This window comes from Vibrio sp. 99-8-1 (genome assembly GCF_013114595.1).
In the GTDB taxonomy this organism is placed as follows: Bacteria; Pseudomonadota; Gammaproteobacteria; order Enterobacterales; family Vibrionaceae; genus Vibrio.
In genome coordinates this window covers 1-57,671 of sequence record NZ_VTXE01000028.1, presented here as the reverse complement: position 1 = coordinate 57,671, position 57,671 = coordinate 1, and the positions used below count along the sequence as shown (strand labels likewise).

At 42.8% G+C, this 57,671-nt stretch carries 52 protein-coding genes (1 of these 52 running past the window's edge); 12 read left to right on the top strand and 40 right to left on the bottom strand.

Translation table 11 applies throughout. The annotated features are described in order from the left end of the window. The 11 genes from F0227_RS15480 to F0227_RS15430 all read right to left on the bottom strand — a co-directional run. On the bottom strand, positions 1 to 652 hold the start of the coding sequence (locus F0227_RS15480) for an aldehyde dehydrogenase family protein (RefSeq protein ID WP_171754152.1). It extends 749 nt beyond the left edge of the window; only the first 652 of its 1,401 coding nucleotides appear in the window; its start codon is at positions 650 to 652; its stop codon lies beyond the left edge, outside the window. A 24-nt stretch (positions 653 to 676) separates the two neighbouring features. Beyond that, positions 677 to 976, bottom strand: a complete 300-nt coding sequence (locus F0227_RS15475; RefSeq protein ID WP_171754151.1) for a EutN/CcmL family microcompartment protein — start codon at positions 974 to 976, stop codon at positions 677 to 679. Between the two features lie 63 nt (positions 977 to 1,039). Continuing rightward, positions 1,040 to 1,324 (bottom strand): ethanolamine utilization microcompartment protein EutM, encoded by a 285-nt coding sequence (gene eutM / locus F0227_RS15470; protein ID WP_171754150.1) that lies wholly within the window; start codon positions 1,322 to 1,324, stop codon positions 1,040 to 1,042. Between the two features lie 30 nt (positions 1,325 to 1,354). Further along, positions 1,355 to 1,657, bottom strand: coding sequence for an ethanolamine utilization microcompartment protein EutM (eutM, locus tag F0227_RS15465; protein ID WP_317918100.1), 303 nt, complete (start codon positions 1,655 to 1,657; stop codon positions 1,355 to 1,357). Positions 1,658 to 1,680: 23 nt separating this feature from the next. Then, positions 1,681 to 2,652: a phosphate acetyltransferase gene (pta, locus tag F0227_RS15460; RefSeq protein ID WP_171754148.1), complete on the bottom strand. Its 972-nt coding sequence runs from the start codon at positions 2,650 to 2,652 to the stop codon at positions 1,681 to 1,683. 1 nt (position 2,653) lies between these two features. Further along, entirely contained in the window at positions 2,654 to 3,460 is an 807-nt protein-coding gene (gene eutT / locus F0227_RS15455) for an ethanolamine utilization cob(I)yrinic acid a,c-diamide adenosyltransferase EutT (protein ID WP_171754147.1), read from the bottom strand. Between the two features lie 8 nt (positions 3,461 to 3,468). Next, positions 3,469 to 4,179: an ethanolamine utilization acetate kinase EutQ gene (eutQ, locus tag F0227_RS15450; RefSeq protein ID WP_171754146.1), complete on the bottom strand. Its 711-nt coding sequence runs from the start codon at positions 4,177 to 4,179 to the stop codon at positions 3,469 to 3,471. Between the two features lie 39 nt (positions 4,180 to 4,218). Then, positions 4,219 to 4,689, bottom strand: a complete 471-nt coding sequence (locus tag F0227_RS15445; RefSeq protein ID WP_171754145.1) for a EutP/PduV family microcompartment system protein — start codon at positions 4,687 to 4,689, stop codon at positions 4,219 to 4,221. Then, on the bottom strand, positions 4,686 to 5,039 hold the full coding sequence (locus F0227_RS15440) for a BMC domain-containing protein (RefSeq protein ID WP_171754144.1): 354 nt from the start codon (positions 5,037 to 5,039) through the stop codon (positions 4,686 to 4,688). The genes F0227_RS15445 and F0227_RS15440 overlap by 4 nt, the downstream gene beginning before the upstream one ends. A 467-nt stretch (positions 5,040 to 5,506) precedes the next feature. After that, positions 5,507 to 6,433 (bottom strand): chemotaxis protein CheV, encoded by a 927-nt coding sequence (locus F0227_RS15435; RefSeq protein ID WP_171754143.1) that lies wholly within the window; start codon positions 6,431 to 6,433, stop codon positions 5,507 to 5,509. Positions 6,434 to 6,835: 402 nt separating this feature from the next. Continuing rightward, a complete protein-coding gene (locus F0227_RS15430; RefSeq protein ID WP_171754142.1) occupies positions 6,836 to 7,588 on the bottom strand; it encodes a MipA/OmpV family protein in 753 nt (250 codons plus the stop codon). A gap of 303 nt (positions 7,589 to 7,891) precedes the next feature. Between F0227_RS15430 and F0227_RS15425 the strand changes: the two genes are divergently transcribed. From F0227_RS15425 to F0227_RS15415, 3 genes are all read left to right on the top strand, one after another. Beyond that, complete coding sequence (locus F0227_RS15425; protein WP_171754141.1) at positions 7,892 to 9,826, top strand: PrkA family serine protein kinase; 1,935 nt, start codon at positions 7,892 to 7,894, stop codon at positions 9,824 to 9,826. 94 nt (positions 9,827 to 9,920) lie between these two features. After that, on the top strand, positions 9,921 to 11,192 hold the full coding sequence (locus tag F0227_RS15420; RefSeq protein ID WP_171754140.1) for a YeaH/YhbH family protein: 1,272 nt from the start codon (positions 9,921 to 9,923) through the stop codon (positions 11,190 to 11,192). Between the two features lie 11 nt (positions 11,193 to 11,203). Continuing rightward, positions 11,204 to 12,721 carry a SpoVR family protein gene (locus tag F0227_RS15415; RefSeq protein ID WP_171754139.1) on the top strand — a complete coding sequence of 506 codons (1,518 nt, stop codon included), beginning with the start codon at positions 11,204 to 11,206 and terminating at the stop codon, positions 12,719 to 12,721. Positions 12,722 to 12,785: 64 nt separating this feature from the next. Here the strand turns inward: F0227_RS15415 and kdsB are convergent, their stop codons facing one another. The 5 genes from kdsB to F0227_RS15390 are packed head-to-tail and all read right to left on the bottom strand — an operon-like array spanning position 12,786 to position 18,763. Beyond that, entirely contained in the window at positions 12,786 to 13,538 is a 753-nt protein-coding gene (gene kdsB, locus F0227_RS15410; RefSeq protein WP_171754138.1) for a 3-deoxy-manno-octulosonate cytidylyltransferase, read from the bottom strand. Next, positions 13,538 to 13,717, bottom strand: a complete 180-nt coding sequence (locus tag F0227_RS15405) for a Trm112 family protein (RefSeq protein WP_171754137.1) — start codon at positions 13,715 to 13,717, stop codon at positions 13,538 to 13,540. Before F0227_RS15405 ends, kdsB begins: the two co-directional genes overlap by 1 nt. Next, positions 13,698 to 14,705 carry a tetraacyldisaccharide 4'-kinase gene (lpxK, locus tag F0227_RS15400; protein WP_171754136.1) on the bottom strand — a complete coding sequence of 336 codons (1,008 nt, stop codon included), beginning with the start codon at positions 14,703 to 14,705 and terminating at the stop codon, positions 13,698 to 13,700. Before lpxK ends, F0227_RS15405 begins: the two co-directional genes overlap by 20 nt. Positions 14,706 to 14,710: 5 nt before the next feature. Then, on the bottom strand, positions 14,711 to 16,459 hold the full coding sequence (msbA, locus tag F0227_RS15395) for a lipid A ABC transporter ATP-binding protein/permease MsbA (protein ID WP_171754135.1): 1,749 nt from the start codon (positions 16,457 to 16,459) through the stop codon (positions 14,711 to 14,713). A gap of 33 nt (positions 16,460 to 16,492) precedes the next feature. Then, positions 16,493 to 18,763: a DNA internalization-related competence protein ComEC/Rec2 gene (locus F0227_RS15390; protein ID WP_171754134.1), complete on the bottom strand. Its 2,271-nt coding sequence runs from the start codon at positions 18,761 to 18,763 to the stop codon at positions 16,493 to 16,495. Between the two features lie 8 nt (positions 18,764 to 18,771). On the opposite strand from F0227_RS15390, the gene F0227_RS15385 reads away from it, so the two are divergent. Further along, the gene (locus tag F0227_RS15385) at positions 18,772 to 19,281 is read left to right on the top strand and encodes a DUF2062 domain-containing protein (protein ID WP_171754133.1); all 510 of its coding nucleotides are present in this window, start codon (positions 18,772 to 18,774) and stop codon (positions 19,279 to 19,281) included. Between the two features lie 144 nt (positions 19,282 to 19,425). On the opposite strand, the gene lolE is transcribed toward F0227_RS15385, so the two are convergent. Genes lolE through lolC form a run of 3 tightly spaced genes read right to left on the bottom strand, consistent with a single transcriptional unit; the run spans position 19,426 to position 22,604 of the window. Beyond that, entirely contained in the window at positions 19,426 to 20,673 is a 1,248-nt protein-coding gene (gene lolE / locus F0227_RS15380; protein WP_171754132.1) for a lipoprotein-releasing ABC transporter permease subunit LolE, read from the bottom strand. Position 20,674: 1 nt separating this feature from the next. Next, a complete protein-coding gene (gene lolD / locus F0227_RS15375; RefSeq protein WP_171754131.1) occupies positions 20,675 to 21,403 on the bottom strand; it encodes a lipoprotein-releasing ABC transporter ATP-binding protein LolD in 729 nt (242 codons plus the stop codon). After that, on the bottom strand, positions 21,396 to 22,604 hold the full coding sequence (gene lolC / locus F0227_RS15370; RefSeq protein WP_171754130.1) for a lipoprotein-releasing ABC transporter permease subunit LolC: 1,209 nt from the start codon (positions 22,602 to 22,604) through the stop codon (positions 21,396 to 21,398). Before lolC ends, lolD begins: the two co-directional genes overlap by 8 nt. A gap of 339 nt (positions 22,605 to 22,943) precedes the next feature. Here lolC and F0227_RS15365 point away from each other — a divergent pair, with 339 nt between their 5' ends. The 4 genes from F0227_RS15365 (at position 22,944) to F0227_RS15350 (ending at position 28,392) form a co-directional block, all read left to right on the top strand. Beyond that, positions 22,944 to 23,513, top strand: a complete 570-nt coding sequence (locus F0227_RS15365) for a PilZ domain-containing protein (protein ID WP_171754129.1) — start codon at positions 22,944 to 22,946, stop codon at positions 23,511 to 23,513. A gap of 5 nt (positions 23,514 to 23,518) precedes the next feature. Continuing rightward, the gene (gene mfd, locus F0227_RS15360) at positions 23,519 to 26,986 is read left to right on the top strand and encodes a transcription-repair coupling factor (RefSeq protein ID WP_171754128.1); all 3,468 of its coding nucleotides are present in this window, start codon (positions 23,519 to 23,521) and stop codon (positions 26,984 to 26,986) included. Positions 26,987 to 27,070: 84 nt separating this feature from the next. Then, positions 27,071 to 27,847, top strand: coding sequence for a peptidoglycan binding protein CsiV (locus F0227_RS15355; RefSeq protein WP_171754127.1), 777 nt, complete (start codon positions 27,071 to 27,073; stop codon positions 27,845 to 27,847). A gap of 5 nt (positions 27,848 to 27,852) precedes the next feature. Further along, the gene (locus F0227_RS15350; protein WP_171754126.1) at positions 27,853 to 28,392 is read left to right on the top strand and encodes a GNAT family protein; all 540 of its coding nucleotides are present in this window, start codon (positions 27,853 to 27,855) and stop codon (positions 28,390 to 28,392) included. A 51-nt stretch (positions 28,393 to 28,443) separates the two neighbouring features. Here the strand turns inward: F0227_RS15350 and F0227_RS15345 are convergent, their stop codons facing one another. From F0227_RS15345 to hinT, 7 genes are all read right to left on the bottom strand, one after another. Continuing rightward, positions 28,444 to 29,733 carry an NAD(P)/FAD-dependent oxidoreductase gene (locus tag F0227_RS15345; RefSeq protein ID WP_171754125.1) on the bottom strand — a complete coding sequence of 430 codons (1,290 nt, stop codon included), beginning with the start codon at positions 29,731 to 29,733 and terminating at the stop codon, positions 28,444 to 28,446. Positions 29,734 to 30,130: 397 nt separating this feature from the next. Further along, positions 30,131 to 30,670 carry an alpha/beta hydrolase YcfP gene (ycfP, locus tag F0227_RS15340; protein ID WP_171754124.1) on the bottom strand — a complete coding sequence of 180 codons (540 nt, stop codon included), beginning with the start codon at positions 30,668 to 30,670 and terminating at the stop codon, positions 30,131 to 30,133. A gap of 196 nt (positions 30,671 to 30,866) precedes the next feature. Beyond that, a complete protein-coding gene (locus F0227_RS15335; protein ID WP_253822118.1) occupies positions 30,867 to 31,727 on the bottom strand; it encodes a phosphotransferase in 861 nt (286 codons plus the stop codon). Positions 31,728 to 31,787: 60 nt separating this feature from the next. After that, positions 31,788 to 32,378 carry a penicillin-binding protein activator LpoB gene (gene lpoB, locus F0227_RS15330; RefSeq protein ID WP_171754122.1) on the bottom strand — a complete coding sequence of 197 codons (591 nt, stop codon included), beginning with the start codon at positions 32,376 to 32,378 and terminating at the stop codon, positions 31,788 to 31,790. A gap of 9 nt (positions 32,379 to 32,387) precedes the next feature. Further along, complete coding sequence (locus F0227_RS15325) at positions 32,388 to 32,777, bottom strand: DUF1425 domain-containing protein (protein WP_171754121.1); 390 nt, start codon at positions 32,775 to 32,777, stop codon at positions 32,388 to 32,390. Beyond that, positions 32,774 to 34,183: a hypothetical protein gene (locus F0227_RS15320; protein WP_171754120.1), complete on the bottom strand. Its 1,410-nt coding sequence runs from the start codon at positions 34,181 to 34,183 to the stop codon at positions 32,774 to 32,776. The genes F0227_RS15325 and F0227_RS15320 overlap by 4 nt, the downstream gene beginning before the upstream one ends. Positions 34,184 to 34,210: 27 nt before the next feature. After that, on the bottom strand, positions 34,211 to 34,561 hold the full coding sequence (gene hinT / locus F0227_RS15315) for a purine nucleoside phosphoramidase (RefSeq protein WP_171754119.1): 351 nt from the start codon (positions 34,559 to 34,561) through the stop codon (positions 34,211 to 34,213). 248 nt (positions 34,562 to 34,809) lie between these two features. On the opposite strand from hinT, the gene F0227_RS15310 reads away from it, so the two are divergent. Both F0227_RS15310 and F0227_RS15305 read left to right on the top strand, forming a co-directional pair. After that, the gene (locus tag F0227_RS15310) at positions 34,810 to 36,801 is read left to right on the top strand and encodes a methyl-accepting chemotaxis protein (RefSeq protein WP_171754118.1); all 1,992 of its coding nucleotides are present in this window, start codon (positions 34,810 to 34,812) and stop codon (positions 36,799 to 36,801) included. Positions 36,802 to 37,008: 207 nt separating this feature from the next. Beyond that, positions 37,009 to 38,169, top strand: a complete 1,161-nt coding sequence (locus tag F0227_RS15305) for a DUF1887 family protein (protein WP_171754117.1) — start codon at positions 37,009 to 37,011, stop codon at positions 38,167 to 38,169. A 123-nt stretch (positions 38,170 to 38,292) separates the two neighbouring features. On the opposite strand, the gene udp is transcribed toward F0227_RS15305, so the two are convergent. The 9 genes from udp to F0227_RS15260 all read right to left on the bottom strand — a co-directional run bounded on the left by udp (position 38,293) and on the right by F0227_RS15260 (position 49,403). Then, the gene (gene udp / locus F0227_RS15300) at positions 38,293 to 39,051 is read right to left on the bottom strand and encodes a uridine phosphorylase (protein ID WP_171754116.1); all 759 of its coding nucleotides are present in this window, start codon (positions 39,049 to 39,051) and stop codon (positions 38,293 to 38,295) included. 256 nt (positions 39,052 to 39,307) lie between these two features. Then, a complete protein-coding gene (locus F0227_RS15295; RefSeq protein WP_171754115.1) occupies positions 39,308 to 41,599 on the bottom strand; it encodes a zinc/cadmium/mercury/lead-transporting ATPase in 2,292 nt (763 codons plus the stop codon). A 71-nt stretch (positions 41,600 to 41,670) separates the two neighbouring features. Next, positions 41,671 to 42,144 (bottom strand): response regulator, encoded by a 474-nt coding sequence (locus F0227_RS15290; RefSeq protein WP_171754114.1) that lies wholly within the window; start codon positions 42,142 to 42,144, stop codon positions 41,671 to 41,673. A gap of 1 nt (position 42,145) precedes the next feature. Then, positions 42,146 to 43,471 (bottom strand): ATP-binding protein, encoded by a 1,326-nt coding sequence (locus F0227_RS15285; RefSeq protein ID WP_171754113.1) that lies wholly within the window; start codon positions 43,469 to 43,471, stop codon positions 42,146 to 42,148. Between the two features lie 3 nt (positions 43,472 to 43,474). Continuing rightward, complete coding sequence (locus F0227_RS15280; protein WP_171754112.1) at positions 43,475 to 44,893, bottom strand: SLC13 family permease; 1,419 nt, start codon at positions 44,891 to 44,893, stop codon at positions 43,475 to 43,477. Between the two features lie 185 nt (positions 44,894 to 45,078). Continuing rightward, positions 45,079 to 46,530, bottom strand: coding sequence for an MATE family efflux transporter (locus tag F0227_RS15275; RefSeq protein ID WP_171754111.1), 1,452 nt, complete (start codon positions 46,528 to 46,530; stop codon positions 45,079 to 45,081). Between the two features lie 162 nt (positions 46,531 to 46,692). Continuing rightward, positions 46,693 to 47,109: a CBS domain-containing protein gene (locus F0227_RS15270; protein ID WP_171754110.1), complete on the bottom strand. Its 417-nt coding sequence runs from the start codon at positions 47,107 to 47,109 to the stop codon at positions 46,693 to 46,695. A 307-nt stretch (positions 47,110 to 47,416) separates the two neighbouring features. Then, on the bottom strand, positions 47,417 to 48,574 hold the full coding sequence (locus F0227_RS15265) for an iron-containing alcohol dehydrogenase (RefSeq protein WP_171754109.1): 1,158 nt from the start codon (positions 48,572 to 48,574) through the stop codon (positions 47,417 to 47,419). Between the two features lie 130 nt (positions 48,575 to 48,704). Then, on the bottom strand, positions 48,705 to 49,403 hold the full coding sequence (locus F0227_RS15260; RefSeq protein ID WP_253822116.1) for a type 1 glutamine amidotransferase domain-containing protein: 699 nt from the start codon (positions 49,401 to 49,403) through the stop codon (positions 48,705 to 48,707). 155 nt (positions 49,404 to 49,558) lie between these two features. On the opposite strand from F0227_RS15260, the gene F0227_RS15255 reads away from it, so the two are divergent. Continuing rightward, entirely contained in the window at positions 49,559 to 50,476 is a 918-nt protein-coding gene (locus tag F0227_RS15255) for a LysR family transcriptional regulator (RefSeq protein WP_171754108.1), read from the top strand. A 51-nt stretch (positions 50,477 to 50,527) separates the two neighbouring features. On the opposite strand, the gene F0227_RS21980 is transcribed toward F0227_RS15255, so the two are convergent. Beyond that, positions 50,528 to 51,847, bottom strand: a complete 1,320-nt coding sequence (locus tag F0227_RS21980) for an SEC-C metal-binding domain-containing protein (protein WP_171754107.1) — start codon at positions 51,845 to 51,847, stop codon at positions 50,528 to 50,530. A 478-nt stretch (positions 51,848 to 52,325) separates the two neighbouring features. Here F0227_RS21980 and F0227_RS15245 point away from each other — a divergent pair, with 478 nt between their 5' ends. Continuing rightward, the gene (locus F0227_RS15245) at positions 52,326 to 53,498 is read left to right on the top strand and encodes a D-alanyl-D-alanine carboxypeptidase family protein (RefSeq protein ID WP_171754106.1); all 1,173 of its coding nucleotides are present in this window, start codon (positions 52,326 to 52,328) and stop codon (positions 53,496 to 53,498) included. A 25-nt stretch (positions 53,499 to 53,523) separates the two neighbouring features. On the opposite strand, the gene F0227_RS15240 is transcribed toward F0227_RS15245, so the two are convergent. The 4 genes from F0227_RS15240 to pcaF form a co-directional block, all read right to left on the bottom strand. Next, on the bottom strand, positions 53,524 to 54,120 hold the full coding sequence (locus F0227_RS15240) for a DapH/DapD/GlmU-related protein (protein WP_171754105.1): 597 nt from the start codon (positions 54,118 to 54,120) through the stop codon (positions 53,524 to 53,526). Positions 54,121 to 54,146: 26 nt separating this feature from the next. Then, positions 54,147 to 55,070 (bottom strand): PaaX family transcriptional regulator C-terminal domain-containing protein, encoded by a 924-nt coding sequence (locus F0227_RS15235; protein WP_171754104.1) that lies wholly within the window; start codon positions 55,068 to 55,070, stop codon positions 54,147 to 54,149. A 124-nt stretch (positions 55,071 to 55,194) separates the two neighbouring features. Beyond that, positions 55,195 to 56,493: a phenylacetate--CoA ligase PaaK gene (gene paaK / locus F0227_RS15230; protein WP_171754103.1), complete on the bottom strand. Its 1,299-nt coding sequence runs from the start codon at positions 56,491 to 56,493 to the stop codon at positions 55,195 to 55,197. A gap of 70 nt (positions 56,494 to 56,563) precedes the next feature. Beyond that, on the bottom strand, positions 56,564 to 57,671 hold a 1,108-nt coding region (pcaF, locus tag F0227_RS15225), incomplete at its 5' end, for a 3-oxoadipyl-CoA thiolase (RefSeq protein WP_171754102.1).

The following is a 57,671-nucleotide window of genomic DNA, read 5'->3' as shown; positions in this document are numbered from 1 at the left end:
CGCCACCCGTCACAACTAACAGCTTAATACCAGGGTAAGTAAATAGGCTTCGTGCATTATCCAGTGACGGCACTTTCACTGTCGTACAGATATTTGATGGTCCACCTACGCTCTCTGAGGCTTTATTGACTAACTGAATAGCGTATTGAGAGACTTTTTTGGCTGCTGGATGAGGTGCAAATACAACCGCATTACCCGCTGCAATCATACTGATGGCATTATTTATTACAGTACAAGAAGGGTTGGTACTTGGCGTTACAGAGGCTATAACCCCCCATGGCGCATTTTCGATAAGACTTAAACCACTATCTCCAGATACTGCTTGAGGTGTTAGTATTTCTGTGCCCGGTGTTCTTGATGCAACCAGCAGATGCTTACGAATTTTATCTTCAACTCGACCAAAACCCGTCTCTTCTACCGCCATTTCAGACAGCTCTTTGGCGTGCTTTTTAGCCATTCGACGAATCTCGGTGACGATCTTGTCTCTAACAGCCAAACTACGAATCTGCTTCTGAGCATGTTTAGCCGCGGAAACGGCGTCATCTAAAGAGTCAAACACACCGTGCTCGCTTGCTGATGCTGACGGTTGCTTATCACTTTTCAGCTGAACAACAACACGGCGAACAATATCCTCTATTTCGCTCTGATCCATTCTTATTACCCCTAATCGTGTTACTTACTGACCTTTGTGATATTGAATGCTTTGGTCGGATGTAATTTCATCAATAATTCCAACCACACAAAGATCAACGGGTGAATGCTCACCACTTGTCCCATAGGCCATTCGAGCCGAACTACCTGCAACTACGAGAACCCACTCACCTTCACCTGCGCCAAGTTGATCCATCGCGACATGCACTTCACTAGTCGACTTACCCTTTTTATCGACAAACTCCACTAAGCAGAGCTTATCCATTCTCATGTCTGGGCTACGTATGGTGGCGACCACCTGCCCAACAACTTTTGCTACACGCATGCCTCCCTCCTATTTTGATACGCCTTCCCAGTTAGGAGGCGACGCGCTGTTTATGGTGATCGCTTATTTCTTAACGGATATTGGGAAGATTTTCTCAAGATCCTGATGAGGTCGAGGGATCACATGGACCGCAATCAACTCACCTAGTTTTTGCGCAACAACCGCACCTGCATCTGTAGCGGCTTTACATGAGGCAACATCACCACGAACTAACGCAGTTACATAGCCAGTACCAATTTGCTCATAGCCAACCAACTCTACCCGAGCGGCCTTAACCATGGCGTCAGATGCTTCAATTAAGGACGTAAGCCCTTTTGTTTCTATAATGCCTAGTGCATCCATTAGCATTTCCTCAGAAATTAAATCGTTATACTGACGTTATTTTTTCGCCGCTGGAGCAGGTGCTTGAGAGATTGGGAAAATCGCTTCAAGATCACCATGTGGACGAGGAATAACATGAACCGCAACCACTTCGCCTAAACGTTGAGCAGCTGCCGCACCCGCATCCGTTGCTGCTTTACAAGCCGCCACATCGCCACGAACCATAGCGGTAACAAGACCAGAACCAATTTGCTTATAGCCAACCAGTTCCACACGAGCTGCTTTAACCATTGCATCAGATGCTTCGATTAATGCAGTAAGACCTTTTGTTTCGATAATGCCTAGAGCTTCCATTTGAATTCTCCTAAGGTTGTTCAAATAAGTTACATACAAGAAGTAAGGACTGAGATATCTACGATATCGTCAGAGCTACAGCCTCGAGACAGATCATGCATAGGTTTAGCTAACCCTTGCAGCATCGGTCCCAAAGCAATATATCCGCCTAAGCGCTGAGCGACTTTATAAGCAATGTTGCCAGCACTTAGAGATGGAAATATAAATACATTTGCCTGACCACCCAGCGGGCTATCGGGCATTTTTTGTGCAGCGACTCGTGGTTCTATCGCTGCATCGAACTGAACTTCGCCGTCGATGATGAGATCTGGACAGCGCTGTCTCACTAATTCTGTTGCATCGGATACTTTACTAACGGCGGGATGAGATGCACTGCCTTTGGTGGAAAACGACAGCATCGCGACCCGAGGTTCAATCCCCGTTAATTTTTCAAAGTTATTTGCCGTATCAATGGCAATATCAGCCAACTGTTCTGTTGTTGGTAGCGGAATCACCCCTGCATCAGCAAACGCGTGTGTACGTGTACCATCAGGAGAGAGCATAAGGAAAAAACTAGACACGGTTTTACTGTTAGGCGCCACACCAATACCTCGAATCGCACTACGAATAACATCGCCAGTGGTCGCGAGGTTTCCCGCAATGCAGAGGTCAGCATATCCTTGATCAACCATCAAGGCAGAAAACTGCAATGGATTAGCAACTTGTTTACGAGCTTCTTCTACCGTTATTGGTTTGCGCTGTTTAGCGACAAAAATGTTGACCATTTCATCAAAACAGCCTGCGGTTTCAGGTGCCAAGGTTGTTAAACACGGCATGGCAATACCAGCTTTATAGGATCTATCCCGCAGCATAAATGGATTGCCTAGAAGAATAGGTTCTGCCAGCCCACTCAGTTTCAGTTCATTAGCCGCATGTAATAGCCTGACATCATCGGTATCAGGAAATACGATTTTCTTGGGTGCTTGACGGCATTTTTCTCGACATTGTTCTAATATTTGCATACTAGTTTACTAACCTCTCAAGCACATTTTGCTGACCATTCTGACACTGCCAAACCAATATCATTACCACATAGATCGCACTTGATAATCGATTTAAGCCAGCAACAATGTCTTCACGTTCCAAACGCATGCTAATGTCAATAAATAGACGACTCGCTTCCAACTCAAGCTCACGGGTTGTCGCTCTTAAGGTATTTAATTTAGCGACTTTTAAACCAAATTTAGCATCCGGCAACATATGGTCATAACCTAAATATTTCAAAGGGTTATGAGACCACTGATGAATAGTTTCAGAATCGATGTCACCAAATGAAGGGAGAGGTAGTGGTTGTTCCATCACTTCCGCTTGTAATATCTGGCCGAAGTAAGAACGAATATCCGACATGGCATGCACAATGAATGGCGGTTGATCTTCAAGTAAGCACTGAACTTCCACACATTGACAGATCACGCTGTCAATTTTGCCTCTTAGAGCAATTCTTGGATGGTTCTTAGGCACTAAGACTTCATCGTTAAGATGAGTCATAAAAGAAGGTTTTTTCTCAACATCACTACCACATGCCCAACAACCATTGCTTGGGCGTTGATTGTTGGTTTTTAACGGATGCACCTTATTGGTCGCACTGCCGTCTTTATCGGCAACAAACACTTCACCCTGCTCATTAATGTATCGAATGGCTATTTTTCTTTCCGACAACAGAGCTTGGGCTGAAGGTGTTAAACGGCAACCTTCTGGAAGCTGAACTTCACTACCGAAAGCCAAACCATATTTATCACGTAAATAGTCTTCAGTGATGAAAGTACTCACTATGGCACCTATTGATCCGACCAATCTGCAGGGTATGCAACATAGACAAAACGAACATGAGTTGGTGTACCAAACTCAATATCGCTACCTTTTGGTATAAAAATAACGTCTCCCGGTTTACCAATAGTGGTACCGGACGCGGTTTTAATATGCAGTTCACCTTCTAAGATAACGTCAACTTCATCGTAATTAAGCGTCCACGGGAAGAAAGCTTTCTCCCAACCCATGTAACCAACACCTAACGTGCTGTTTTGCTCAGGACCGATTACATCGGTTAGGCCGATGTTCTTACCGGGAGCACCATCAAATGTTTCAAGCTCAACGCTATTGCCGCGGACTAACACGATACCATCATCGTTAATCTGTCTTGGACAAGTCGGAGCTTTATGATCGAAATCCGCCAGTGCTTTCTGAATAAGTGAATCAATCAGTGAGCTATCAACACTCTTGCCAATTCGTGAACGGATCTCATCTTTGATTTGATTTAATGCGGGATTATTTACCATCTCACTTGATGAATTTAATTTTTCAACCGTGGTAGAAGGTTCTTTTTTCTCAGCCTTATCGATAACATCATCAACAATAAAAGAAACCCCTAACACCTTTGCAACATCGTAGGCTTCCGGAGTAATAATAGTACCGCATGGTTTGGCCACAATTTGGGTTGTTCCCTGAGCTTTATATTCACGTACATCCGTTGCTGTAATTAACTTTTTCATTAATTTCACCCTACTTTCCTTTGTAACTAAGGTAAGTTGTTATTTATTGAAGCTGCACAAAAATGTTCGCAACTTATTAATAGAATTATCATCGTGTATAGAGGTATAAAAATATGGACCTTGAATACCATTTGTTTCCAACAGTTTTTCTGCGCGTTCAATATTGGCATCATCAATATCAACTTTACTAATAACACCAATTAATTTTTTATTTGGATAAACGCGTAATAAACCTGAAGGGGCAGAAAAATGTTGCGCATTGGCAGGTTGCAAATAAACAATCGTATTAACGGTAGAAATGGTAGAGAGAAGCGGCCCGTTCCAAGCTCGGTTATCAACATATTCACCCGGAGTGTCGATAACACTTCCAGGATAGTATATTGGAGCTTGCGTTTTTCGTTGATTACCTTCGGGATTAACTAAGCGAGTGATTAATGCAGACTTTCCTGCGTCAACTTCTCCTATTACAGCAAAGCTTGCTGGAAGTATTTCTGGTATTTCAGCACTCATGTTCTAGTGGCCTGACATGCTGTATAACCAAGGTCTTTATCTAGTGTTCTCAGTACCTCATCTAGCGCCACACTTACTGAGCCTACAGACCCGGTAATGACTAATGACCCTGAAAACCTATCAAGAAAGCCAATTCCTACGTCAGCAGACTTTGTTGCTACATCACCTGCTATGATAGCGGTTTCACCGGGAGTGAGGGTGAGAATACCAATCGCTTCTTTGTGAGCTACACCAATTCGTTCACACAACTCCTCTGTTGGATTTGCTACCATATGCGCAAGCGTGATCTGCTTACCGGGAACGTATTCCTGTACAACTCTATCAATTGGTTCGCCAAACTCATGGCTCATGCCATTACCCACTATTTATGATTATTTTTTATTACCATAACGCCTAAATTTACATCAAATTGTGATAACAATCGCAAAAGATAATTCACATATTCATCGATAAATCAATATATTGAATCTCATCACAAATAGCTGTTATTAATATTATTACCGATTTTTATTAATTTTCTTTATCAGTGAAGTAGCGCAAGTTTTAATTAATTTTAGATCCAAAATAATTAAAACTTGTCAGGATTCTATTGAGAGGAGTTAATGATAAGAACTTATACGTCGAGGATGTAAATCTATTGTGTTTTGTTTTAACGCAAACTGGAACTTGGCTATATAGAATAACAATAAATAGTCTAGAATAATAAATAGAAAGAATATAGTAATAGCAATAGATGGAAACGATACCACCAATTAATAACTTGTTCTCTATAGCAAGGGAATATCGCAATAAAAAACAAGTTATATTTAGAATAGCATTAATCTATAAGAAGACTATCGAGCAGTGGTATCAGGCGGTGAATTTCAGGCTTGGTTAACGTTTCCGACGCACCAACTTCAAAAGCTTTGGCCCTGTTCTCTTTCGTCATTGTAGAAGAGAATATAATAACAGGGACAGCATTGGGATCAGACGTTACACGTTTACACAGGTGTAAGCCATCCATCTTCGGCATTTCAACATCCGAAACGATAACACTCACTTTTTGCTGACTGGTATTGAACACGTCAAGTGCTTGTTCTCCGTCAGGTACAGCAATAACTTGATAACCTGCCCCAACAATAACAGACTGTAACTGCTCTAAGATAAATCGAGAATCGTCTGCCAGAAGAATCGTATGAGCAGAGCGCAGACGCTTACGGTTATTAGATAAATCAATATTATTGTCTAGAGTAAGGTCATAGCGTCCCATATTGATATCTGAGTTCATATCAGCAATGACTTTCTCAAAATCCAAAATGAACACTAGGTGATCTTCAATATTTACCGAGGCAACAATACAGGTGTCTTCTCCAGCCAGTGAAATATCCGTTGCTGGCTCTAAATCTGACCAAGAGACTCGGTGAATTCGATTTATTGAGTCAATCAAAAACGCGTTTGTCACGCCATTAAAGTCGGTAACAATTGCGAACTGGTCTTTAGATGGCACTATATCTGAGAGCTTAAGCCACTTGGCCAAGTGTATTAGAGGAGTCACTTTCCCTCTAGACTTAAAAACCCCTATAACATGCTCATCACCCTTAGGGTAATCCGTCAGTTCAGGAAAACGAATAACTTCGCGAACTTTCGCAACATTAATGCCGTAGTGGTTTATTTTTTTGCTTCCATCAGGAAGGACTTTCACCAGTTGGAACTCAGCAATCTCCAGCTCATTGGTACCTGACTCAAGTAAAACGTTGCTTGTCATGGCTCTCTTCTCATTTAAATTTACAGTTAAATTAATACAACATTACGCCTACCGTTGAATACCAGACGTAATACTTTATCTGTATAAGAACAGTATAATATACCTAAGTGGCCTTAATAAGCTAGGTTCAACAAGAGCGACTTTGACATCAGGCAGGTAAAAACTCACCCGCCAACACAACAATGAGTTAACCTTAATTGCTTCTTCCGCTGAATATGAATAGACAACGTAAAACAAGCATTTGACTGACACGCTAAGGTATCAGCACTCCGTTTTGCATTGGTATCGAAGATGAGATAGCGACTACGTTGGAGAGTAAAAATAGAGAATATAGCGACAGTTGAATAAGAAAAAGGCGACAATGCCGCCTTTGCAAGGGTCTGTTGACCTTTTAGTCATCCGTTAGAACATATAGACAACGCCAACATTAGCGGTTATCGACACTGTGCCATCAAGGATAGGGCTATCTTCTAAGTCCCCTTCAATATTGGTATAACGCACACCAGCATTAACCATAAAATTGTCCATCAGCATTAAGTAACCACTCAAGCCGGCAAAGTAATGACCATCCCAGCTAGGATCAAACGCGGCAATTTCACCACCTGTTCTCGCTGACTCTTCTTTACTGACCCCGTATAAATGCGCATTTAGCTTTTCATCATTATATGAGTAGCCAATAGATGGTGTGATACCCCAAGTCGGCGTACGGTATGGTAATCGCCAAGCGGCTTCTGCATACAAACCGTTGTGCTTGTTACCAATATCCGTTCCAACACCGGTTTCAAACAGCCCGATTGGTGATAGGTATTGGTAGCTTATTCCCCCCATCACGGTCGATTCACGTTTATCAAGTTTCTTCATTGCTGCAATGCTAGAGTCGCTTGGTTTAAACGAACGCGGGTCATACACTAATCGCATAACCAGATTATGTGTCGAGCCTGCCGGGTTAATTCGATAACCGGCGCTAAACCCTCTCATAAAAAAGTGTTCACCTTCATAACCCACAATTGGAATGACCACTCGGCTTGACGGAGTCCCTTTATAAACCTCTGGTGAGTATGCCGCCCCAACACCTATTGACCAGGGTGAAGGTGCAGAAAGCGCTGACGTAGATAAAATAACAGGCAAGATCGCTAAAATTTTTTTATTCATCATTTACTTGTATTAAGAATTAACATGTTATGTCCGCAATCATATCGAACACTGTTTTATTCAGCAACAAATTATTTCTCTAACTGCCATCTAGATTGTCAATAATTCGATTGCCAATTAATTCAAAAACAAAATATATGCACAAAAATCCATTGAATATGCATATTATTCACCAGTTATTTTGTTAAAAAAGAAGAAATAAATACATAATTGTTAAGCAAAATCTGGAAAACCTGTCTAGTCTTAAAAAGTGAAGGAATAGTAATTTTCTCGGTAGTCAGTTTGACGGTTTAGAGGGGTTTCAACATGAGTATTTTTGACCACTATCAGGCACGCTATGAAGCAGCCAAGGATGAAGAGCTATCATTACAGGATTTTTTGACGCTATGCCAAAAAGATAAAAGTGCATACGCCAATGCAGCAGAACGCTTACTACTCGCCATTGGTGAACCTGAAGTTGTTGATACAGCTCATGATCCTCGACTTAGTCGTATTTTTTCCAACCGCGTAATATCTCGATATAAAACATTTCAAGATTTTTACGGGATGGAAGAAGCTATTGAACAGATAGTATCTTATCTAAAACACGCTGCCCAAGGGCTTGAAGAGCGTAAACAAATTCTCTATTTATTAGGCCCTGTTGGTGGTGGTAAATCATCAATTGCAGAAAAGCTTAAAAGCCTGATGGAAAAAATGCCCATTTACGTTCTGTCAGCTAATGGAGAACGCAGCCCAGTTAACGATCATCCATTCTGTCTGTTTGATGTTGCAGAAGATGCCAACCTATTGAAGAAAGAGTATGGCATTGAAGCTCGTTACCTTCGTTCAATCATGTCTCCATGGGCAGCGAAGCGTCTACACGAATTTGGTGGTGACGTTACCAAATTCAAAGTGGTCAAAGTACGACCATCCATTCTTGACCAACTTGCGGTAGCTAAAACTGAACCGGGAGACGAAAATAACCAAGATATCTCTTCCCTAGTCGGTAAAGTAGATATTCGTCAGCTAGAGCACTTCTCTCAAGATGACCCTGACGCCTACAGCTACTCTGGTGCACTATGTAAAGCAAACCAAGGTTTAATGGAATTTGTGGAGATGTTCAAAGCTCCTATCAAAGTACTTCACCCTCTTTTGACCGCGACTCAAGAAGGGAACTTTAATGGTACTGAAGGGCTATCTGCACTGCCTTTTGATGGCATGATTTTAGCTCACTCCAACGAATCTGAGTGGCAGTCATTCCGCAACAATAAGAACAACGAAGCATTTCTTGACCGGGTATATATTGTGAAAGTACCTTACTGCCTACGCGTTTCTGAAGAAGTGAAGATTTACCAGAAACTGTTGGAGCACAGTGAACTATCCAAAGCACCTTGCTCACCAAGCACATTAGATATGCTTGCTCAGTTTAGTATTTTGTCCCGTATCAAAGACCCTGAAAACTCATCGCTGTTCTCTAAAATGAGAGTGTACGATGGAGAGACCTTGAAAGACACGGATCCTAAAGCGAAAAGCTATCAAGAATACCGCGATTTCGCGGGTGTGGATGAAGGCATGTCAGGTCTATCTACCCGTTTCGCATTTAAGATTCTGTCTCGGGTATTTAATTTTGACCAAACCGAAGTTGCCGCAAACCCTGTTCATCTGTTCTACGTGATTGAACAACAAGTTGAACGTGAACAGTTCCCACAAGATGTTGCAGAAAAATATCTAGAGTTCCTAAAAGGCTATCTTGTTCCTAAATACATCGAATTTATAGGTAAAGAAATTCAAACTGCTTATTTAGAATCCTACTCTGAATATGGTCAAAACATATTTGACCGCTATGTCACATACGCAGATTTCTGGATTCAAGATCAAGAGTATCGAGACCCAGAAACAGGACAACTATTTGATCGTTCTGCACTTAACAGTGAACTCGAGAAAATTGAAAAACCAGCGGGAATCAGTAATCCAAAAGACTTCCGTAATGAAATTGTTAACTTTGTACTGCGTGCTCGCGCAAGCAACAAAGGGCGTAATCCATTATGGACCAGTTATGAGAAACTGCGCACGGTCATTGAGAAGAAAATGTTCTCCAATACCGAGGAGTTACTACCGGTTATTTCATTCAACGCCAAAACGTCAACAGACGACCAGAAAAAACACGATGATTTTGTCGCTCGTATGATGGAAAAAGGCTACACCAAGAAACAAGTTAGATTGCTGTCAGAGTGGTACTTGCGAGTACGCAAGTCCTCTTAATGCTTGACGCTTATTGTGTGAGCAATGTATTCGCTACCGATCAATTTCCCCATGGCAGCGAATACAACTCTGTGGCGTATACAAGGAGTTACTCATGGCGCAATTTATAGACAGAAGATTGAATGGTAAGAACAAAAGCACTGTAAATCGACAGCGCTTTATGCGACGCCATAAAGATCAGATCAAGGAGTCGGTAGCTGATGCGGTAAACCGTCGTTCCATCACCGATACTGAAACAGGCGAAGACATCTCTATTCCGCATAGAGACATAAAAGAGCCCACCTTTCACCAAGGTCAAGGAGGGGTTAGGGAGCGAGTGCATCCAGGAAACGACCAATTTATTAAAGGCGATAAAATGGAGCGCCCTAAAGGAGGCGGTGAAGGGTCAGGTTCTGGTGAAGGTGAAGCGAGCCAAGACGGAGAAGGTGAAGACGAATTCGTTTTTCAAATATCCAAAGATGAGTATTTAGACATCCTGTTTGAAGACTTGGAGCTACCTAATCTTGAGAAGAACCAGATAAACAAAATTACCGAATGGAAAACGACCCGAGCAGGTTACCAAACCGCAGGTAACCCCTCCAATATCGCTATCGTTCGTTCATTGCAGCAGTCATTGGCAAGACGTACCGCAATGACGGCAGGTAAACGAAGACTGCTTCATGAGTTAGAAGAAGAACTCGCCAGCATTGCCCTGCGTGAGCCAGCAGTGCCACTAGAAGAGAAGCGAATTAAAGAGGAGATAGAAGCACTTAAACATAAAATTGCACGCGTTCCGTTTCTGGACAGTTTTGATCTGCGCTTTAAAAACTATGAAAGACGACCTGTTCCTTCTAGCCAAGCGGTCATGTTCTGTTTGATGGATGTATCAGGCTCGATGGATCAGGCCACTAAAGATATCGCCAAACGATTCTATGTACTTTTATATATGTTTCTCACTCGTACCTATGAAAACGTTGAAGTGGTATTTATCCGGCACCATACTCAAGCGAAAGAGGTGGATGAACATGAGTTCTTCTATTCGCAAGAAACCGGCGGCACCATCGTGTCTAGTGCATTGAAATTGATGCATGAGATAGTAGAAGATCGCTATCCCGCAGGTGAGTGGAACATTTACGCAGCCCAAGCGTCTGATGGCGATAACTGGGCAGATGATTCACCTAAATGTCGAACCCTTCTGGCAGACCAGTTGCTACCAACATGCCAGTATTATTCTTATATTGAGATCACTCGGCGATCACATCAATCGCTATGGCACGAGTATGAGAAAATACAGCAGAGTGTCGACAACTTTGCAATGAAGAACATTCGTTCAGTGGATGATATTTTCCCTGTATTCAGGGAGCTGTTCAAAAAAGAGACAGCTTAGGGAGGAGCGACATGGCGAAAAAGAAAAACAACAAAACATTATCTGACGGGCCCGACTGGACATTTAGCCTATTAGAGGATTACCACGTAGAAATAAAACGTGTGGCCAAACATTATAGGCTGGATACCTACCCTAATCAGATAGAGGTGATCACCTCTGAACAGATGATGGATGCGTATTCCAGCGTCGGGATGCCCATTAACTATCACCACTGGTCATTTGGTAAAAAATTCATTCAGACTGAGCAGAATTATAAACATGGGCAGATGGGGCTTGCCTACGAAATCGTCATTAACTCTGATCCCTGTATCGCTTACTTAATGGAAGAGAATAGCGTCACAATGCAAGCGTTAGTCATGGCTCACGCTTGTTATGGGCACAACTCATTCTTTAAAGGTAATTACCTATTCCAAACGTGGACAGATGCCAGTTCCATTATTGATTACTTACTCTTTGCTCGAAACTACATAAGCGATTGCGAAGAAAAGCATGGCATAGAACAGGTAGAAAACATCCTCGATTCTTGTCACGCTCTAATGAACTTTGGTGTCGATCGTTATAAACGCCCAGAAAAAATATCCATCGCAGAGGAGAAAATACGACAGGAAGAGCGTGAGGAGTACTTACAATCTCAAGTCAATGATCTATGGAGAACGGTACCTAAATCTCAGGAGAAATCGGAACAGGAACAGATACGATTTCCCACCGAGCCACAGGAAAACCTGCTCTACTTTATAGAAAAGCACGCACCACTACTGGAACCGTGGCAACGTGAAATTGTTCGTGTAGTACGTAAAGTCAGCCAATATTTTTACCCACAAAAACAGACTCAAGTAATGAACGAGGGCTGGGCTACCTTCTGGCACTACACCATACTCAATCATCTCTATGATGAAGGCGTCGTTAGTGACAAATTTATTTTAGAATTTCTACACAGTCATACCAATGTTGTGGCGCAGCCCGCCTACAACAGCCCTTACTACGGTGGTATCAATCCTTATGCGCTTGGCTTTGCTATGTTTCAAGATATACGTAGGATTTGTGAAGAACCAACAGATGAGGATAAAGAGTGGTTTCCCGACCTTGCAGGAAGCGATTGGCTAGATGCCGTCCATTTCGCTATGCATAATTTTAAAGATGAAAGTTTTATTAGTCAGTATCTATCACCGAAAGTAATACGTGATTTCAAGCTGTTTTCAGTTCTCGATGATGACCGTAAAAACTTTATTGAAGTCAGCCATATTCATGATGATCCCGGCTATCGACTTATCAGAGAAAAACTGGCGGCTCAATACAACCTGAGTAACTTAGAACCTAACATTCAAGTGTGGAATGTTGATGTACGTGGCGACCGTTCATTGATACTTCAATATGTCCCGCATGACAGAATCCCACTCTCCGATGGACACGAAGAGGTCATGAAGCACTTGTACCGTTTATGGGGCTTTGATGTGGTCCTAGAAGAGCTAACAGAGACCGGACGGCGAAATATTTTAAGCGCCTGTCCCGCTAGAGGTGAATCTGCGTAAGATAAAAGTCACCACGTATAGACCGACAAAAAGAAAGGGCTAACATAGGTTAGCCCTTTCTTTTCTATAACTTGGCGACAATCTCTCTTACCGCCTCAAGATCTTCAGGAGTATCGACTCCTGCCGCAGGAGACTCTAGAGCCACATCAACATGGATTTTTTCACCATGCCAAAGCACTCTCAACTGCTCTAAGCATTCGATTTTCTCTAAAGCGGTTGGTTGCCAATTAATGTAGGTATTTATAAAACCAGCGCGATAAGCATAGATTCCGATATGCCTTAATAGTGGTTGCGCGACTTTTTTGTTTTCAGTAGCAAAATTATCTCTGTCCCAAGGGATAGAAGCACGACTGAAGTACAACGCATAGCCCTCTTTGTCTGTCACCACTTTAACGGCATTTGGATTAAACACCTCAGATTGATGTTCAATTTCAACCGCAAGGGTAGACATTGGCGCATCACTACTGGCTAAGTTATCTGCGACTTGCTTAATAATAGCGGGAGGTATAAGCGGCTCGTCACCTTGAACATTAACGATAATGTGCTGACGATCAATCTGCATTTTTTCAATCACTTCTGCCAATCGCTCTGTTCCAGATTCATGAGCAGAAGAGGTCATACAAACCGTCGCACCAAACAACAGGGCGGCCTGCTCTACGCGTTTATCATCAGTGGCAATAATTACCTGTTGAGCTCCCGACTTTACCGACTGTTCATAAACCCATTGGATCATCGGTTTTCCACCAATATCCGCTAACGGTTTACCCGGTAAACGAGACGATTGATATCGTGCAGGAATGACCACTGTAAATGACATTATCGAGCCTCATTCATGTTGATTGAACGCGCTTCAAACTCAAGCAGCACAGGAATCCCCTCTTTAATAGGGTAAGCCAGTCGATCCAATTTACAGATCAGTTCTTGATTCTCAGCATCAAAGGTTAATTTGCCTTTGCAGACAGGACAGGCAACAATCTCAAGTAGACGGTGATCCATACTCTTTCCTAACATCTAATATTTTTTTAATGATTTGCTGTTGGTCTGCGTCAGTAAAACAAGCGGAAACCGGTAGATACCACCAATTTCGCTTTGCAAAACCAACACACTTAACAGCATCTTTTTCTGTCATGATGACATGTTTTCCAATTCTTTCTAAAGCTTCGATTTCAGCAAGCTCAACATCTTTGTGATCAGGAAATCCCTGTGATTTTATCAGCTCGGCGCCCATCGAGTTTAAGGTATTAAAGAAACGAGGAGGATGACCAATTGCTGCAAATGCCACTAACTTCTCTAACTCAGTTACTGAGATCTTTTCTCCTGTCACCAAATTAACCGCTAAACCCGGTTGCAAAGACATTGGCATTTCGCCCGTCTCTGCTGTGCCGCCATTGGTAATAACAAAATCAACGCTGGCTAACCGTTCTGTACCTTCTCGAAGTGGCCCTAAAGGAATGTAAGCTTGATTACCAAACCGTCTTGCACCATCAACCACAATCAACTCTATGTCTCTATCCAGTGCATAATGTTGCAAGCCATCATCAGTAATAATAATGTCAACACCTTGCGCTACTAACGCTTTGACTGCATTCGCTCGCTTTGGGTCAACCGCTACTGGTGCTTTGGTTCTTTCAAAAATAAGCTTTGGTTCATCGCCGCAAGCTTTGGTCGAAGTTGACGCGTCAACAACCAACGGATACTGGTCGGCTTTGGCTCCATAACCCCTAGAAACAACACCCGGCTTGAGCCCCTGCTTTTGCAACTGCTCGACTAACCATATCACGACGGGTGTTTTTCCATTCCCCCCGGCGGTAATGTTACCCACCACCACCACAGGAACATCAGCGCGAAAAGCGTGATCGCTATTAAGCAAAAACTGCTTACGTCGATAGAGACTAATGCGTCTAAAAATCTGACTTAATGGCCATAATAGAGGCCACAATAGCCGAGATAGAAAATGATTCTCAAACCATATCTTTTCTACCATAGTGTCTATTCACCAAACTGAATTCGGTAAAGCTGAGCATAGGCACCATCATTTTCAATCAACTCTTTATGTGCACCACGTTCTATCACTTCACCGTCGTCAATAACCAATATTTCATCCGCCTGTTCAATCGTTGAGAGACGGTGAGCAATAACCAGCGCTGTTTTATCTTTTTGCAATTCGGCTAAAGCAGATTGAATCGCTTTTTCTGATTCAGTATCCAACGCCGATGTCGCTTCGTCTAAAATCAGTACCGATGCATCTCTTAACAGTGCTCTAGCAATAGCGATTCTCTGTCTTTGTCCACCAGAAAGGCTAGCGCCATTCTCGCCAATAATGGTATCAAAACCATCTTCCATTTCATTAATAAATTCAGTGGCATGAGCCAACTCAGCCGCCTTTACTATCTGCTCTCGGCTGTATTTTTCCGTTGCTGCATATGAAATATTATTGGCGATAGTGTCATTAAACAGATGTACGTTTTGCGAAACTAACGCGAAGTGGCTACGTAAATTTGTCAATTCAAACTCTCGGATGTTCTTACCATCAAGGCTAATGGTTCCCGAATCCACATCATAAAATCGGGTAAATAGGTTGGCGATGGTACTCTTACCTGAACCGGATCGCCCTACCAGAGCGACGGTTTTTCCAACAGGAATATCGAAAGTTACTTTTTTCAACGCCGGTTTTTCACTGCCGTAATAGGTAAATGTCACATCCTCAACACTCACTAACCCTTCAGCTTTGTCTGTTTTATATGTTCCTGTATCTTTTTCTGTTTCAAGATCCATCAGCGCAAATAGCGTCTGGCTTGCGGCCATTCCTCGTTGGAAATCTGAGGTTACATTGGTCAATGCTTTTAACGGACGCATTAAACCAAACATAGCAGAGAACACCACACCAAAGGTTCCGGGAGTGAGGGTATTTTTAATTTCATCGATACTGGCAAGGTAGAGCACAACAACCAATGCAATAGAAGCGATCAGTTGAATAATTGGGTTCGCCATCGCTTGAGCAGCAACCAGCTTCATCGATTGCTGACGCATCTTATTACTCACGGTATCAAATCGCGAACGCTCAACATCTTGACCACCATAACTCAGCACCACTTTATGGCCTTTAAGCATCTGCTCTGATGAAGTCGTTACCACTCCCATTGCCGTTTGGATGCTTTTAGAAATTTTTCTAAATCGTTTCGATACGACACCAATAGCAATAGCCACCACTGGGGCGATAATTAACAGCACCAATGATAACTGCCAGCTATTCCAAAACATCAATACCAGCAAACCTGCAATACTCGCCCCTTCACGAACAATGCTCACCAATGCCCGGCTCGTTGCGGCAGAAACTTGTTCAGAATCATAAGTAATACGAGACAGTAATGCCCCTGTAGATTCTTTATCAAAAAAGCTGACAGGCATGTGCATAAAGTGGTCGAACAGTGCTCTTCTCATTCGCATGACCACATTGCCCGAGACCCATGAAAGACAGTAGGTAGAGACAAAACCACTCGCCCCTCTCACCATCATGGCGACAAATATAATAATAGGAAGAATCTTTAGAAAATCGCTTTCAACGTCACCAAAACCTTCATCAAGTAAAGGTTTCAGCAGAGAGATCATGTAGGTATCAGAAACAGCATTAACAATTAATGCGATAACCGCAGCAATAAGACCTGATTTATAGTCTCGGATGTAGGTCCACAAACGTTTAAACGTCGCTAGCGTGGTCTCATCTTGTAGTTCGGACATAGAAGTGCATTGATTTTTGGGACAATAATCTGTCTATTCTACTCCCTTCCGAAGCATCTGCCTATACCAAGCCAGTGATTGTGATGCTCGCATTTCCGATAAAACCCAACCTGTGTTATCAAAATCAATATTTATTTGTCCGGACTGGCCGGTATCAAACCATTTTGTTCCGTTTTGGCTATAGCGCGCTTTAACTTCGCTACTTGGCAAATGCCATTGATTATTCTTTGCCACAGAAGCAATGGCAACAGATGGCGATACCGCGTTAATAAAAGCCATGGAAGAGGAACTGTTACTGCCGTGATGGGGAACCAAAAGGACATCTGCTTGCAACTGTTCAGGTTGACGAACCAACAGCCACTCACTGATGGTGGTGATATCCCCCGTTAATAAAACAGAAGAGATCCCGTCACTAATTTTAATCACGCAAGAGTGAGGATTATAGGCTCTGATTACCTGTTTAGGCGGCCATAACACGGCAAACTGTAACTGCTGCCACTGCCAAGTTACACCTTGAATGCAAGGCTGATATTCAGCCATCAACTGACTAGCATATTTATGTTGCGGTTTTAGTTGCTGCTCTACAATGGATTTGCCAGCCGCATGATCTGAATCCAGATGACTTAATATCAGAGTATCAATCTCTGTATGGCCTCGCTTCATAAGAACCGGAATAATCACTGATTGAGCAATACTGCCCTGCCCCCACCGATTACCCGTATCATATAAAGCAACTTTATCGCCACTGGTGATCATCACTGCCAGCCCATGTCCAACATCAAGGATGCTCACTTGCCAAGGCTGAACGGCTGAGTGATCAACGCTATTTTTGCCACTCAACATAACCAGACTCACGCTAGATAAAACTAATAGGTTATGCAGCTTCTTTCCTAGCAATCCGCGAACAATAAATAACAAAGCGATAAACAGTAAATTCACCCCAACACCACAGGGAAATGTCAGCCAGCTCGATGTTGCATATTGGAGACTAAACATTACAGGCGTTAATAAGTCGTCTAGTAAATTCCAGAAAACGGAGGATATTTCAGGGCAAATCATGGTTAGAAAAAGGCAGAGAAACAACAATGGAATCAATACGAAAGTAAACCAAGGAATGCACCAAAGGTTATACAAGGGTGCCATTAAGCTAATACCATCAAAAAACAGAATGGTAAAAGGCAACATTGCCAGAGAGAGGATCAACTGAATCCTCAACCACTTATTGAATCCGTACTGTTGATTGACATATGGCAGTCTTAAAATCAGATAAATAACAAATACCGCAGAGAAAGACATCCAAAAGCTCATAGACAATAGCGACAATGGGTCAAAAACAAGCAGAAGATTCAAGGTCAACAGAAAGATAAACCATTGGCTATAGTGCAGACGTTGCAAGTGGAAAAATGCCAATATAGAGCACATAAGTAGCGCTCTAACCGTCGGCAAACTAAACCCCGCTAACCACGAGTAGCTTAACGCCAACACCATTGCGCAGCCTAATGGTAGCCAATAACCCTGAGGACATACCCAGCGAATCGCAACACCTAACTTCCACCCAAAAACGAAAGCCATACCAATATGCAATCCCGAAATAGCCACTAGATGAATTAACCCGCTATTTTTAAGCTGTAACCATTGGGAATCGCTTATCTGAGAACGGTCACCAAAACTTAGTGCGGTTAAAATCGCTCGCTGAGGTAACAACTGGGACTGCTGCTGCATTCGTTGATGTAATACGAGACGATATGAGTTCGATGGCTTTAACAAATGGTTTTCAGCTGACGCCTGCAGCGCACCTTTTGCTTGCCAGTTTTGGCTTAGGAAGTATTTTTCTTGATCAAAACCTGCCTCATTTAACCTTCCGTTTACCTCTGTTAGTTTAACCTTGAGTTTCCAGTGTTCACCAAGTCGAAGTGGTGTACTCTGCGGGTAAACGAATTGTATACGAGGTCTAAATAACAGCGGAAGTTGCTTTCCGTTTATGGCATATATTTTAATTAAACTTTTATATCCGTAAGTTATTTGATCAAAAAAGCTTTCAACACGAGCATTTATGATAATATCTTCCCCTTCTTGGAAGAGATTTTCGATTTTTTTCTGAAAAAGATAATTATTGAATAAGATCACCCCAAGTGCGAGTAACAGTGGATAGCAGCATCTCAGGGAAGGAATGCGTATACTGCCAAAGAGAATAAGCGTGATAACCAGCCACCATCGCCAGTCAGGAGGAATTCCAACATATAAAGCGATGAACGCGGTAACAGTAAATATAACGAGATTGCAGTAGTTAAAATAGAGAGTCATTTTTCCCAATGCCAAAGAAGTTAATACAGCGTTTCATGCCAGATCATGAAGTCATCAAGCGTCAAAAGGCACTTAGAATATTTGGTAATTTGCTTTATAACCCAAATCTATGGTGTCTAAATCGTCGCTCAGCTTCCGGAGCTTTCGCTCTTGGTCTGTTTATGGCTTTTGTTCCCCTACCAAGTCAGATGATCATGTCTGCTGGGATGGCAATCGCGCTGGGTGTGAATCTTCCTCTTGCTGTTGCACTTGTTTGGGTCAGTAACCCCATCACCATGCCTATCATGTTCTACTTTTGTTATAAGGTAGGAGCCGTCATACTTCGCACCCCTTCTCAACATTTTCATTTCGAAGTATCTTGGGACTTTATTGTCAATCAAATGAGTACTATTGGGCCTCCATTCTTACTAGGCTGCTTAGTTTGCGGCGTCGTCTGCGCTTCGATTGGCTATTTTGGTATTCGAGGTTTATGGCGTTATTCAGTCGTCAGAAGCTGGCAGCAACGTAAATCAAGATAGCGTTTTTGTAACGGCTATTTGGAAGTGAATGTCTGAATTTCAGCTTGCATTGCAGCAAGACGCTGCAATGACAGAGCTAGTATCGCGGTTATAAGATCTCTCTCGGAAAACGATTAATACAAACATTCTCCGCGAAAACTGAGGTTATTTTGCACTCAATACTGATGCAGGATTCATCTGACTGGCTTTTTTGGCAGGATACCAAGTCGCTAACAAGCTAAGAATAATCGCTGTAGAAGAGACGATAACGGCATCAGATAGATTCACCTGGGAGGGTAAAAAGTCAACAAAATAGATATCTCCCGACAAAAACTGGTGTCCAATCGCTCGTTCCAGAAGCGATATTAATGTCGTCAGGTTGGCAGCCACCGCGACACCTATTACTGTTCCCACAATACTCCCCAAGACACCAGAAAGAACCCCAAGCCAGATAAACACGCGCTTTATCAAACCATCGCTGGCACCCATGGTCCGTAAAATAGCGATTTCTGCCGCACGATCTTTTACCGCCATCATAAGCGTAGAGACAATGTTGAAACAGGCGACCCCTATCACCAGAACCATCACTAAATACATGATTGTTCTAACTAACTGTATGTCTCGATACAAAAAGCCGTATTTCTGCTTCCAACTCTTTAAATAGACATACACAGATAAGTTACTGCCGATTTGCCTAACGATAAGCGGCGCATTAAAAACATCATCCGTTTTGACAGACACCCCTGTTACTTTGTTATCTAGACGACTATATTGCTGGGCATCTTGTAACGGAATAAGGGCCAATGAGTGATCAATTTGTCCTCCTAGACTCAACAAACCACTCACTTTTACTCGTTGTCGCTTTGGAGCTTGAACCTTAGTCACTGAACTGCCGGCAACAGGAATCAATAAAGTCACGTAATCCCCTACCTTTAAGCCTAAGTTATCTGCGATACCTTTTCCTAAGATGATCTGTTGTTGCCCAGCTTTAAAGTTTTGCCACACATCTTCGTCAATATAGCGGTTAAGGTTTGAAACCGACATCTCCTTTTGTGGGTCAATTCCCCTAACTTCAAGCGCTTTGATCTTTTGTCCCTTTTCCGCTAGCGCGGTAAAGCGAACATACGGTGCAGCAGCAACCACATTGCTGTGCTGTTCGGCAGTGGAAGCTAGCTGTTGCCAGTTCTCTATACCACCTTTAACACCTTCAAACTCACCATGAGGAATCACAGATAACACTCGGTTTTGTAACTCTCGTTCAAAACCGTTCATCGCAGATAAGCCAATAATGATCACCGCTACACCAACAGTGATACCAATGGTGGAAGAAATTGAGATAAATGAAACTAATTTATTTCTCTGTTTTGCGCCACTAAAGCGACGTCCGATAAGAAAAGAGAGCGATGAAAACACCTTAATCCTCCTTATCGTCGGTTAAGCCAAGTTCATCTGTTGATACAGGCGGATTTTTCGCAACAAGTAGGCCATCTTGCATATGCAACTGACGATCCATTTTCCCCGCTAATTCACCATCGTGAGTCACGACTAAGAAAGCGGTACCAAACTCTTCGTTCAATGCTCTCATCAAATCATAAATGGCTAATGCTGTTTTATGGTCTAAATTACCTGTTGGTTCATCTGCAAGGACTAGATCAGGGTTATTTACCACCGCCCTTGCAATCGCCACTCGTTGACGTTCGCCACCAGAAAGCTCTGAAGGTCTATGTGACAAGCGATGAGATAAACCAACTCTATCAAGCATCTCTGTCGCTTTTTTCTTAGCAAGGCTCGCATTCTCTCCCCCGATAAGTAGAGGCATAGCGACATTTTCTACCGCTGAAAAATCAGCAAGCAAGTGATGGAACTGATACACAAAGCCTAAATGCTTATTGCGGATCTTTGCTTGTTTATTGGCAGATAAGGCATGCAACTGCTGCCCTAAAAACGACACATCCCCTTCTGTTGCATGGTCCAGTGCCCCAAGAATATGTAGCAAGGTACTTTTACCTGAACCCGACGTGCCAATAATCGCAACCAGCTCCCCTTTATCAATGGAGAAGCTAACCCCTTTAAGCACTTCCGTATCCATTGAACCTTCACGATAGGTTTTACATATTGAACGGCATTGTAAAAAATCACTCATATCTTAAAGCCTCAGCAGGATGCACCGACGATGCGCGGTAAGAAGGAAACAGGGTGGCAAATAAGCTGAGCAATATCGCCAATAAAATAACAAACAAAATTTGAACAGGGTCAATGACGACAGGAAGTTCTCCTCCCATGGCAAATAGCGCAACTCCCATTGACTGTAGTAAGCCATTGAGGTTCGATGCCAACAATACGCCAAGCACACCACCAACTAAGGCACCAATGATGCCGCTACTGGCACCTTGAATCATAAAAATAGCCAATACCTGATTCTGCTTCAATCCTTGGGTCTTCAGAATCGCCACTTCAGACTGCTTTTCCATCACCACCATAATCAGTGCTGATATAATATTAAACGCCGCCACGGCAACAATCAGCCCTAGCATCAATCCCATCATATTCTTTTCCATGCGAACCGCTTGAAATAGCTCACCACGCTGTTCACGCCAGTCACTCCAGTGCCACCCCTCTGGCAGAGTATGTTCTGCAAGGGTCGATACCACAAATGGGTCATCAAAATAGAGCCGCCACCCCGATACGGTTTTACTGTTAAATTTCATTAATCGACCAATATCTTGGATATGACCAATAATCAATTGGGCATCAACATCTGATCCGGTATTAAAAATGCCTGCAACGGTGAAGTTTCTCTGACTAGGTATACGACCTAACGGCGTATATTGACTCGCGCTGGTGACCATCAACCTAACTTTATCCCCCATGGAGACTTTTAAACTTCGAGCTAAAGTATGGCCGAGAAAAATCCGATACTCTCCTGCTTGCAAATCAGAAATCGAACCACCAATAAGACGATCCGCGATAACATCATCATCTAGAGGTTGAATACCTAACAATATTCCCGCAGACAATTGCGCAGGGCTTTGTATTACCACCTCACTCCTAACCACAGGAGCAACTTTGGTCACGTAGGGTAGCTCCGCCAAGAAGGCAGGAGGAGATGAGGTCAATTCGGTTTTTTGTTCAGCTTGCTGAACTACGGCCTGAGGTAACACACCTAAAATTCGCCCTTTTAGCTGAGCTTCAAAACCATTCATGACCGATAGAACTGTGACTAAAGAAAGAACACCGATGGTGATTCCCGCTGTCGACATTAAAGAAACAAAACGACTAAATCTATCACCAGAGCGTCCTCGTAAGTAACGCAATCCAATATAAGCCGAAACAGGATGATACATAAACAAAAAAACCAAATAGAAATCAGCCTTTAATGTAACGGTTAATAGGACTTGTTTGTAGGTTTATTTGGTAGAATTGACAAGAAATATAAGAATTTATGCCATTGAAAAGTGACTTTTCTTGCTATGTGCGTTTAGTTAGCGATAATCAGTAGTTCTATAAGGCAGAATTATTACCCCCAGCTTACTTGATGATGCGGCTAAACAGCAAACAAGCAAGACCTCAACACATGAACAGCGTAAAGAGGTTTGCCGATACTAGCGAGCACTGCTACCACTTAAAGTAGCTAAAGGGGATATTGTTATTGCTCACACCGTTGAGCAACGAGGAAGCAAGGTATGGATCAACAAGAATTTTTCACAGTACACCATAAACTGACGGTCAATGTTGAACTGCTAAATGCAGAATTTACCTTGCCTAGTGAAACTATTTTCACCTCTGAAATTCCAGCGCCATTCATCGTCGCAAGCGAATTTAGCCAAGTGGATAGTCTGGCAGAAAGTGCCATCAACGAATTAAAGAACAGTGACTTTAAACACTTAATACAGCTCATAGAGCATCAAAACAGTAAATTAAACTTGCTGCTTACTTTTATGATATCTCAACAAGATGACGATAGCATTCGCAGCATTACGACACGATTCGGCGCCAGCCAGTTTACTTATATTGCTCCGCACGAAGTCGAGGTAGGTCAACTTGCTCGCGTTAAACTATTTTTAGACCATCCTGCGGCTGCCATCTATTGCTATGCAAAAGTGATTGACTGTCAACAGAGTGAGTTAGGTTACGAAGCCACATTAAGTTACTGCATGCTGAGAGATATTGATCAAGATTTGCTGATTAAAGCGGCACTTTATCAACAGCAGAAACTATTACGCCAACGATCAAAAGAACGCGAAAACCAATAAATCACATGTCAATAAATACACAACTATTCTCGTTACTCTCCCCTAGTAAAGCGGGAGATAAAAAACACGTCGGTAATCTACTGGGCTCCTCTCTACCGCTAGCAATTGCAGAGCTGGCGGGTCAACATAGCGGTCATACTCTGCTGGTGGTCCCTGATCCTCAGTTAGCGCTGAAATTACTCAGTGAAGTCGCGCAATTCTCAGCTGACGACGTGTCGTTATTCCCTGATTGGGAAACACTGCCTTACGATAATTTTTCACCTCATCAGGACATTATTTCTGATCGTATTGCCAAGTTGTACCAACTACCAACACAACGCTCTGGCATCACCATCGTGCCTGTCAGCACCTTACTACAAAGACAGTCGCCACGAGATTTCTTGATGCAACACACCCTTATGGTGAAAGCAGGCGACCTTTACTCTCTGGACAAACTACGCATACAGTTAGAAAAGTCCGGCTATCGACATGTAGATCAAGTGTTTGGGCCGGGTGAATACGCCAGTCGTGGCTCTATTATTGACCTCTTCCCTATGGGGAGCGACAGCCCATTTCGCATCGACTTTTTTGATGATGAAATCGACACCATACGAACATTTGATCCAGAAAGTCAGCGAACCATAGATAGCATTGATGAAATTCGCCTACTTCCAGCGCATGAGTTTCCAACCTCAAAAGAGGCTATTGACGAATTCCGTAACCGCTGGCGTCAACAATTTGAGGCACGCCGTGAACCAGAATCTGTCTATATGCAGGTGACTAAAGGGACATGGCCAGCAGGAATAGAGTACTGGCAGCCCCTATTTTTTGATTCAACTGAAACGCTATTTGACTACTTACCGGATAACAGCCAACTGCTAACCGTTGGTGCGATTGAAGAGGCGGTTGATCTGTTTCTTACCGACGTAGATTACCGTTTTGATCAACGCCGGGTAGATCCATTAAGGCCTCTGCTAGAGCCAGAAAAGCTCTGGCTGAAAAAAGACGAACTGTTTGGCTTATTTAAAGACTTGCCGCAAGTTCAATTAGACATCCAAGCAGCAAAGACAAAAGCGGGGCGAACAAATCCAAATATCGAGCCACTGCCCGAGCTCCATGTTCAACACAAGCATAAAGAGCCTTTAGCATCACTGCGTAAATTGCTTGAAAGTTACAAGGGTAAGGTTGTTTTCTCTGTAGAATCGGAGGGTCGGCGTGAAGCACTGCTAGAGCTTCTGCAAGCGATTAAGCTTAAACCCGTACAATGCGACGATTTAGGCCAAGCGATTTCAAGTTCACATCAGCACACAATGATTTTAGGTGCCGCTGAACACGGCTTCATTCACTCCTCTCCCGATTTTGCCATTATATGTGAGAGCGACCTTCTCGGTGATCGCGTTATACAGCGACGCAGAAAAGATAAGAAAGCGGTGAATAGCGACACGGTAATTCGGCACCTTGCTGAGTTAAAAACCGGACAACCTGTGGTACACCTTGATCATGGTATTGGCCGTTATATTGGCCTGCAAACCCTAGAGGCGGGCGGACTAACCACCGAATACGTTACTCTTGAATATCAAGATGGAGCCAAACTTTATGTTCCCGTTGCATCATTAAACCTAATTAGCCGCTATTCAGGTGGCGCAGAAGATAACGCCCCCATTCATAAATTGGGTGGTGAATCATGGACAAAAGCTCGCCGAAAAGCAGCCGAAAAAGTCCGAGATGTTGCTGCTGAATTATTAGATGTGTATGCCAAACGAGAGCTAAAACCGGGCTATAAATTTGCCCTAGATAGAGGACAATACGCCACATTTAAAGCCAGCTTTCCTTTTGAAGAAACCGACGATCAATCTACCGCAATCAATGCGGTAATGTCCGATATGTGCCAAGCAAAAGCGATGGACAGGCTAGTATGTGGCGATGTTGGTTTTGGTAAAACAGAAGTGGCCATGCGCGCTGCATTTGTCTCCACAGATAATGACAAACAAGTTGCGGTCTTAGTACCGACTACCCTGCTTGCACAACAGCACTTTGAGAACTTTCGTGACCGCTTTGCCAACTTACCAATCCGTGTAGAGGTATTGTCTCGCTTTAAATCCGCAAAAGAGCAGAAGCAGATATTACAAGACACTGCTGACGGCAAAGTGGATATCTTAATTGGTACTCATAAGTTGCTGCAAAATGACATTAAATTTAAAGATTTAGGTCTATTAATAGTGGATGAGGAACATAGGTTTGGCGTTCGTCAGAAGGAAAAAGTCAAAGCCATGCGCGCCGACGTAGATATTTTAACCCTTACCGCAACCCCTATCCCCAGAACCCTTAATATGGCGATGAGCGGTATGCGTGATTTATCCATTATCGCTACCCCACCGGCCCGACGATTAGCAATAAAAACCTTTGTCCGTCAAAACGATGATGCGGTTGTCCGCGAAGCGGTTCTAAGGGAGATCATGCGCGGTGGACAAGTCTACTTCTTACACAACCAAGTAGAAAATATTGATAAGGTGGCCGCTGATCTAGAAAAGCTTATACCAGAAGCGCGTGTCACCACGGCTCATGGGCAGATGAGAGAACGTGAGTTAGAAAGGGTGATGAATGACTTTTATCATCAACGATATAACTTGTTGGTCTGTACCACCATTATTGAAACCGGTATTGATGTTCCTACCGCCAATACCATCATTATGAATCGAGCTGATAACTTAGGCTTGGCGCAGCTACACCAGCTTAGGGGACGCGTTGGCCGTTCACACCACCAAGCCTACGCCTATTTACTTACCCCTCATCCAAAGGCCATGACCAAAGATGCGATTAAACGTCTTGATGCCATTGCATCATTGGAAGATTTGGGCGCCGGATTTACCTTAGCAACCCACGATTTAGAAATTCGCGGTGCAGGTGAACTGCTGGGTGACGAACAGAGCGGACAAATTCAGTCCATCGGTTTTACTCTTTACATGGAGATGTTGGAACAAGCTGTTGAAGCACTAAAAGAGGGGAAAGAGCCTTCACTTGATGAACTGTTAAAAGAGCAGACAGAAGTGGAGTTGAGATTGCCTTCGCTGCTACCAGATGACTATATTCCTGATGTAAATACCCGTCTATCTATGTACAAACGTATTGCCAGTGTGAAAGACATCAATGAGTTGGCGGAAATGAAAGTGGAACTGATCGACCGATTTGGTCCCTTGCCCGACGCCACAAAAAACCTGCTGTCTGTCAACGAAGTAAAACAGCAAGCTAGGCAGATAGATATTAAGAAAATAGAAGCACACGATAAAGGAGGCTACATCGAGTTTTACCCGGATGCAGGCATTAACCCTATGTTCTTGGTTAAAATGCTGCAGAACCATCCTAATAGATACTCGATGGAAGGGCCGACCAAATTAAAGATATCGGCGTCATTGATCGATAGAAGGGAACGAATTGGTTTTATTTCCGATTTAATTAGCCAGTTTCAACAAAATAGAATGCCAAAATCGGCTTAATAAGTATACTGGCACTCTTATTGTGAGCATATAATCATTATTGCGCTGAACGGACAAACACTCAGCGCCTTTTGTGGAGTTGAAATGAAAAAACTGATCTTATTGCTACTCGTCATCATCGCTGCTCCTAGCTATGCAGCTGAGCGACAATTTGATATTGAGATGATTATATTCAAGCGAGCGGTGAATCCTGAGCAAAGCAATGAAACATGGCCGAACAGTTTATCTGAAATAGATATCACAACAGCGGGCACGTTACAAAACTCCGCTTACCTAAATGGTAAAAAAGCGACACTGTTGCCATCAAACGAATATCAGTTAAATGAGCAGTTTGAGAAGCTAACAAAACACGCTGGCTTTGAGGTGCTGTTTTATAAGGCATGGCGACAAGGTGATCAGGGTAAATCTGCCGCACCTAAATTTAGAGTAAGAGCAGGAAAAGACTACTCAAACGACTTCAATCCAGACGGCAGCCAAAAAATCCAATTTGTAGATTTAACAGACGCAAATGGTAATGCATTAACAGAACAGACCATTGACAACCCTCTCTATGAATTAGATGGTGTTATTCAAGTTTATGTTCAGCACTACCTATTCTTAGAAGCACAACTCGATCTCAAAGCACCAGGGGTCAGAGATGTGATTATCGAGGATAAAGAGATAGAGCTGTCTGAATCGGAATCAAATGACACGGTACAAATTGGCAACCTAGAAGAGATCTCGCCAACCATTCAGGTTGAAGAGTTTTTAAAGAGCTATCGCCTTGATCAAAAACGTCGAATGAGAAGCAGTGAAACCCACTATATTGATCACCCTTTAATGGGAATCATCATTCAAGTTAGACGTGTCGCTGCGGAATAACCGCCGTGACACCTGAGTTTGAGATATTTACCTCACGGTTGCACTTGCGAATTTTGCGCAATAGCGACTCGCATCAATTTGCTGAAAAAGTATCATCATCGGCGTCTTTGCATACTTGGTTAGACTGGTGCCACCACCATTTTGACAGCAAAGAGGCCCATGAATTTATTGTTGCCAACCGCCTAAACTGGATAAAAAACAGCAGTTATGGCTTTGGTATTTTTGAGCGAAATAGCGACCGATTTTTAGGAATGGTTGCGTTAACAGAAATCTTTATCACATCCAATATGGCCAGTTTAGGCTACTGGGTTGCCGACCAACACCAACATTGTGGTTATGCCAAAGAAGCGGTTGATGCCATTGTTGAAATGGCCTTTGATCAAATAGGCCTTACCCGGCTAGAAATTGTGTGCGATCGACACAATCTGCCCAGCCACAATGTGGCTAGGTGTTGTGGTGCGGTAGAAGAAGGAGTAGCCCGAAATCGATTTATATTTTCGGGCCAACCAAAAGATGGTTTAGTCTTTTCTATTATCCCTGAATAACCTCAAGCCGTCATTTCAGCATTAAAACATCCCATCAACCTTTTTCATCTATTAATGCAGCTTTAGATTGGGTCTCAGTACCTTATTAATTCGTCCCACCAACATCATTAATGATGTCTTAATAAGGCCATGAAGCGCCATTTGATGCATGCGATAGAGAGAAATATACACCACCCTAGCTATCCGTCCTTCGACCATCATCGAGCCCTTGGTTAAGTTGCCCATTAAGCTGCCAACGGTGGAGAATCGACTTAGCGACACCAGTGAACCATGATCTTTATACAGATACGGCTTAAGCTCGCGGTCATTCATCTTGGCGATGATGTTTTTGTATGCCTGACTGGCCATTTGATGTGCAGCTTGTGCTCGTGGAGGAACAAATGAACCGTCAGCTTGGGTACATTGTGCCAAATCACCAATCACAAAGATGTCGTCATCACGGGTGGTTTGCAGAGTATCTTTCACAACCAATTGATTAATTCGGTTTGTTTCCAGTCCAGCAATGTCTTTAATAAAGTCTGGGGCTTTAATACCTGCTGCCCATACCATGATACTGGCAGGAATAAACTCTTCCTGTTTGGTGGTCAATCCATTTTCATCAGCTTTGGTTACCATGGTTGCAGTACGAACCTTCACCCCCAGTTTTGTTAGTTCGTGGTGAGCGGCTGAAGATATTCGACTTGGTAGTGCTGGTAATATACGCTCCCCTGCTTCAACCAAGCTCACATTTAACTTACTCGAGTCCAGATCACCGAAACCATAAGTACGCAGCTCTTTTATTGCGTTATGAAGCTCAGCAGAAAGCTCGACTCCAGTGGCACCGGCACCAACAATCGCAATATCGACAGTGCCTTGTCCTGACTTGGCATGCAGCTTTAAAAACTCATTGTTCATCTGTGTTCTAAAACGGTGCGCCTGCTCTGGACTGTCTAAAAATATACAGTGTTCTCTTACCCCTGGAGTATTAAAGTCATTGGATGTCGATCCCAGAGCCATGACTAATATGTCATAGTTCAGTTCCCTCTTTGGCAGCAATAAAGCGTTCTGTTCGTCGCGAATCTCACCCAGAGTAATGCTCTTTTTCTCTCTGTCGATCTGTTCCAAGCTACCTAATTTGAAATTAAATCCGTGATTCTTAGCATGAGCACGATAACTCAACGCATCCACACCTTCATCCAGCGACCCCGTAGCCACTTCATGCAATAAAGGTTTCCATAAGTGGCTGGCATTTTTGTCTACTAAGCTGACTTTTACACTGCTCTTTTTTGCAAATGTATCGCCAAGTTTTGTGGCTAACTCCAGTCCACCAGCGCCACCGCCAACAATAACAATATGAGTCATATAACACTCCAATTAAAGATAAATCTCGATACGTTTGATCCAAGATCAAACGGTATAAATCTGTTCCTGACTTTTCTGGGTGAGTACTTTTTCCTCACTCTTATTTATTCAACTAAAATTGATATAAATCAAATAAAGTTGAATTTTCATTATAGCCAGCAAATTGTATACCGCAACCATTTATTGAGTTAGATCACAAAACCACTTATTTTGGTGCCTATTAAAACGGACAGTCACTAAGCAGACAGTCACTAATAAGATATCGAATCGGGGAGTGACCATTTATTGGGTGGGAAATAACGGTAGGTACGACAGTGTACCGATCAAAAAAAACCAGACTATATAGTCTGGTTTCAATTCTTAATCTGCCATATTTCAGCAACAAACCACCGGCGAACTAGTTGTTCTTAAATGCTTTAATCGTTTGTAGATGCTGAGATATCTTTTTAAACTTATGGGTTTGAGTTTCATCCCATATGACTTGGTAATACTCTTGCAGCTCTTGCAGTGCTTTTTTATTATCTAAATCTTCATCTTGAGTAGATAGGATAACCAAGCATTGCTCTCTGTTTTTGTCTCGATATTGCGCGACACACTTGGTGGCAATATCTTCATACTCTTCTGGCCTATCAATCTTACCTTGCATATTAGTTTCTGGATGCAAATTAGGGTTAAATATAACTTGCTTAATACCACATAAAAAACCAATTCTCTCTGACCAATACCCGCCTAAACCAACACCACAAATAATTGGATGCGGATCATCTGATGCCTCAATTGCTTTGTGCACTTCTTTAAGTAAATGTTGCATATCATGCTTAGGGTGTAAGGTACTGTAATTTATAAATCTTACATCTTGATCGATAAACTGAAGTTGTAATACTTTCTCGTGATTGCCAGGGCTTGTTGAATCAAATCCGTGTAAATATATAATCATTGTACTTCTCCCCATTCCTAGCTTAAATCTACCACGATTAATAAGAATGTGAACTGCTATCACACATTTTTTAATAATTGTCCTAGGGTCTGTTGACCGTTCGAGACGATTTTTGCAGCAGTTTGCTGGTGCTTTATACTCGGCATTAGCTGCGAGGTGTCGTCATCTAGCCAAATCAGGTACGAGCACTTTCACACTACCGACCAATAACTCGTTCGCTAAGCACTGACAACAAACGTTCAGCATCCAGCAAATAACACTCATCTTGCCAAAGCTGATAAGCGAGTAAGTACCATAGCAGTGCCATTGTTTGATTGCGCGGTTGCCAGTGATTAACCCCTGTTAACCAATGATCAATCTCTTCTATTCCACGTAACTTGCAATAACTCGCAACCGCATGCGGCATGTTCAGTCCAGCAATATCTATCGTCATGGCTAAATCCATTCTTGGATCAGCCACTCCAGCATACTCCCAATCAATCACTTTTATCCCTTGATTGGTCATCACCATATTATATTGCCCTAAATCGAGATGACACAAACTTGGCTCTACCGAAGGAATGGTAGGTAATGCTCTGTATCTCGTATACAGTTGTTCCAACTGCGGCGTTTTGTAGTGACTCTCTAACTGCAACCAGTAACCATCCAGTTTTGCCGTATAACAAAATAACGGTACAGGTTTATTGGTAATATTGACGGAATGAATTTTACACAGCGTAGCGATTATTTCAGTTTCACCCATAGGGAACTGGTTAACATCTCCTTCCAACCACTCCACTAGCAAGCCTTTATCACTCAAATAGATGGGGTCAGGAGCAAAGTCATGCTCTTTTAATGATTCCAGCAGTTTCTGCTCGCGAACACGAGAAATAGCAAAACGGTGAGATATGGAAGAGACAGGTCGCCAAACATAACTGTTGTTATCGCTAGAAACTATTTTCCAGCAACGGTTAGTCAAACCTCCTGCCAATGTTTCTGCGATTAATGGTGGGGCATCAAAGAAGTCATTCAGTGACAATAGCGTTTCATCAAGCGATATCGCTTCATTCCATGACATTTTAGCCACTGAATTCCCTCTATTTTTAGGGTCTGTTGACCCTAGTTTCTAATCGCGCTGTTACAGGCCTAGTAAACTTTTTTCTTGCTGTTTTCGAATCTCAGTTTCATCTGCCCATTCAATTAAGCCACTTTCTAGATCCATCAGACGCATTGTCATTTTATAGTAAACGTCTTTCTTACTGCCTGTCTGCTTAACAATGCTTGCTAGGTTGCCATACAGCATATATTGCGCGCCAACCATTTTACCAAACTGAATAGCACTGCTCTGATTCACTAGTTCATCATTGTTTTGGAAGTTAAGCTGTTTACGTACCGACTCAACACGGTCCATATCTACAAAACGAAACTTGCCTGAGTTAAGCATCTTAGTACTAATGGTATCTGTTACTGACTCAGTATCGATATGTTCACTGGTTTTGTTTTTAATACGTTCAACAAAAACGATAGGACGATTATCTCGTGTAATCGCCGCAACAGAGCCAGACATCAGCATGCTATCTGTCATTTCTGCGGCAATCTTTTGTAAATCAGTCGAGCCAAAATCAATGGTGGTGGTTTCCGCTTCTTGCGCATCTCCGTAACTTACCTTAGTTGAACAGCCACCTAAAATCATAGCTAAGCCTAAAAGAGCAATAACACCTTTTTTCATTTTGATTCCTTATTTATCTGCTTGGCGAATTTGAACGCGGAATTGTTTGCCATTTGGGTTAATTGAGACCTCCGATATTGAAATAGTTTCGAAGCCTCGAATAATTTGTTGTTTCCATGCACTCTGTTTAGAGTTCACTTCTAAACCTTGATTGTCATACCAGTAAAACCGATATTGAACATGTAAATCTGCTTTGTACTGGCTTGTGAGCGTAACAATACCTCGGGCGTGATTTTCGACATCAACCGTCGCAATATTATCAATCGCAACACGCCCACCGAGTACGCTATCTCCAAACATAACGTTTTGAGAATCGCCATCGACTCTTAATCCAGCGGTATTTTTAGCACAACCTATTAATGCCACCGTAAACAAAAAAATCAGCGTAATTTTTTTCATTGAAGATTCCCCAGCTGTTTATGCCAAATGGTTGAACTGTTTCCTTGCCTAGATAACCAGACAAGTGTGGTTTGATTGGGTTCCGTAGTAATCGGATAAATATTATCAGCATAACTGAGTGTATGCTTGCCAGCGGCAACCACCGAACTGCTGCTATATACATTGGCAGGTAAGGTTTGCCAGCCCCGAGTGTCCGGCTGCTCAGTTAATACATTCCATACATTTATCAATAAATTACCAACATCATCCTTGTTTGACGTCTCACGACGAAGCTGCTCTTTTGCGATCACTCTTAGCGCTTGCCTAATTAATATAGTTGGCAGGCGTTCAGATAAATCTTGTTGTGCCATTACATTTACATTAACCAATTTGGAATGAGTAAATGCCTTACTATCCAATTTAAGCGTAGCAAATCGTGGCGAAACAGCGTTAGGGTAATACGGCAACGATAGAGTGTAGTATGCCCAGTCACCATTGGAGTATACCGGTAGAGACTGTTTCCAACCCTGTTTAGCGGACACAACGCCTTGTTCATCAATCACTATAATTCTAGACTGACCATCCGCAAGTCGCTGACGATTTCCATACTCTTTTGTCAGTAAAGCTAGATCACTTCTCATTCCGAGAGACTTCGCAACACGAATAGTGCCGTCTATTACTTCACGATTCTCTGGCATCACCGCTAAAGCCCGACGGTAATCTACATAGGCGTTATTTAACTCACCTGCGGTTTCATAAAGTAACGCGGATAAATACAATAAATAGCCATTTTGAACCGCTTGTAGTGAGCTTCCTGCATCTGGATAGTTGGCTAAAATGGACCCCAGATTGGGACTTAAGCCACTCTGCTTCATTTCGTTTTCAGCCGCTTCTAGCTCACTTTGACGTTCTGCTTTTGCTCTTTCTTGTACTTGGTTTGCTTTTCTTACTTCAACCAAAGCGCCTTCAAGAGAATTCTCTTTCAGATAGTTTAAGCCAAGATAGAGATGCAGAAAGCCAAGCTCATAGTCAGCAGGATGGTAGGTTTTTAAATTATCATTAATGGCTAATGAGCCGAGATCTTTTGCACTCTCACTAATGGAGATGGTGGCCTGCTCTTGCTGTTTTCTTACCGCCCATTCACTGCTTTCAAGATAGCTTTTGCTCTCCGAATAAGACTGGTTTAAGAAGGTTACCCTGCCCTTTTCCATATTATCCAGGATATCGCCACCCACCAGGTCAGGCAGTAGATCCTCGGCCTGCTGATAATCACCTAATTCAACCGCTCTATATACAGCGCTGTTTTGCATACTGTAATGGCTAAATAGATTGCCAGCAGAAATTGATGAACATGCGGTAATGACTGCAGCCGAAGATGCAACAAAAGCGAAGCGAACAACTTGCTTTATGCCTTTATTTTTCAACATAGTTCTTTCTTTAATCTTTGTTGAAATTTAACCAAGCAGCAGTGGGCCTAATGGTCGGCCACCAAGCAAGTGCATATGAATGTGGTAAACTTCTTGTCCACCATGACTGTTACAGTTCATGATTAAACGGTAGCCATCTTCATCAATGCCCTCTTCCTTGGCCAATTTTTTCGCCACAGTAAACATACGTCCCATGGTTAGCTCATCTTGTTCCTCAATATCATTGATGGTAGGAATAAGCTTATTGGGTACGATTAAAATGTGGCTAGGAGCTCGTGGGGTGACATCTCGAAATGCGGTGACCAAATCATCCTGATAAACGATATCAGACTTGATCTCTTTACGAATGATTTTACTAAAGATGGTTTCTTCGGCCATTTTATGCTCCTTACAGCGAAATTATATCCGGCTAAGTATGCGTGAAGGGTCTAAAAATCACAATTAAAAACAGTGTTCAATCACTGAAAAATTCATGTAGCACATGAATTTGTCATTAGTTTTGAGGTAGCTATCTCAGTATGCGCGCCGAAATGAAGCTAAGATGTAAACATTTATTAATGGGCTCAAAGCCCATATTTAAAACAGCTCATTGGCTGTTTTATGCTTTTTATAAGCGAGGAGAGAGAATGAAAGGTTCGGTAATCAAGCGTATGTACGCTGGATTTTTAGTTATTGTCATTATGTTTATAGTAACCATTACTATCATGCTTGGTGGAATCAATGATATCCATTCAAAATTCAGTACGGTAACTCAGCAATCACTGCCACTCGTCTCTCTCTCCAATCAAACTAGCGTGCAGTTATTATCCGCAGATAAAGCCTTTAAAGACTTCCTGACTACACAAGACGCCGCACGGATGGAGCAAAGTAGAAGTAGTTTCTCTGCGGCTCAAAAAGAGTACCAACAAATATCAACTCAGCTTGAAACGGCCAGTAAAGCCTACCCACAATTAAGTGATGACATTGAAAAACTGGCTCAACTTGAGCAACAATATTTTTCTGAAGCACAAGAGGCGATGAACAATTATCAAAAAATGTTCTCGAATCAAGAGCAAGTACAACAGTCTGTCCGCCGTTTTCAGAAGCTCACCTCTGAGCTAAACCTCGGTATGAAAGAGTATGTAGCGGGTCAAAAGAGTATCTCTGTCAAACTGGTCGCAAAAAGCTACTTTATTAAACTAAAAGATGCTGAAATTGCCACATCTGACGCATTGGCAAGTAGTGATACCGCATTCGTAAAACAAGCGGTAGAGAAGAACACCAAAGCGGTCTCTCATCTTAACTACGCATTTAATAGCTTACTAACACAAGTGCCGGCGATTCGAGGAAAGTTCGATGACTCAGTCGCGCAATTTACTCAAGATATTGGCAAGCCCGGCGGCGTACTTGATCAACATTTTGCTTACCTAACGGCCAAAAATGATCTCTACACCAACATTCAAAACCTAGCGACAAAAATTGATAACGGCATGGTATTACTCAATGAGTTCAACAATGTTGCTACCGGAGAATTAGAGCAGTCATTAGAACAAGCCGAGACCATTTATAACAACGGCATGCTAGAAGCGATTATTCTTGGCGTGGTTGTGATTATTTTGGCGTCAGGTATCGGCTATCACATTGCCCACAGTGTTCGATCTCCTTTAGCCCGTATCTTCGAGACACTGGAAGCCCTCGCTGGCGGAGATATGACGAAAAGGATTGATAACAAATATAATAATGAGTTCGGCCTTGTCAGCGACCATATCAACAGCTTAGCAAACAACCTTCACCAAATTTTAGTCAAGCTTAACGATGCCTCTGTTAACTTAACCGCAGCAGCGAGTGATAATCAAAACACCTCAAATGACGCGCAAAGTAAGTTAAATAATCAGCGAGAACAAACCGCAAATGTTGCCACGGCAATGACCGAAATGGAGCACTCCGTTGCCGAAGTCACTCAAAGCGCTCAGAGCTCATTAGAAAAAGTGAGACAAGTTGAAAAAGCGTCTGACACTGGCCGTCAAGTTATGAACCAAAATATTACCACCATCAATCAATTAGAAGGTCGCTTAAACGAATCTGTTGTGGCGGTTTCTCAGCTTAAAAACATGAGCAGCGAAATTGGTTCGATACTGGATGTGATCCGTGGTATAGCAGAGCAAACCAACTTGCTGGCTCTGAATGCGGCAATTGAAGCGGCACGAGCGGGAGAACAAGGAAGAGGTTTTGCGGTAGTCGCAGACGAGGTTCGTGTGTTAGCGCAAAAAACCACGGAATCAACGGAAGAAATTGAAGGTATGATCAATAACCTTCAGTCCAGTTCTCAAACCGCTGGTACCGTGATTGAAAGTTGTATGAGTGATATGGAGCAATCCGTGGCACAAGCATCCGATGCCAATAGTTCCATGGAAGAGATACAAGCGCTGATTTTGGAAATAAGTCACATGAGTAGCCATATTTCACAAGCAGCTTTAGAGCAGAGTGAAACGACATCTGATATTGCACGAAGCCTAGAAGATATCAATCATATCGCCTCTGAAAGCCATCAGGCCATGTCAACGATAGCAGATGTCAGTAACAATATGGCCGATCTCGCGCAGCAGCAAGATAACTTGGTTCATCAGTTCAAACTATAGAACTGAGGTATGTTGTAGAGAAGTTTTATAAGGATTCAATACAAATCAGCCTATAGATTGTAAGGAAAACGAGATATATTGGTAATATTGGGTGAATTAGTGTTAATTCACCCTTGTTTTTTTTATAGTGAATACCATATCGTTATATAGGTCTGTTGTGGCTAGCAACACTCATAGACCAAACCTTATAATTAAAGAGGACGCACCATGACCGTTCACGTAGGCATTATTGATCAAGACCCGATACGTCTTATCACACCGCTGTTAGACAACCGTTCTTCTTGCCAACACATTATTTTCATTGGCGACAAATCTCAAGAAAGCATTTATCAACGTTTAGCAACCGTTTTAAGCCAACGCAATATCGATACCGAATTCTTTCAAATCTCTTCTATCGTAGATACTGCACTTATTCGTCAAGCTATTCACAACCTTGAAAACGACTTAGTAAAACGTGGTAAGTCCATCATGCTTAACGCTAGTTGTGGTTTACGACACCGTTTATTGACCGTTTATGAAATGTTTAGGCGCAACAATTGGGAAATTTTTGTTGTAGAACCAAACAGTGACAAAATTTGCTGGATATACCCTGAAGACGCCGCGGATGCTCAGTTACAAGATCATATTACCATTGATGATTATCTCACTGTATTTGGCGCAAGAGCAGAGTTTAACGAGCATGACCTGCCTGACCAACTTGACCAAAAATTGTATGAACTAGGGCAAAAATGGGCTGGGAACGCGCTCGAGTTAGGTCCCGGTCTGGCAACATTGAATTACCTCGCCACAACCTGTCGCAAAGAGCAAAAACTGGATGTCGGCTTAACGGAAAAACAGCAAGGTTATCGCGAACTCAATATGCTACTTTCTGATCTGGTTGACACCAAACTAGCGGCATATCAAAACGGTATTCTCACATTCGCAAGCGAAGATGCTAGACGATTCTCTAATGGAGAGTGGTTAGAAACACTGGTTCACAGCACGGTTAAACAGATCCAAGATGAATTACCAACCATTCAGGACCGTTCTCTAAACGTGCAGGTTTATCGTCAACTTGGTGAGCGAGAAGTTCGTAATGAACTAGATGTGGCCACCGTGGTAAACAATAAGCTCCATATAATAGAGTGTAAGACCAAAGGCATGCGTGACGATGGTGACGATACCTTATATAAACTGGAATCGCTACGAGACTTACTCGGTGGCTTACAAGCAAGAGCGATGTTAGTGAGCTTTCGTCCGCTGCGACACAATGATATTACCCGGGCGGAAGATCTTGGCTTGGCGCTCATTGGCCCCGACGAGCTAAAAAGCTTAAAGAGATATTTAACAGAATGGTTCTGTGAAGCTGGCGGCCACGAAGAGTTGTAATAATTTACTCAAACACGGGATAACTTAATAGAAATATAAGATATCCCAAGTTCGGTCAAATTAGCCCCATTAAAAAGGCCGATGCATAAATGCATCGGCCTTTTCTTTCAACTTAACAACAAGTTAGATCATTTTACGTGCTGCAGCAATTACAACTTCGATTGAACGAGTCTCTGTTGCTTTTAGTGTGGCATGATCTGGAATCTCTTTCTGTGTACGGTTAATAATAACACCCGCGACACAACCAGCTTGCAAACCAGAGCTTGCACACATTGTCAGTAATGTTGCAGATTCCATTTCAAAGTTAAGAACGCCCATATCTTGCCACTCTTGCATTGAGCCTTGGAAACGCTTAACAACACGGCCAGAGAATGTGTCATAACGCTCTTGACCAGGGTAGAAAGTATCACTTGATGCTGTCACACCCATATGAACCGTTGCACCTGTCTCTTCTACTGCTTCTTTCATTGCTGTAGCAACTTGGAAATCTGCAACCGCTGGGAATTCCATTGGAGCAAAGTGCAGGCTTGCACCGTCAAGACGAACAGAACCCGTGGTTACGATCATATCGCCAACATTCACGTCTTCTTGAATCGCACCAGTAGTACCAACACGTAAGAAAGTGCGAACACCACATTGAGCAAGCTCTTCAACGGCAATAGAAGTTGATGGGCCACCAATACCAGTAGAACATACGACTACTGATTTACCATCTAGCTCAGCTAGATAAACGTTATATTCACGATGGCTTGCAAGTTGTACTGGGTTATCCATCTCATTTGCAATTTTAGGCACGCGATCAGGGTCGCCCGGAATAATTGCAACAGTAGCGCCTTTAAGATCGGCTTCAGTAATACCTAGGTGAAAAACTGGTTGAGACATAGGTGGCTCCTTAAATTGGCAAATTTGATATTAGCCATTAATTAATTAATTACGGATAATAAACAACTTTAGCGGACAAACGACCAACAAATGGTGATACAAGTCACAAATTAAATTGTTATCACATTTGCAATTACATGAAAAACCGATTGGCATCACACTTTTTGTTCTATCTAATCAAGTTACACTGAAAGGATAGCAAGCATCTGAAATATTGCCTTTCAGATACTTGCTTTTTGTACCACTGACGAATGTGTTATTTCTTGCCGTATTTTAACAGTCGAAGCGCATTTAACGTGACTAATACGGTTGCGCCGCTATCTGCCAACACAGCGACCCACAACCCTGTAATACCAAACAAGCTGGTGACTAAGAAAACACTTTTAAGTCCCAATGCTAATGTGATGTTTTGACGAATATTCGTTAGCGTTGCTTTAGAAAGTTGAATGATAGCCGGTAACTCAACAAGACGATTATGTGTTAATGCCGCCTCAGCGGTATCAAGAGCCACATCGGTTCCTCCCCCCATGGCGATGCCTACCGATGCCGCTTTCATAGCAGGAGCATCATTGATGCCATCGCCAACCATCGCGACTTGTTGCTCTTTAGCGTAGTGTGCAATCGCGTCAACTTTGTCATTTGGAAGCAAACCTGCCTTGTAATCAATATCAATCTTGCTTGACATACCTTGCGCACTACGTTCATTGTCACCCGTTAACATAACCGTATTAATGCCAAGTCTTGTTAGCTCCTTAACCGCTTCTTTTGCATCACTTCTCAAGGTATCTTGCCAAGCTATAACACCAATGACTTGCTGATGCTCTAGAACATATACCACTGTTTTACCTTGCTGTTCTAACTGAGTCACTTGACTCGCCATCTCAGCGGTGACCTCTTGACTCATCTTACTTGGAGAGAGTACTTGATACTGCACGCCATCAATCTCTCCGGACAAGCCAATACCTATTAGTGCTTTTTTATTTTCGGCTTCTGGCAGTGTCACATTTTCGCTCCGCGCCTTTTTAACTAACGAGATCGCTAACGGATGAGAAGAGCCAACTTCAATCGCAGCTGCATGGGTTAATATATACTCCCTCTCTCTGCCATTTAAACCAACAATATCGGTGACCTGAGGCTTACCTTCTGTCAACGTACCGGTTTTATCAAATGCAACCATCTCTATACGGCCTAACGACTCTAACGCCGCTCCACCTTTAATGAGCGCCCCACGTTTTGCTGCTACCGCTAAACCAGAAGTAATGGCGGCCGGGGTAGAGATAACCAATGCACACGGACATGCAATCAACAGAAGTGCTAATCCTCTATAAATCCATGTTTCCCATGGTTGGGCAAATAACAAAGGCGGAGTAATGATCACCGCGGCGGCAAGCACCATCATTAACGGCGTATACCAACGACTAAACCTATCGAGAAATCGCTCTATAGGAGCTTTATGTGATTCCGCTTCTTCAATAAGGTGCAGAATTCGGTCAATAGCATTTTCACCTTGTTTCGATGTCACCGTTAGCCTAACCACGGTATCCACTACCACTGAACCGGCCATAACCTGTTCACCTGCACTGTGCTCTACAGGAATCGACTCCCCCGTCAACGCGCTTTCATCAAAACTGGCGTCAGACATAACAACACCATCCGCAGGAAGGCGACCACCCGGAGCAACCTCAATAACGTCATTGGGCTGTAGGCTCCCTGCGGCCACTTCAACTCGTTCACCATCCACAATTTTTATCGCTTGTTCTGGCACTAACGCCATCAAGGATTGAACACCACTGCGTGCACGAGCAGCGGCAAATGCTTCCAGTTTTTCACCTAAAAGAAATAGCAGTAAAACCATCGATGCTTCAATCGTCTCACCCAGATAGAGAGCACCTAGTGCGGCAACACTCATTAAGGTTTCTATAGAAAATGGTGACCCGTTTTTAGCCAGTTGCAGTGCTTTTTTTGAGATTGGAATCAGGCCAAGAAGACAGATAGCAACAAATGACCATTTGCTAAATTCGGGGAAACTACCTTGCAGGATAAATGACAGCACCATTGCCATCGCAAGGGCTATCACTTGAATATTTTCTTTAACAATGCCTTTAAGTGTAAAATCAACGTTATCAGGCTTGGCTGCCAAGGTATCAAGCAGTGAGAACCCAGTCTCTTTAACCACAGCCTCTATCGTTGTCGCGATAGATTTTTGATCCGTTTTTACCACCAGCTTCTCTGTCGCAAAAAGTACTTTTACTTGTTGAACACCTTCAATTTGATTCACGGCGGTTTCAACTTTTTTTGCGCAGGAGGGACAATCCATCCCTTCAACTTTCCAGTTAAATGTATATAGGGTATCTAAGCCGGAGCCGTCACTCTCCTCTTCTTGTTCCTCCACTTCTGAGCAACAAGACGAGACAGATTTGCTCGCGCAACACGAATCACTCTCTGATGTTGCCGCTTTGATTGATGAGATTTTTGGTGAGCTGCAAGAGTCAGCTGCTATTTTGCTGGTGCTGTTTTTAGACAAACAGTCGATATGTTTTGTGCACATATTTCTTCCTTAAGTTATCGAAAACAACTTAAGCTTAAACCCTAGAGTAGACTCTAGGGTCAAGTATTTTTTTAGCGCAATCTTTGCAGTACCACAGCTTGGTCTAACTCATTTTGATAATCGGTATAATCCAGCCCGTTATCAAAAATATATTCTGTTACCAGTGTCTTTACACGTTGTTGTAGTACTTCTGCGCTCCACGGTTTCTCAAAATAGCTCTCAATTCTCGCTAAATTGATTGCCGTAATCGTATCTTGATGAGTTGCTTGTCCAGTTAGCAGGATTTTTTTTGTGGTCTTAAATCTTGCATCTTGAGAGATTTCGGTAAGAAGCTCAACACCCGTTTTACCAGGCATAACATGATCGGATATCACCAATGCAACAAACTCACCGTCTGCATCAAAATCGTCCATCAGCTCCAACGCTTCATCTGCGGATTCGCAATCTTCTATGTTTAGCCATGAACTAAGTGGTTCAAGATCTTGCAACACTGCACTCAGTACTTCTCGCTGATCATCAACACAAATCAGATTTAACTTCTCCATACTATTCCTCTACAGGTAATTTTATTCTGAAGATGGTTTTTTCAGCACTGCTTTTCACCGCAATACTGCCACCATAGCCACTCACAATTCTTTTCACGATAGAGAGCCCAAGTCCCAGCCCAAATGATAACCCGCCTTTCTTGGTGGTAAAATTTGGCTGAAAAATTTTTCGTCTGGTCGCTTCATCTATTTCAGGACCATTATTGCTAACCGTGATTAGAATGCGCTTATTTGTATAACGTGTAGCAATTTCTATTTCTGCATCAGCAGTTTTTTCCATCGCGTCACACGCATTTTTTAATATATTAGCCCACACCTGAACCAGTTCAGTTGATGAGCCCTTAAAAGTAGGCAATGTTGCTGGACTTAAATGAACCGACACTCTTCTTAAGTCACTTTGAAGCAGTGCAATTGCCTTATTAATGGTTTGATTAACATCGAGGTACTCATCGCTATCAAAATCCATTCGACCCAGTTGTTTTACCGACTTAACAATACCTACTGAATGCTTTGCCGCTAGCCTCAAATCATGTAGATCTCGGCCAATCTGCCAGTAACGAACAGCATCTTTGGGGTTTTGTAACCAATGGTCAGATATCTCACCCGTCGGTACGGCTCGTGCTAACTCTTTTGCCGCCTCTCTAGGAAGAAGAAGTGTTTGCTGCAACTCTTTAGCTCGTTGTCGTACTTGCTGAGAACTGGCTGTTTGCCCCTGAGTAAGCCCTTGAATAAGGAAACTGTTCGCGTCAGGGTGCAACTCTTGTAAAAGATCAACCACGATATTTTGCATACGCTCAGTTTTGCTACTCAACACACCAACCGCATTGTTCAGTTCATGAGCTATACCCGCCGCGAGCTGTCCTAGCGTGGTCATCTGTTCCGCACTGTGTAACTTTTGTAACGCCTTCTCTTTTGCTATCGCCTCCTTCATTACCCGCTTTTGACGACGAGAAAGTTCAGAAACAATCACTGGAATAAATTGCGACGTTAGAGGGCCGTATTTGTCCGGCTCTACAACAGGAGTCGCCAGATCAATCCACGCCAGTTCCACATCGGTTTTAGCAATAACCGTCGATGACGCAACCACGGTTTCAGAAAAAAAACTGTGCACGCCAATAAAAGCGCCACTCACCGCGGTAAACACCTTGGTATCCTTCATCGACTCGTCATCTACAACGAAACCTTCAAGCTCTCCACTCAACACATAATAGAGTCGATCATTATGGGCATTTTGCTTTAATACCGTCTCTCCCGCTGTCACCGACAACCGGCGCTCTGACTGACTAAAATAGCGGGAGATGAGTCGCTCTAATGTTGCTTGTTCCATATGTTAACCAATAAATCCGACCACATTTAACAACCATACAAGCACAAAGCTGCCTAAAACACCAACCACTCCCATAACAACACCAACACGCGCCATTTGGCTACTTTCGACATTACCTGTGGCGTGGGCTAATGCATTCGGTGGAGTACTAATAGGTAATGACATACCAAGAGAGGCAGCAAAGGTCACTACGAGAATTAGCGTCATCTGTCCACCCAATGGAGCAAGGGAAGTCATAGAGGCGCCTAATGCAGCCATTATTGGCATTAGCAGGTTAGCGGTAGCGGTGTGAGACATAAAGTTTGCCATGGTTAAGCATAAGAATGCGGCACCAAACAACACAATATAAGGAGAGAATTCGTCAAATGGTATGCTGTGTACCATCAAACGAGCCAAACCCGTTTTATCTAGAGCCAAGCCTAACGCGATACCACCGGATACCAGCCAAAGTACATCCCAAGAAATTTTCTTCAGATCTTCCTTATTGATAATGCCAGTAATGGAGAAAATCGCGACGGGTATCAAAGCCACGGTATACGAGTTCATACCATGTCTAGAGCCCATCAACCAGAGCAGTATGGTTAAACCGAAGGTGATATAAACGGTAATGGCTTTTGGCGTTTTAAGAAATTTGCCTTTAATATTCAGTTCAATGCGCTGCTGTTCAGCACCGTATAAGCGATTAATCAATAACCAGGCTAAGGCCATCATTATCACCACAAATGGCACACCAAATGTCATCCATTCACCAAAGGTGATCAGGCTATCTCCAACCAAATATTTTAATGCGATGGCATTAGGCGGCGTACCTATTGGTGTACCAATGCCACCAATATTAGCCGCGACAGGAATGCATAAAGCAAAGGCGATGCGTCCGGGGTCTTTAGGGCCAAATACTGCTATAACAGGCGTCAATATCGACAACATCATTGCGGTTGTTGCGGTGTTGGACATAAACATTGAGAATATGCCCGTTATCAACATCAAACCTAACATAACAAACTTAGGATCTTGACCAAAAGGTTTTAACAACACTCTGGCTAAGTTAACGTCTAAACGATATTTGGTCGCTGCCATCGCCAGAAAAAAACCACCAAGAAACAGCATAATGATAGGACTTGCAAAGGTTGCCATTATGTCTTTGTAACTAAGAAGAGTACCAAAGTCAGCTTGGTCTTGGCCCAACTTGAACAAAATAAAGCCTTTGTCTGAAAGCATTAACAGTTCAAGAACAATGATCACCACAGATGTTGCATAGATAGGAATAGGCTCAAAAACCCAGCAGAGCGCCGCTAACAAGAAAATGGCGATAACACGTTGTTGAATAACCGTCATTCCCTCAAAAGGAAAAGCAGAGAGTGGCAAAATAAGGATAAATAACGGAATGATTAAAGGGATAAGATACTTAAGGTACTGACGCATAACAAATCAAATTTCCAACTTAAAATTTCAAAAAATTAAATCGGCACAAGGCCGATAGGTCTAACTTCATTATGTTGTATATTGTTCATGCAGTTTTTGGTTATAGATCAAACTTCACAAATGTTCTCGATAAAATTCTTTAAAAATCCAACTAAACATGACCTACATCAGCAATTGCTAACCTGCTACTCCATTAGATCTTGTTGTTTTATAGGGATTTCTTTAGTAGATACACATTCGGAAGAGCAAAATGGCGTCATAGTGACACTACGGGTTGCCGGGTCTTCCTCTTCCAACTCAATATCGAGATGCTGATCAAGGTCCGCTATATGCTTACGAAGAACCATGATGCCTAAAACACCAAACAGCACGCTACCGACCGCTTGTCCATAGATCACACCAAGAGCACCAAACCACTCGGCGCCAAAATATACAAACGGCAAAGTTCCTAACGTCGCTTTACCCAAGTTCAACATGGTCGAATAAAAGGGCTTACCTAAATTATTAAACGATGCATTGGCGACAAATAGCGCACCATTGAAAACGAAACTGATAGAGACATAACTACAAAACGCAATCACGATAACAGCAGCATCCCCAGTCAAGCTAAAACTATCCACAATCAACCCTTGCAGAAGGTACAAGAGTATTGATACCAGCACGCAATATATCGTGACAAACAGTAACGAGTTATTCAGCGTGTCTTTTACTCGATCAAAGCGTTCTGCCCCAAAGTTCTGCCCGATAATAGGGCCAACGGCTCCGGATAAAGCAAAGATAACGGCAAACGCCACTGGCATTAATCGCCCTATTACCGCAAAACCTGCGACGTAATCTTCACCAAACTGAGCAATGCTACTGGTCACAATCGCATTACCGATTGGAGTCGCTGTATTGGTAATAATGGCGGGGATACCTATGGCTAAAATTGCGCTGAAATTGATTTTGATAGAGGCCAATGTCGGCATTGCCACCAAGTTATGCACTTTGATTAATGGGTAGAGAGAGAAAAATAGCACCGTGAATCGGGCAATTACAGAGGCTATCGCGGCACCTTCAACATTCCAGTTAAATCCAAATATAAAAATTGGATCCAAAATAGCATTAACAATGCCTCCAGATAATGTCGCCCACATAGAACGCTTTGCATCTCCCGCCGCTCTAAGTCCTGCCCCAGAGGCCATCGCCAACGCAATCACTGGACTACTTGGTAATAAAATGGACAGATACGCTTCTGCTCTCTCTGCGGCATAACCTTGTGCGCCAATGGCAGAAAGCAATTCTGGAATATAGACAAACATAACGGCGGTAACCGCGACACTGATGATGAATGAAACCGAAAGTGTGCTAATAACCAGTTCACGCGCTTTATCTCGCTGTTTAGCCCCTAGAGCTCGCGAAACAAGCGCTCCCATCGCGATAGATAGCCCAATACACACCGAGGTTGAGAAGAAAATAAGGGTGCCTGCAAAGCCGACCGCTGCAGCCAGCTCCACCTGTCCCAACATACTAATAAACATCATGTCGAGAAGGTCAACGACAAACAGCGCCATTAAACCGATGGAAGCGGTTCCTGACATCACCAATATATGCCGCATGGTTGATCCTTCAACAAATTTGGCCGTTTGTGCTGTCATATAAAGCTCCCATTATGGATGACATGGTAGTCGGTTGCTGCGCCTGTTAACTATTAGGCCAACAACTCATTTTCTCGCTTATTGAAACGAGTATTCAGAGGAATATTAAAACCGAAGAGTAGTAAAAAAGGCGCTATTAGCGCCTTTTATTAATCATTTAGTTTACACGGGTCGTTTGAAACAGTCATCAAGAGAGTGGCCTATTGCCTTAAGAACATCACGTCGGGTAATAATACCGAGCAATTTATTGTTATCGACTACGGGATACACTTTAGGTTTGCCTATTTTCATTAGTGAAGCAAGTTCAATGATGCCCATCTCAGGTGTCACCGAGAGTACTTCTTGATACATACAGTCGCTAACAATATGAGTATCCTGACAGTGGTAACTTACTTTAACTAATTTCTCTAGCAAGTCTTGCTCTGACAAAAAGCCTATGACGTCTCCATCAGTATTTACAACCGGGCCACCCATGTGCTCTGAGCGAATAACTTTATCTAGTGCCGCGGTCAAAGACATCTCTGGAGTGAAGGTTACTGCTCGTTTATCCATAAAGTCTTTTACTTTTAAAGCATCCATTGGTGATCTCCTTTATACCCAATTGTGATTTCTTTCCGTCAATCAAACGTGACTGTTTAAAAGACATACTGTAATTGTTGTCTAATTTCTTGATTTTACTAAATGGATTTAAACAATTTTATTGATAGGCATAGTCTATCAATAGAAAAAACCATCAGCTGCCCTTTAAAAATGGGCTTTTGGCTCTTAAATATTTTCACTATTAAAAATTCAGAGCAACAAACTTTATCGATAAAAAAAGCCACTAAAACTCATTTAGTGGCTTTTTTGAACGCCAATTAGCTTGGCCATCCAATCAGATAACGCTTTATAAGGCGGTTTGCAGTATTTTACGACTCACTTCAAGGGTAATGTCACCATGCTCACCCAAAGCTAACATCTGATGGGCTTCTAGGTTTTGTACAAGCTCATCAATATGAGACGCATCTAGCTCGACATCAGAAAAACGTACTGGCACATCCATCGCTTTGAAGAACTGTTCTGTCTTAGCAATAGCTTCAGCAATGATCTCGTCATCACTACCCTGAGTGATACCCCAGACATTTTTACCGTACTGCAGCAACTTATCGCCTTTTTGATCTATTTTCACTTTCATAATCGCCGGAAGGACAATAGACAGAGTACGAGCGTGATCGATTCCATGAGCCGCGGTAAGCTCATGACCAATCATATGAGTTGCCCAATCTTGAGGTACACCAGCACCAATCAAGCCGTTCAGCGCCATAGTTGCAGACCACATAATATTAGAACGAACATCAATATCATTTTTGCTCTCTTCAGCAAGGGCCTTAGGTCCTTCTTCTATCAAGATTCTTAACAAACCTTCAGCAAAACTGTCTTGCACTTTGCCGTTCACTGGATAAGTAAGGTACTGCTCCATAATATGCACAAATGCATCCACAACACCGTTTGAAACTTGGCGAGGTGATAGCGATAACGTGGTGGTTGGATCCAGAACTGCAAACGCTGGACGAACTAACGGGCTACCAAATGCCAGCTTATGGTCATCTCTTGTCACTACAGAGCCACCGTTACTCTCTGAACCGGTCGCTGGAAGCGTCAATACCGCACCAATTGGCAAAGCTTTTTTAACCGCAAGTTGTTGAGTGATAATATCCCAAGGATCGTCACCATCAAAACAGGCCGCTGCAGAGACAAACTTAGTGCCATCAACCACAGAACCACCGCCCACAGCCAGTAGATAGTCAATACCTTGCTCTTTAATTAACGCGACGGCCTTCATTAACGTATGGTATTTAGGGTTAGGCTCTATGCCGGAAAACTCGAACAGATTGTGCTCTGACAAAGCACTTGTTACCTGATCGTACACGCCATTTGATTTAATGGATCCGCCGCCATAGAGAAGAAGCACTTTTGCATCTAGCGGGATCTCTTCCTTCACTTTTTGAATTTGCTCAGGACCGAAGTGAATTCGAGTAGTATTTTGAAAGCTGAAATTTAACATATGACCTTCTTATATTGACTAGCTTATTTTGACGAAATGAATGTAACCATAAAGCAGCGTATAAAAGTACGCTACTCTGTTTATATACAATCAAACTATCGAATGTACGACAGTTGATCATCAGAAAACTTTACTCTTGTAACAAAACCAATAATTTTTCTGCGGCTGATTCTGAACTTGCCGGGTTTTGTCCTGTGACAATTAAACCATCATGAACCACAAATGAGTTCCAGTCACTTACCTTTTGATACTCAGCTCCCTGTTTCTTTAGTTCGTCTTCTAATAAGAAAGGAACGATATCACTCAGCTGTACGGCGTCTTCTTCACTATTGCTAAATCCGGTTACCGCTTTGCCTTTAACAACGGGTTCACCATCGCTGGTTTTGGCGTTAAGCAATACCGCACTAGCATGACACACTGCAGCGACAGGTTTATTACTGTCAAGGAAGGACTCAATCAGCGAAATTGAGTGGCTGTTTTCCGTTAAGTCCCATAAAGGACCATGACCACCAGGATAAAACACCGCATCAAATTGCTGGCTAGAAACATCGGCTAATTTCAAGGTAGACGCAAGCTGTTGCTGAGCCGTCGTATCGGCATCAAAGCGTTTCGTTGCTTCTGTCTGAAAATCGTCTAACTCACTTTTAGGGTCGATAGGCGGTTGCCCACCAGCAGGAGAGGCTAATGTCACGTCTATACCTGCATCAATAAATGCGTAATAAGGTGCGGCAAACTCTTCTACCCAGAAACCTGTTTTCTCTCCAGTATCACCAAGATCTTGGTGTGACGTTAGTACCATCAATATTTTTTGCTTATTCGACGTTGTCATAATGCTCTCTCTTATAGTTCTGACTGACTTAAATTGCTGACTTACTTTCTATAAGCAAACTATATTACCGTAAGTAAATTTAGACAATGAGGCATAAATCAACTACATTGATTCAATAATTGAACCAATAATTGAACCAATAAAAGAGATTGATGATGCTTTTCTCGTTTGAACAGTTAAAAAGCATGGTGGTATTCACTCATGTGGTAGAGCAAGGCAGTTTTAGTGCGGCAGCAAGGCAGATCGAATTATCTCGGACGGTAGTCAGTTATCACATAAAAAAACTGGAAGATAATTTAGGGGTAACCTTGATCAATCGCTCAACCCGCAGTCTGTCATTAACGGAAGCGGGCAAAGCCTACTATGAAAGCTGTCGAGTGATTGCCGAACAAGCACAGTCGGCACAAAGCAAAATGGAAAACTTTAAACGAGAACCTGAAGGGTTAATTAAGATCACCTGCCCGGTCAACGTTGGTTTACAAATCATTGTTCCAGCTCTCAATGACTTTAAAGAGCAGTTTCCCAAAATCGAACTCGATGTGATGCTGTCTGATGATGTGGTCAATATTATCCAAGATGGATTTGACCTCGCCATTCGAGGTGCACCACTCCCCGACTCGGCATTACAAGCCACTAAGCTATCCACTTTACCAACCTGTTTATGTGGAGCACCCAGCTATTTCAGCAAACACGGTAGACCAACCACGCCAACCGAGTTAGATAACCACCAATGGGTTCTATACAAACTCGCGTCCAACACCATAGAACTCACTAAAGGTACTCGATCTTTTCGCGTTAAGCCTAAGGGAACAATCTCGACCAATAATGCTGCTGCCCGCACCGCCTTTGTTGAAGGGGGCCACGGCATAAGCCGTATTCCGACTTACGATGTCAACGAAAAACTCAAACAAGGTACCTTAGAAGCGGTAATGACTGACTATCAGCTGCCACACATCAACGTATTTGCTGTCTTTCCTCCGAGAGGATCGGAGTCTAAAAAGTTAAGGGTGCTTATTGACTACTTAAAGCAGTATTTTGTCAAAAGAGATAGTGAGCAAAATCTAAATTTTTGAAGTCCCACTCAATTGAGTATTATCTCTGTTTTTCTATTTAAAAACAACATATTAGTTAACACTTGCATAACAACATTTTTTATATTTTTTGCCTGAGCCACATGGACATGGATCATTACGACCCGGCAGCGCATTTTGCGCCGTCGAGGTTAACTGTGTGGAGAGATAGAAATCACGCATCGAGTTAAGCTCAACTTCTTTAATAAATTGATAAGCAGATAAGCTGCCTTTTTGCATAGCCAACTTAGCTAATTCAAGCCCTTTTTTCCGATCCATCGTCCTGCCAAAGCCATTATAATAAGCGGCTCCCATAAGACCAAGGCATTGAACCGAGCTCTGCTTCAATCCTTTCTCAATATAGTACAGCGCTTTTGAATTATCCGGCTCAACCGCTTTACCTTCTGAATAGTATAAAAACAAGCCACACAATCCGTTGTCATCCAACTGTTCTGCTGCTTGAATCAGCAAGGCTTTGGCGCTTTTATACTGCCCTTCTTCATAAAGCGCATTACCAAGAAACCCGGCAGATTTACTATGACCTTGATCGGCAGCAAACTCTAATATGGTCAACGCATTGGCGACTTGGTTCTCCATGACGCCACTGGTAAGCAACACTCGACAATAATTAAACAGAAGATCTAATTGATGGCCTTCCAAATCACTGAGTTGAGGCAACGGCTGCGAAAAGTCATTAAAGTCGATGCTAACATCAGAGCAACTCAGTTTAAACGCCGTTTCATAACAGTTAATCGCACCGCGATAATGGCTTAGCAATAACTGCATATTTTGCGCTTCATTTTCTCGCAACTTATGATGAATAATTATCGCGTCGGTTATCATGGCCTCATAGGCTAATCCTGCTCTAAAATGGGTGTCCCAGTTTATTGAGGTTAACGACTCTAAAATAATCTCACTATTTTGTGCCATGGCCACCGCAGTAGAAGTAACCTCTAGCACCTCTTCTCCGCGGATGGCAAAATGACAAAACTTAAGACAACTCACTAAGCAAGCATTCGTTTCAGCGATCCGCTGAACAATCGTCTGTTTATTGTCAAATTTACCTTCATCATCACTTCCATGATGAGCACCATTGTTGGCATTTTCTCTAATTGTTGACAGCTGTTGAGCAAACTCAGCATCAATAAAATTGTGTTGTTGCAGAAATTGGATTTTCTTCCATAAGCTATTCTTAGACGAAAAAGGTTGCTGATGATGATGAATCAATACGTCACAAATACACTCAGCGGCTTTTCGATACTGAATTAGCGCATAATCTGGGATCGAAGCCCCATAACGTAGCGCACTGGTATAGTAGCCCTCAATACGAGGATCGATACTCTGGCACAATGCGATATCTGTATAGCTGCTCAATCTACTGGTTCCTTTATTCTCATCCACCTTTCGTCACTCAACAACTCAGTATTGTACGGATAACCTTGAAAGGGATAGCTATTACTTGATTCATCTTTACTAAACCGATTTACTAAACCAAATGGATTAATGTCGCTGTGAATCCTGCATTTTAAAGCGATTCAAGTATATCAGTACTGCAAAATATAACCTAAACCGTTAGGTTATTTCCCTTTAGTAAAACAGACATCTGACTTGTTACTAAGATTTTTATTCGAATCTGTATGCAAGCATATGAAAAATAACGCACAACATCGTCATTAACTGTTAGTATTTACTATGATTAAGGTTAACAGCCTCAAGTCTAAGCGATGATTCTTGCCGTAGAATGACTATGCCTTCAAATCAGTGCCTTGATCAGCAGCCAATAAATTCTCGCTGAACAAGCACCTTGAGGTCACTTGAGTATATGTTTATCACCCTTATAAAGGAAAATGGGATGAGATATAACATCAAATCCATGGTTTTAGCCATTGCCATTGCGCTTCCTATGCCTGCGCTGTCTATTACCATTCCAGAACCGCCAAAACTCTCTTCAGACAATTATATATTGATGGATTACTTATCAGGGGAAGTTCTCGCCTCATCAGGGCAAAATCAACCATCCGCCCCCGCGAGTTTTACCAAATTAATGACCGCTTATCTTGTTGGACAAGAGATCAGCGCCGGTCGCCTGCATTGGCAAGACAAGGCGACCGTGAGTGTTAATGCTTGGTCAATGAAGTTTCCCAACTCTTCAAAAATGTTCATTCAACCCAAAGATGAAGTCGAAATTGAGAATTTACTCAAAGGGGTTATTGTACAATCCGGTAACGATGCTTGCGTGGCTCTGGCAGAACATATCGCAGGAAACCAGACCGCTTTTATAAAATTAATGAATGAAAAAGCCAAAGAAATTGGCATGAAGAATACACATTATGTCAATGTGCATGGACTGGACGGAGATGGCAACCGGACAACCCCATACGATACGGCACTACTTATGCAGCGTATAATTAAAGATACGCCAGAGGTATATCATTTATATAAGATTCGCAATTTTACTTGGAACAAAATAACTCAATACAATCGTAACAAGTTGCTGTGGGATAAATCGCTAAAAGTGGACGGAGGCAAAACAGGTTACACTCGCAGTGCTGGATATGGTTTAACCGCTTCTGCCAAAGAGGGCAGACTTAGATTAATCTCCGTCATCATGGGAACCGATAGCAAAAGGTTACGTGTCGAAGAGACCCGCAAACTCTTGTCGTATGGATTTCGATTTTTCGACACTAAAAGCTTTGCCAAAGAGAGCCGCCCTTTAACATACAGCGTGGTCTGGAAAGGCGAGAAAAGTAAAGTGTCTCTTGGCGTGAATAATGATGTGTATATCACTCTTCCTAGAAAGCAGATCGAACATACCACACGAGTCATTGAGATAGATGAACCTCTGGAAGCACCGCTATCAAAAGGGCAAGTTGTTGGTGTTGCAAAATGGCAAGTTGAAGGTGAAACGGTTTACAGTACGCCATTGGTAACCAAAGAAGCCATACAACCCGCATCATGGTTTGGACGAACCATAGATAGCATCCGCTTATTTTTCAGTTCAATAATGAGCAAGTTTTCCGACTAAACTCCAGAAAAAACGCTGAGATAGATTAACTAGGGTCTTTAATAGTATGGTGAATATCCCATGAGACCGTTTTTCTATCTGGCTCTATCTGACGAAGAGGCTCAACCTGTTTTAACTCGCTGTGACTACGTTCAGCAAGACGTTGATACAGTTTAGTGCCTCTCTCTTTCCAACTTAACTCTTTGTCGGTCACTTCCCTTATCACACGAGCAGGACTACCAATAATCATACTTCTCGACTCATATTGGCTTTTGGTTTTTACAAAGCTATTGGCACCAACAATCGATTCTTTTCCTATTCGAGCTAAATCCATCACAACTGCATTCATGCCAATGAGTGTGTTCTCTTCTATATAGCAGCCGTGAATAATAGCACCGTGGCCAACATGAACATTCTGTTCCAGTACCGTCTCTTCACCTGGAAAACCGTGCATAACACAATTGTCTTGAATATTGGCACCGCGCCTAACAATCAAGCGCCCAAAATCGCCCCGAAGCACAGCTAACGGGCCGACATAGACATTCTGTTCAATAATGACATCACCAATAATTTCGGCACTAGGATGCACAAAAGCACTGGAGTGGATCACGGGTGTTACCCCAGCGAATTGATAAATAGGCATGATTCCATCCTTAGAAATATTTGCGCCTAGCTTAATCCGCCAAAGCGAATATAGTAATTAGGAGACGGCATCGGCAGTTTTCCATTTGCCGTTTCACTGTTCTCCATTAGATACGTCAACGCTTTAGCGTGCACTTTATGATAGACATTAATCGCCATCTGCTCGGCCTTCTTCCTTGGCCAATCTTGCGGCAGTAGTGCCGCGGGCAAATCTGGATCTCTAACGATAATCCGACGATAAAAATGGATAACCAGCAAGCGCATTTTAAAAGCATTCGCGTGACTAATTTCATTTTTATCGCTGCTATTTAAAACCTGCCATATCGGTTCAAATAAGCCAATGAAATCGTTATATTCCTGCTCAATACGTTGTAAATCCCAAGCTTGGCTGACCATATCTCTCAACGTACTGCTGTCATTTGAAAAAAGCTCTGCCTGTTGGAATATTTTCGCAGAAGGTAGTTTTTCGGTTATTTGCTGCTTAATTTCTGGCGTCAGTTGTTGAAGGTCAGGCTGAATAAAAAAATCTTTATCAAATAGACCAAAGCCTTTGTGCTGCAAATAACGGACTTGTGCTTTATTGCTATGTGTTGGGCCTAAATCGGTATGGATCAGATTCCAGCGGTTATTCCATTCTGGACTATCGGAGTGGTATATTTTTTTATTGGCAACCAACATTTCGTTGTATCGCTCCGGCTCTAAGTAGTAATAGCTTTTTCGCCCCTCTTTAGAAACCGTTAACCATTCATCTTTATGCAACCGAAACACTGAAGAGCGTACAACACGTTGATTAAAACCTAATGTTTCCATCAAGTGAATCAGTGAACCTAACCAAATACCACCACCACAAGTCCACAGATAATCACCGTAAAAAGAGACAATCAAGGAAGTGCCACTAATGGATTGATGACTCTTCATCTGGTCAAAAAAAATGTCTAGTTCTTTGTTCAAGATAACTCCATTTAGAACAAGGGAATAAATTAATCGCTTAATAATGCTAGTTCGCGATTTATTGTCAACTACTCAACACACAAATGCCCCTGCTTACAGAGACATTTGTGCGGTTTTACTGAGTTTAGTTACGAAGATCTCGAACTCGCACAGCTTTACCTTCTGAACGTGGTATGCCATCAACAGGAAGCAAATCGATGGTTGTGGAAATACCTATCATAGATTTAACCTGATGCTGCAATTTAGCGGTAATTTGAACAGCATCATCAAGGAAAATGTTGTCTTTCACTTCAATCAATACGACTAAATGGTCCAAGTTCCCTTTACGAATAACTTCCAGCTGATAGTGCGGGCTAAGTTGCTCGATTTGAAGAATCTGCTCTTCAATTTGAGAAGGGAAGACATTCACACCACGAATAATCAACATATCGTCACTACGACCGGTTATTTTATCCATTCGGCGCATCGGTCTTGCGGTACCCGGCAACAGTCGAGTTAAGTCTCGTGTACGATAACGAATGACGGGCATCGCTTCTTTTGTTAGCGAGGTAAAGACCAACTCTCCATGTTCACCATCCGGCATAACCAATCCAGAATTCGGGTCTATCACTTCTGGATAAAAGTGGTCTTCCCAGATGGTTGGGCCATCCTTTGTTTCTGCGCACTCCATTGCAACACCGGGTCCCATCACTTCAGATAGCCCATAAATATCGAGTGCGGTAATGCCTAATCTCTGTTCGATCTCTTTACGCATCTCGTTAGACCAAGGCTCAGCCCCGAAAATACCCACTTTAAGAGAACATTGTGATGCATCCCCATCTGGGTAGCTTTTCTCCAGTTTATCCAGCAAGTTTAAGCAATAAGAAGGCGTGACCATGATGATTGATGGTTTAAAGTCCTCAATCAGCTGAACTTGCTTTTCCGTTTGTCCTCCAGACATTGGAATCACAGTTGCGCCAAGCTTCTCTGCACCATAATGCGCACCTAGGCCTCCGGTGAATAACCCGTAACCATAAGCAATATGAATGATGTCTTTTGCACTTCCCCCTGCTGCACGAATCGATCGAGCAACGATAGACGCCCAAGTATCAATATCATTTTGAGTGTATCCAACTACAGTTGGTTTTCCTGTTGTGCCAGATGAGGCATGAACACGCGCCACATCTTGCATTGGCACCGCAAAAGTACCAAATGGGTAATTTTCACGTAAATCTTGTTTAGTGGTATATGGGAACTTGTTAATGTCCTCAAGACATTTAAAATCCGACGGATGAACCCCGGCCTCATCAAACTTTTTGATGTACATAGGCGAGTTTTTGTACGCGTGTTCTAATGTCCATTTCATACGTCTAAATTGCAGCTCTCGCAATTCTTCAATAGAAGCCGTTTCTATACCTTCCAATGTATTTGAAAAGTTAACCATGCTTGTTTCTCCTCAGAAATCCTTTTGTGTTTAACCACTGACTTACCACGTCTTTTTCTGTTTTAATTATTCAGACGTTCTCTATGATCATGGCAATTCCTTGCCCAACTCCTACGCACATACAGCACAGTGCATATCTAGCTTGTTTTCTTTTTAGCTCGTTACACGCAGCCATAACGATTCTGGCGCCGCTCATACCTAAAGGATGACCTAATGCAATAGCTCCCCCATTGGCATTAACATGCGCAGCATCATCGGGAAGTGCTAACTCACGCATAACCGCTAAGGCTTGCGAAGCAAACGCTTCGTTTAACTCGATAACATCCATGTCAGCAATAGATAGACCCGCCATCTCAAGCGCTTTTTTTGCAGCTGGTGCAGGTCCAATTCCCATTACAGCGGGTTCAACCCCAACGGTAGCGGTCGCGATCACTTTCGCTTTTGGCGTTAGTCCAAAACGTGTCACTGCATCATCATTCGCAAGCAACAGCGCAGCAGCACCATCATTGACTCCAGATGAGTTACCAGCGGTTACCGACCCTTGCTCTGCAAATGGCGTTCTCAGTGCAGACAACTGTGCTAACGTTGTTTGCGGTCGAGGATGTTCATCTTCAGTCACCACGAGGGCATCACCCTTTCGTTGTGGAATTGACACTGAAACGATCTCTTGCGCCAAGATGCCAGACTCTTTTGCTTGTTGTGTTCGTTGCTGACTGCGCAGTGCATAGGCATCCTGATCTTCACGACTAATGCTATAGCGATTTGCCACATTCTCCGCGGTTTCAGGCATAGAATCGGTTCCATACTTGGCTTGCAAAGCAGGGTTAATAAAACGCCAGCCTATGGTGGTATCAAATAGCTGCCCATCTCGAGCAAACGCCGACGTTGCTTTGTTCATTACGTAAGGTGCGCGAGACATGGACTCGACGCCCCCCGCGAGCATTAAAGATGCTTCTCCCGCTTTAATGGTTCGCGATGCATGGCTGATAGCATCCATTCCTGAGCCGCACAATCGATTCATTGTTGTTCCCGAGACATTGACGGGTAAGCCTGCCAGCAACAACGACATTCGTGCTACATCACGGTTGTCTTCACCCGCTTGGTTGGCGCAGCCTAAAACAACATCGTCGACTTGAGTCCAATCAATGGCCGGATAGCGTTCCATCAAGGCTTTTAAC

Coding starts and splice junctions, on each gene's coding strand:
- F0227_RS15425 (WP_171754141.1), top strand. CDS start 7,892: ATGAGTATTTTTGACCACTATCAGGCACGCTATGAAGCAGCCAAGGAT.
- F0227_RS15305 (WP_171754117.1), top strand. CDS start 37,009: ATGACCGTTCACGTAGGCATTATTGATCAAGACCCGATACGTCTTATC.
- F0227_RS15260 (WP_253822116.1), bottom strand. CDS start 49,403: ATGACAACGTCGAATAAGCAAAAAATATTGATGGTACTAACGTCACAC.
- F0227_RS15255 (WP_171754108.1), top strand. CDS start 49,559: ATGCTTTTCTCGTTTGAACAGTTAAAAAGCATGGTGGTATTCACTCAT.
- F0227_RS15365 (WP_171754129.1), top strand. CDS start 22,944: ATGGATCAACAAGAATTTTTCACAGTACACCATAAACTGACGGTCAAT.
- eutM (WP_171754150.1), bottom strand. CDS start 1,324: ATGCTAATGGATGCACTAGGCATTATAGAAACAAAAGGGCTTACGTCC.
- F0227_RS15405 (WP_171754137.1), bottom strand. CDS start 13,717: ATGGATCACCGTCTACTTGAGATTGTTGCCTGTCCTGTCTGCAAAGGC.
- F0227_RS15385 (WP_171754133.1), top strand. CDS start 18,772: ATGCCAAAGAAGTTAATACAGCGTTTCATGCCAGATCATGAAGTCATC.
- hinT (WP_171754119.1), bottom strand. CDS start 34,561: ATGGCCGAAGAAACCATCTTTAGTAAAATCATTCGTAAAGAGATCAAG.
- pta (WP_171754148.1), bottom strand. CDS start 2,652: ATGCAAATATTAGAACAATGTCGAGAAAAATGCCGTCAAGCACCCAAG.
- F0227_RS15320 (WP_171754120.1), bottom strand. CDS start 34,183: ATGTTGAAAAATAAAGGCATAAAGCAAGTTGTTCGCTTCGCTTTTGTT.
- F0227_RS15345 (WP_171754125.1), bottom strand. CDS start 29,733: ATGACTCATATTGTTATTGTTGGCGGTGGCGCTGGTGGACTGGAGTTA.
- F0227_RS15475 (WP_171754151.1), bottom strand. CDS start 976: ATGCGTGTAGCAAAAGTTGTTGGGCAGGTGGTCGCCACCATACGTAGC.
- F0227_RS15240 (WP_171754105.1), bottom strand. CDS start 54,120: ATGCCTATTTATCAATTCGCTGGGGTAACACCCGTGATCCACTCCAGT.
- lolD (WP_171754131.1), bottom strand. CDS start 21,403: ATGAGTGATTTTTTACAATGCCGTTCAATATGTAAAACCTATCGTGAA.
- lpxK (WP_171754136.1), bottom strand. CDS start 14,705: ATGGTAGAAAAGATATGGTTTGAGAATCATTTTCTATCTCGGCTATTG.
- F0227_RS15245 (WP_171754106.1), top strand. CDS start 52,326: ATGAGATATAACATCAAATCCATGGTTTTAGCCATTGCCATTGCGCTT.
- F0227_RS15430 (WP_171754142.1), bottom strand. CDS start 7,588: ATGATGAATAAAAAAATTTTAGCGATCTTGCCTGTTATTTTATCTACG.
- F0227_RS15335 (WP_253822118.1), bottom strand. CDS start 31,727: ATGTCATGGAATGAAGCGATATCGCTTGATGAAACGCTATTGTCACTG.
- F0227_RS15440 (WP_171754144.1), bottom strand. CDS start 5,039: ATGAGCCATGAGTTTGGCGAACCAATTGATAGAGTTGTACAGGAATAC.
- F0227_RS15420 (WP_171754140.1), top strand. CDS start 9,921: ATGGCGCAATTTATAGACAGAAGATTGAATGGTAAGAACAAAAGCACT.
- msbA (WP_171754135.1), bottom strand. CDS start 16,459: ATGTCCGAACTACAAGATGAGACCACGCTAGCGACGTTTAAACGTTTG.
- kdsB (WP_171754138.1), bottom strand. CDS start 13,538: ATGTCATTTACAGTGGTCATTCCTGCACGATATCAATCGTCTCGTTTA.
- F0227_RS15390 (WP_171754134.1), bottom strand. CDS start 18,763: ATGACTCTCTATTTTAACTACTGCAATCTCGTTATATTTACTGTTACC.
- F0227_RS15295 (WP_171754115.1), bottom strand. CDS start 41,599: ATGTGCACAAAACATATCGACTGTTTGTCTAAAAACAGCACCAGCAAA.
- F0227_RS15270 (WP_171754110.1), bottom strand. CDS start 47,109: ATGGATGCTTTAAAAGTAAAAGACTTTATGGATAAACGAGCAGTAACC.
- F0227_RS15265 (WP_171754109.1), bottom strand. CDS start 48,574: ATGTTAAATTTCAGCTTTCAAAATACTACTCGAATTCACTTCGGTCCT.
- F0227_RS15355 (WP_171754127.1), top strand. CDS start 27,071: ATGAAAAAACTGATCTTATTGCTACTCGTCATCATCGCTGCTCCTAGC.
- F0227_RS15275 (WP_171754111.1), bottom strand. CDS start 46,530: ATGACAGCACAAACGGCCAAATTTGTTGAAGGATCAACCATGCGGCAT.
- F0227_RS15290 (WP_171754114.1), bottom strand. CDS start 42,144: ATGGAGAAGTTAAATCTGATTTGTGTTGATGATCAGCGAGAAGTACTG.
- F0227_RS15415 (WP_171754139.1), top strand. CDS start 11,204: ATGGCGAAAAAGAAAAACAACAAAACATTATCTGACGGGCCCGACTGG.
- F0227_RS15310 (WP_171754118.1), top strand. CDS start 34,810: ATGAAAGGTTCGGTAATCAAGCGTATGTACGCTGGATTTTTAGTTATT.
- lpoB (WP_171754122.1), bottom strand. CDS start 32,378: ATGAAAAAAGGTGTTATTGCTCTTTTAGGCTTAGCTATGATTTTAGGT.
- udp (WP_171754116.1), bottom strand. CDS start 39,051: ATGTCTCAACCAGTTTTTCACCTAGGTATTACTGAAGCCGATCTTAAA.
- mfd (WP_171754128.1), top strand. CDS start 23,519: ATGTCAATAAATACACAACTATTCTCGTTACTCTCCCCTAGTAAAGCG.
- ycfP (WP_171754124.1), bottom strand. CDS start 30,670: ATGATTATATATTTACACGGATTTGATTCAACAAGCCCTGGCAATCAC.
- F0227_RS15445 (WP_171754145.1), bottom strand. CDS start 4,689: ATGAGTGCTGAAATACCAGAAATACTTCCAGCAAGCTTTGCTGTAATA.
- lolC (WP_171754130.1), bottom strand. CDS start 22,604: ATGTATCATCCTGTTTCGGCTTATATTGGATTGCGTTACTTACGAGGA.
- paaK (WP_171754103.1), bottom strand. CDS start 56,493: ATGGTTAACTTTTCAAATACATTGGAAGGTATAGAAACGGCTTCTATT.
- F0227_RS15435 (WP_171754143.1), bottom strand. CDS start 6,433: ATGACAAGCAACGTTTTACTTGAGTCAGGTACCAATGAGCTGGAGATT.
- F0227_RS15285 (WP_171754113.1), bottom strand. CDS start 43,471: ATGGAACAAGCAACATTAGAGCGACTCATCTCCCGCTATTTTAGTCAG.
- F0227_RS15280 (WP_171754112.1), bottom strand. CDS start 44,893: ATGCGTCAGTACCTTAAGTATCTTATCCCTTTAATCATTCCGTTATTT.
- F0227_RS15325 (WP_171754121.1), bottom strand. CDS start 32,777: ATGAAAAAAATTACGCTGATTTTTTTGTTTACGGTGGCATTAATAGGT.
- eutQ (WP_171754146.1), bottom strand. CDS start 4,179: ATGAAAAAGTTAATTACAGCAACGGATGTACGTGAATATAAAGCTCAG.